The organism is Mesorhizobium sp. M0800 (assembly GCF_040320095.1).
Taxonomy (GTDB): domain Bacteria; phylum Pseudomonadota; class Alphaproteobacteria; order Rhizobiales; family Rhizobiaceae; genus Mesorhizobium.
In genome coordinates, this window is record NZ_JAMYOZ010000006.1 from 111,233 (window position 1) to 164,048 (window position 52,816).

General features: G+C 62.6%; 66 protein-coding genes and 1 pseudogene (2 of these 67 cut by a window edge). 27 read left to right on the top strand and 40 right to left on the bottom strand.

Going from position 1 to position 52,816, the window contains the following annotated elements:
• A protein-coding gene (locus tag NKI18_RS10440; protein WP_352614903.1) for a GntR family transcriptional regulator crosses the window boundary here: on the top strand, positions 1-182 show its 3' end. 580 nt of this gene lie to the left of the window's left edge; only the last 182 of its 762 coding nucleotides appear in the window; its start codon lies beyond the left edge, outside the window; its stop codon occupies positions 180-182.
• On the opposite strand, the gene NKI18_RS10445 is transcribed toward NKI18_RS10440, so the two are convergent.
• From NKI18_RS10445 to NKI18_RS10455, 3 genes are read right to left on the bottom strand one after another with little or no spacing between them, the layout of a single operon-like run.
• On the bottom strand, positions 168-356 hold the full coding sequence (locus NKI18_RS10445; RefSeq protein ID WP_352457405.1) for a hypothetical protein: 189 nt from the start codon (positions 354-356) through the stop codon (positions 168-170). The two genes, NKI18_RS10440 and NKI18_RS10445, sit on opposite strands and share 15 nt — an antisense overlap.
• 8 nt (positions 357-364) lie before the next feature.
• The gene (locus NKI18_RS10450) at positions 365-493 is read right to left on the bottom strand and encodes a hypothetical protein (protein ID WP_280952094.1); all 129 of its coding nucleotides are present in this window, start codon (positions 491-493) and stop codon (positions 365-367) included.
• A 5-nt stretch (positions 494-498) separates the two neighbouring features.
• On the bottom strand, positions 499-714 hold the full coding sequence (locus NKI18_RS10455) for a DUF2934 domain-containing protein (protein WP_352614905.1): 216 nt from the start codon (positions 712-714) through the stop codon (positions 499-501).
• 219 nt (positions 715-933) lie between these two features.
• Between NKI18_RS10455 and NKI18_RS10460 the strand changes: the two genes are divergently transcribed.
• Genes NKI18_RS10460 through NKI18_RS10485 form a run of 6 tightly spaced genes read left to right on the top strand, consistent with a single transcriptional unit; the run spans position 934 to position 5,043 of the window.
• Entirely contained in the window at positions 934-1,332 is a 399-nt protein-coding gene (locus tag NKI18_RS10460; protein ID WP_352614907.1) for a hypothetical protein, read from the top strand.
• Positions 1,329-2,549: an NRAMP family divalent metal transporter gene (locus NKI18_RS10465; RefSeq protein WP_352614909.1), complete on the top strand. Its 1,221-nt coding sequence runs from the start codon at positions 1,329-1,331 to the stop codon at positions 2,547-2,549. The genes NKI18_RS10460 and NKI18_RS10465 overlap by 4 nt, the downstream gene beginning before the upstream one ends.
• Positions 2,549-2,911: a hypothetical protein gene (locus tag NKI18_RS10470; protein WP_352468016.1), complete on the top strand. Its 363-nt coding sequence runs from the start codon at positions 2,549-2,551 to the stop codon at positions 2,909-2,911. Before NKI18_RS10465 ends, NKI18_RS10470 begins: the two co-directional genes overlap by 1 nt.
• A complete protein-coding gene (locus NKI18_RS10475) occupies positions 2,911-3,249 on the top strand; it encodes a hypothetical protein (RefSeq protein WP_352468015.1) in 339 nt (112 codons plus the stop codon). The genes NKI18_RS10470 and NKI18_RS10475 overlap by 1 nt, the downstream gene beginning before the upstream one ends.
• 34 nt (positions 3,250-3,283) lie before the next feature.
• Positions 3,284-4,570, top strand: a complete 1,287-nt coding sequence (locus NKI18_RS10480) for an SDR family oxidoreductase (RefSeq protein ID WP_352614911.1) — start codon at positions 3,284-3,286, stop codon at positions 4,568-4,570.
• Positions 4,570-5,043 (top strand): DUF2269 family protein, encoded by a 474-nt coding sequence (locus NKI18_RS10485; RefSeq protein ID WP_353019647.1) that lies wholly within the window; start codon positions 4,570-4,572, stop codon positions 5,041-5,043. The genes NKI18_RS10480 and NKI18_RS10485 overlap by 1 nt, the downstream gene beginning before the upstream one ends.
• Before the next feature lie 39 nt (positions 5,044-5,082).
• On the opposite strand, the gene NKI18_RS10490 is transcribed toward NKI18_RS10485, so the two are convergent.
• Genes NKI18_RS10490 through NKI18_RS10530 form a run of 9 tightly spaced genes read right to left on the bottom strand, consistent with a single transcriptional unit; the run spans position 5,083 to position 13,618 of the window.
• Positions 5,083-5,652, bottom strand: a complete 570-nt coding sequence (locus tag NKI18_RS10490; protein WP_352614913.1) for a c-type cytochrome — start codon at positions 5,650-5,652, stop codon at positions 5,083-5,085.
• Positions 5,633-6,517: a cytochrome c oxidase assembly protein gene (locus NKI18_RS10495; protein ID WP_352614915.1), complete on the bottom strand. Its 885-nt coding sequence runs from the start codon at positions 6,515-6,517 to the stop codon at positions 5,633-5,635. Before NKI18_RS10495 ends, NKI18_RS10490 begins: the two co-directional genes overlap by 20 nt.
• Positions 6,514-6,855, bottom strand: coding sequence for a hypothetical protein (locus NKI18_RS10500; RefSeq protein WP_352615293.1), 342 nt, complete (start codon positions 6,853-6,855; stop codon positions 6,514-6,516). The genes NKI18_RS10495 and NKI18_RS10500 overlap by 4 nt, the downstream gene beginning before the upstream one ends.
• Position 6,856: 1 nt before the next feature.
• The gene (locus NKI18_RS10505; protein ID WP_352457412.1) at positions 6,857-7,462 is read right to left on the bottom strand and encodes a cytochrome c oxidase subunit 3; all 606 of its coding nucleotides are present in this window, start codon (positions 7,460-7,462) and stop codon (positions 6,857-6,859) included.
• Entirely contained in the window at positions 7,459-9,435 is a 1,977-nt protein-coding gene (gene ctaD / locus NKI18_RS10510) for a cytochrome c oxidase subunit I (RefSeq protein ID WP_352614916.1), read from the bottom strand. Before ctaD ends, NKI18_RS10505 begins: the two co-directional genes overlap by 4 nt.
• Entirely contained in the window at positions 9,432-10,427 is a 996-nt protein-coding gene (gene coxB, locus NKI18_RS10515) for a cytochrome c oxidase subunit II (RefSeq protein WP_352615295.1), read from the bottom strand. Before coxB ends, ctaD begins: the two co-directional genes overlap by 4 nt.
• Before the next feature lie 17 nt (positions 10,428-10,444).
• Entirely contained in the window at positions 10,445-10,978 is a 534-nt protein-coding gene (locus tag NKI18_RS10520; protein ID WP_023676152.1) for a c-type cytochrome, read from the bottom strand.
• Complete coding sequence (locus NKI18_RS10525) at positions 10,975-11,844, bottom strand: substrate-binding domain-containing protein (RefSeq protein ID WP_352614918.1); 870 nt, start codon at positions 11,842-11,844, stop codon at positions 10,975-10,977. The genes NKI18_RS10520 and NKI18_RS10525 overlap by 4 nt, the downstream gene beginning before the upstream one ends.
• On the bottom strand, positions 11,825-13,618 hold the full coding sequence (locus NKI18_RS10530; RefSeq protein ID WP_352615297.1) for a methanol/ethanol family PQQ-dependent dehydrogenase: 1,794 nt from the start codon (positions 13,616-13,618) through the stop codon (positions 11,825-11,827). Before NKI18_RS10530 ends, NKI18_RS10525 begins: the two co-directional genes overlap by 20 nt.
• A 314-nt stretch (positions 13,619-13,932) precedes the next feature.
• On the opposite strand from NKI18_RS10530, the gene NKI18_RS10535 reads away from it, so the two are divergent.
• The 3 genes from NKI18_RS10535 (at position 13,933) to NKI18_RS10545 (ending at position 15,719) form a co-directional block, all read left to right on the top strand.
• Positions 13,933-14,763: an SIR2 family NAD-dependent protein deacylase gene (locus tag NKI18_RS10535; RefSeq protein WP_502899027.1), complete on the top strand. Its 831-nt coding sequence runs from the start codon at positions 13,933-13,935 to the stop codon at positions 14,761-14,763.
• Positions 14,764-14,847: 84 nt separating this feature from the next.
• Complete coding sequence (locus tag NKI18_RS10540; protein WP_352451523.1) at positions 14,848-15,033, top strand: hypothetical protein; 186 nt, start codon at positions 14,848-14,850, stop codon at positions 15,031-15,033.
• 188 nt (positions 15,034-15,221) lie between these two features.
• Positions 15,222-15,719 carry a hypothetical protein gene (locus tag NKI18_RS10545; RefSeq protein ID WP_352614922.1) on the top strand — a complete coding sequence of 166 codons (498 nt, stop codon included), beginning with the start codon at positions 15,222-15,224 and terminating at the stop codon, positions 15,717-15,719.
• A gap of 29 nt (positions 15,720-15,748) precedes the next feature.
• Here the strand turns inward: NKI18_RS10545 and NKI18_RS10550 are convergent, their stop codons facing one another.
• The 3 genes from NKI18_RS10550 to NKI18_RS10560 form a co-directional block, all read right to left on the bottom strand.
• Complete coding sequence (locus tag NKI18_RS10550; protein WP_352614923.1) at positions 15,749-16,048, bottom strand: DUF982 domain-containing protein; 300 nt, start codon at positions 16,046-16,048, stop codon at positions 15,749-15,751.
• A gap of 70 nt (positions 16,049-16,118) precedes the next feature.
• Complete coding sequence (locus NKI18_RS10555; RefSeq protein ID WP_023676145.1) at positions 16,119-16,412, bottom strand: DUF982 domain-containing protein; 294 nt, start codon at positions 16,410-16,412, stop codon at positions 16,119-16,121.
• A 125-nt stretch (positions 16,413-16,537) separates the two neighbouring features.
• Positions 16,538-16,741 (bottom strand): hypothetical protein, encoded by a 204-nt coding sequence (locus NKI18_RS10560; RefSeq protein WP_353019656.1) that lies wholly within the window; start codon positions 16,739-16,741, stop codon positions 16,538-16,540.
• A 312-nt stretch (positions 16,742-17,053) separates the two neighbouring features.
• Between NKI18_RS10560 and NKI18_RS10565 the strand changes: the two genes are divergently transcribed.
• Entirely contained in the window at positions 17,054-17,617 is a 564-nt protein-coding gene (locus tag NKI18_RS10565) for a sigma-70 family RNA polymerase sigma factor (protein ID WP_023676143.1), read from the top strand.
• Positions 17,618-17,667: 50 nt separating this feature from the next.
• A complete protein-coding gene (locus NKI18_RS10570) occupies positions 17,668-17,796 on the top strand; it encodes a hypothetical protein (RefSeq protein WP_352614925.1) in 129 nt (42 codons plus the stop codon).
• Between the two features lie 188 nt (positions 17,797-17,984).
• On the opposite strand, the gene NKI18_RS10575 is transcribed toward NKI18_RS10570, so the two are convergent.
• The 10 genes and pseudogenes from NKI18_RS10575 to NKI18_RS10620 all read right to left on the bottom strand — a co-directional run bounded on the left by NKI18_RS10575 (position 17,985) and on the right by NKI18_RS10620 (position 26,577).
• Positions 17,985-18,203, bottom strand: coding sequence for a hypothetical protein (locus NKI18_RS10575; protein WP_023676213.1), 219 nt, complete (start codon positions 18,201-18,203; stop codon positions 17,985-17,987).
• A 225-nt stretch (positions 18,204-18,428) separates the two neighbouring features.
• Positions 18,429-19,193 (bottom strand): annotated as a pseudogene (locus NKI18_RS10580) (class I SAM-dependent methyltransferase); the annotation flags it as partial.
• Positions 19,190-20,179, bottom strand: a complete 990-nt coding sequence (locus NKI18_RS10585) for a GNAT family N-acetyltransferase (RefSeq protein ID WP_352614926.1) — start codon at positions 20,177-20,179, stop codon at positions 19,190-19,192. The gene NKI18_RS10585 and the pseudogene NKI18_RS10580, both read right to left, overlap by 4 nt.
• A 7-nt stretch (positions 20,180-20,186) precedes the next feature.
• Positions 20,187-21,251: a glycosyltransferase family 4 protein gene (locus NKI18_RS10590; RefSeq protein ID WP_352614928.1), complete on the bottom strand. Its 1,065-nt coding sequence runs from the start codon at positions 21,249-21,251 to the stop codon at positions 20,187-20,189.
• Between the two features lie 22 nt (positions 21,252-21,273).
• Positions 21,274-22,206, bottom strand: a complete 933-nt coding sequence (locus NKI18_RS10595; protein ID WP_352614929.1) for a glycoside hydrolase 5 family protein — start codon at positions 22,204-22,206, stop codon at positions 21,274-21,276.
• Positions 22,199-22,960 (bottom strand): TIGR04290 family methyltransferase, encoded by a 762-nt coding sequence (locus NKI18_RS10600; RefSeq protein ID WP_352614931.1) that lies wholly within the window; start codon positions 22,958-22,960, stop codon positions 22,199-22,201. The genes NKI18_RS10595 and NKI18_RS10600 overlap by 8 nt, the downstream gene beginning before the upstream one ends.
• A gap of 2 nt (positions 22,961-22,962) precedes the next feature.
• Entirely contained in the window at positions 22,963-23,763 is an 801-nt protein-coding gene (locus NKI18_RS10605; RefSeq protein ID WP_352614932.1) for a nucleotidyltransferase family protein, read from the bottom strand.
• A complete protein-coding gene (locus NKI18_RS10610) occupies positions 23,763-24,866 on the bottom strand; it encodes a CgeB family protein (protein WP_352614933.1) in 1,104 nt (367 codons plus the stop codon). Before NKI18_RS10610 ends, NKI18_RS10605 begins: the two co-directional genes overlap by 1 nt.
• A gap of 14 nt (positions 24,867-24,880) precedes the next feature.
• On the bottom strand, positions 24,881-25,477 hold the full coding sequence (locus tag NKI18_RS10615; RefSeq protein ID WP_352614935.1) for a histidine phosphatase family protein: 597 nt from the start codon (positions 25,475-25,477) through the stop codon (positions 24,881-24,883).
• Positions 25,474-26,577 (bottom strand): inositol-3-phosphate synthase, encoded by a 1,104-nt coding sequence (locus tag NKI18_RS10620; RefSeq protein WP_352614936.1) that lies wholly within the window; start codon positions 26,575-26,577, stop codon positions 25,474-25,476. The genes NKI18_RS10615 and NKI18_RS10620 overlap by 4 nt, the downstream gene beginning before the upstream one ends.
• A 152-nt stretch (positions 26,578-26,729) precedes the next feature.
• Between NKI18_RS10620 and NKI18_RS10625 the strand changes: the two genes are divergently transcribed.
• Complete coding sequence (locus NKI18_RS10625; protein ID WP_352614938.1) at positions 26,730-28,562, top strand: hypothetical protein; 1,833 nt, start codon at positions 26,730-26,732, stop codon at positions 28,560-28,562.
• Here the strand turns inward: NKI18_RS10625 and NKI18_RS10630 are convergent.
• The 9 genes from NKI18_RS10630 to NKI18_RS10670 are packed head-to-tail and all read right to left on the bottom strand — an operon-like array spanning position 28,499 to position 37,775.
• Positions 28,499-28,792 (bottom strand): hypothetical protein, encoded by a 294-nt coding sequence (locus tag NKI18_RS10630; protein ID WP_031211608.1) that lies wholly within the window; start codon positions 28,790-28,792, stop codon positions 28,499-28,501. The genes NKI18_RS10625 and NKI18_RS10630 overlap by 64 nt on opposite strands.
• A 23-nt stretch (positions 28,793-28,815) precedes the next feature.
• The gene (locus NKI18_RS10635; RefSeq protein WP_352614940.1) at positions 28,816-29,862 is read right to left on the bottom strand and encodes a UDP-glucuronic acid decarboxylase family protein; all 1,047 of its coding nucleotides are present in this window, start codon (positions 29,860-29,862) and stop codon (positions 28,816-28,818) included.
• Between the two features lie 23 nt (positions 29,863-29,885).
• Positions 29,886-30,995 carry a CgeB family protein gene (locus NKI18_RS10640; protein ID WP_352614941.1) on the bottom strand — a complete coding sequence of 370 codons (1,110 nt, stop codon included), beginning with the start codon at positions 30,993-30,995 and terminating at the stop codon, positions 29,886-29,888.
• Positions 30,992-32,086, bottom strand: coding sequence for a CgeB family protein (locus tag NKI18_RS10645; protein ID WP_352614942.1), 1,095 nt, complete (start codon positions 32,084-32,086; stop codon positions 30,992-30,994). Before NKI18_RS10645 ends, NKI18_RS10640 begins: the two co-directional genes overlap by 4 nt.
• A complete protein-coding gene (locus NKI18_RS10650; protein ID WP_352614943.1) occupies positions 32,083-33,213 on the bottom strand; it encodes a CgeB family protein in 1,131 nt (376 codons plus the stop codon). The genes NKI18_RS10645 and NKI18_RS10650 overlap by 4 nt, the downstream gene beginning before the upstream one ends.
• Before the next feature lie 2 nt (positions 33,214-33,215).
• Positions 33,216-34,319, bottom strand: coding sequence for a glycosyltransferase family 4 protein (locus NKI18_RS10655; protein ID WP_352614944.1), 1,104 nt, complete (start codon positions 34,317-34,319; stop codon positions 33,216-33,218).
• A complete protein-coding gene (locus NKI18_RS10660) occupies positions 34,304-35,596 on the bottom strand; it encodes a TIGR04295 family B12-binding domain-containing radical SAM protein (protein WP_352614945.1) in 1,293 nt (430 codons plus the stop codon). Before NKI18_RS10660 ends, NKI18_RS10655 begins: the two co-directional genes overlap by 16 nt.
• Positions 35,593-36,672 (bottom strand): NAD-dependent epimerase/dehydratase family protein, encoded by a 1,080-nt coding sequence (locus tag NKI18_RS10665; RefSeq protein ID WP_352614946.1) that lies wholly within the window; start codon positions 36,670-36,672, stop codon positions 35,593-35,595. The genes NKI18_RS10660 and NKI18_RS10665 overlap by 4 nt, the downstream gene beginning before the upstream one ends.
• Entirely contained in the window at positions 36,669-37,775 is a 1,107-nt protein-coding gene (locus NKI18_RS10670; protein WP_352614947.1) for an NAD-dependent epimerase/dehydratase family protein, read from the bottom strand. The genes NKI18_RS10665 and NKI18_RS10670 overlap by 4 nt, the downstream gene beginning before the upstream one ends.
• A 257-nt stretch (positions 37,776-38,032) precedes the next feature.
• Between NKI18_RS10670 and NKI18_RS10675 the strand changes: the two genes are divergently transcribed.
• Positions 38,033-38,305, top strand: coding sequence for a hypothetical protein (locus NKI18_RS10675; protein ID WP_023676123.1), 273 nt, complete (start codon positions 38,033-38,035; stop codon positions 38,303-38,305).
• A gap of 6 nt (positions 38,306-38,311) precedes the next feature.
• On the opposite strand, the gene NKI18_RS10680 is transcribed toward NKI18_RS10675, so the two are convergent.
• The 4 genes from NKI18_RS10680 to NKI18_RS10695 all read right to left on the bottom strand — a co-directional run bounded on the left by NKI18_RS10680 (position 38,312) and on the right by NKI18_RS10695 (position 40,788).
• Entirely contained in the window at positions 38,312-38,494 is a 183-nt protein-coding gene (locus NKI18_RS10680) for a LexA family transcriptional regulator (protein ID WP_352614948.1), read from the bottom strand.
• Positions 38,495-38,879: 385 nt separating this feature from the next.
• The gene (gene nadE / locus NKI18_RS10685) at positions 38,880-39,713 is read right to left on the bottom strand and encodes an NAD(+) synthase (RefSeq protein WP_352614949.1); all 834 of its coding nucleotides are present in this window, start codon (positions 39,711-39,713) and stop codon (positions 38,880-38,882) included.
• A 279-nt stretch (positions 39,714-39,992) separates the two neighbouring features.
• Positions 39,993-40,589: a response regulator gene (locus NKI18_RS10690; RefSeq protein ID WP_036238319.1), complete on the bottom strand. Its 597-nt coding sequence runs from the start codon at positions 40,587-40,589 to the stop codon at positions 39,993-39,995.
• Position 40,590: 1 nt separating this feature from the next.
• Positions 40,591-40,788 (bottom strand): hypothetical protein, encoded by a 198-nt coding sequence (locus NKI18_RS10695; RefSeq protein WP_156937318.1) that lies wholly within the window; start codon positions 40,786-40,788, stop codon positions 40,591-40,593.
• Between the two features lie 251 nt (positions 40,789-41,039).
• On the opposite strand from NKI18_RS10695, the gene NKI18_RS10700 reads away from it, so the two are divergent.
• Both NKI18_RS10700 and NKI18_RS10705 read left to right on the top strand, forming a co-directional pair.
• Entirely contained in the window at positions 41,040-42,821 is a 1,782-nt protein-coding gene (locus NKI18_RS10700) for a chemotaxis protein CheB (protein WP_352614950.1), read from the top strand.
• A gap of 14 nt (positions 42,822-42,835) precedes the next feature.
• Positions 42,836-43,177 carry a response regulator gene (locus NKI18_RS10705; RefSeq protein ID WP_245274673.1) on the top strand — a complete coding sequence of 114 codons (342 nt, stop codon included), beginning with the start codon at positions 42,836-42,838 and terminating at the stop codon, positions 43,175-43,177.
• A 67-nt stretch (positions 43,178-43,244) separates the two neighbouring features.
• Here the strand turns inward: NKI18_RS10705 and NKI18_RS10710 are convergent, their stop codons facing one another.
• Complete coding sequence (locus NKI18_RS10710) at positions 43,245-45,545, bottom strand: FdhF/YdeP family oxidoreductase (protein ID WP_352614952.1); 2,301 nt, start codon at positions 45,543-45,545, stop codon at positions 43,245-43,247.
• A gap of 146 nt (positions 45,546-45,691) precedes the next feature.
• On the opposite strand from NKI18_RS10710, the gene NKI18_RS10715 reads away from it, so the two are divergent.
• The 5 genes from NKI18_RS10715 (at position 45,692) to NKI18_RS10735 (ending at position 47,210) form a co-directional block, all read left to right on the top strand.
• Positions 45,692-45,910, top strand: coding sequence for a hypothetical protein (locus tag NKI18_RS10715; protein ID WP_254818791.1), 219 nt, complete (start codon positions 45,692-45,694; stop codon positions 45,908-45,910).
• Between the two features lie 27 nt (positions 45,911-45,937).
• Positions 45,938-46,375: a GFA family protein gene (locus tag NKI18_RS10720; protein WP_352614954.1), complete on the top strand. Its 438-nt coding sequence runs from the start codon at positions 45,938-45,940 to the stop codon at positions 46,373-46,375.
• A 93-nt stretch (positions 46,376-46,468) separates the two neighbouring features.
• Entirely contained in the window at positions 46,469-46,681 is a 213-nt protein-coding gene (locus NKI18_RS10725; protein WP_036238316.1) for a hypothetical protein, read from the top strand.
• Between the two features lie 127 nt (positions 46,682-46,808).
• Positions 46,809-46,988 (top strand): hypothetical protein, encoded by a 180-nt coding sequence (locus NKI18_RS10730; RefSeq protein ID WP_292657139.1) that lies wholly within the window; start codon positions 46,809-46,811, stop codon positions 46,986-46,988.
• Positions 46,989-46,991: 3 nt separating this feature from the next.
• Complete coding sequence (locus NKI18_RS10735) at positions 46,992-47,210, top strand: hypothetical protein (RefSeq protein ID WP_352476476.1); 219 nt, start codon at positions 46,992-46,994, stop codon at positions 47,208-47,210.
• A gap of 43 nt (positions 47,211-47,253) precedes the next feature.
• On the opposite strand, the gene NKI18_RS10740 is transcribed toward NKI18_RS10735, so the two are convergent.
• Complete coding sequence (locus NKI18_RS10740; protein ID WP_352590406.1) at positions 47,254-47,520, bottom strand: hypothetical protein; 267 nt, start codon at positions 47,518-47,520, stop codon at positions 47,254-47,256.
• Positions 47,521-47,955: 435 nt separating this feature from the next.
• Here NKI18_RS10740 and NKI18_RS10745 point away from each other — a divergent pair, with 435 nt between their 5' ends.
• From NKI18_RS10745 to NKI18_RS10770, 6 genes are all read left to right on the top strand, one after another.
• On the top strand, positions 47,956-48,672 hold the full coding sequence (locus NKI18_RS10745) for a GntR family transcriptional regulator (protein WP_352614955.1): 717 nt from the start codon (positions 47,956-47,958) through the stop codon (positions 48,670-48,672).
• A complete protein-coding gene (locus tag NKI18_RS10750) occupies positions 48,672-49,766 on the top strand; it encodes an LLM class flavin-dependent oxidoreductase (protein WP_352455311.1) in 1,095 nt (364 codons plus the stop codon). Before NKI18_RS10745 ends, NKI18_RS10750 begins: the two co-directional genes overlap by 1 nt.
• Positions 49,766-50,311, top strand: a complete 546-nt coding sequence (locus NKI18_RS10755; protein ID WP_352614957.1) for a flavin reductase family protein — start codon at positions 49,766-49,768, stop codon at positions 50,309-50,311. The genes NKI18_RS10750 and NKI18_RS10755 overlap by 1 nt, the downstream gene beginning before the upstream one ends.
• Before the next feature lie 91 nt (positions 50,312-50,402).
• Positions 50,403-51,380 (top strand): TRAP transporter substrate-binding protein DctP, encoded by a 978-nt coding sequence (gene dctP, locus NKI18_RS10760; protein WP_352614959.1) that lies wholly within the window; start codon positions 50,403-50,405, stop codon positions 51,378-51,380.
• A 57-nt stretch (positions 51,381-51,437) separates the two neighbouring features.
• On the top strand, positions 51,438-51,950 hold the full coding sequence (locus NKI18_RS10765) for a TRAP transporter small permease (protein WP_352451558.1): 513 nt from the start codon (positions 51,438-51,440) through the stop codon (positions 51,948-51,950).
• 3 nt (positions 51,951-51,953) lie between these two features.
• A protein-coding gene (locus tag NKI18_RS10770; protein WP_352575490.1) for a TRAP transporter large permease crosses the window boundary here: on the top strand, positions 51,954-52,816 show its 5' portion. It continues 448 nt past the right edge of the window; the window shows 863 of its 1,311 coding nt (coding positions 1-863); its start codon is at positions 51,954-51,956; its stop codon lies beyond the right edge, outside the window.

The window sequence follows — 52,816 nt, forward strand, 5'->3', positions numbered from 1 at the left end:
GCCAGCATCGGCGGATTGTCGATGCGCTTGAGCAGGCCGACGCGCTTGCCGCGGAAGAGGCGATGCGAACGCATCTTCGCCGCATCTTCGAGGTGCTCGAAATCGTCCAGCAGCGCTATCCCTATTATTTCGAGGCAAACGGCAGTGTGAGCCCGCTTTCGGCCGGCTCAATCCAAGCCTGAGCCTTTCTTGCGCGCTTCCGAAGGCGTCTTGGTCTTGCTGCCGGATTTGTCGGAAGCTGGCTCGGCTTTGCGATCTTGACCCTCGCCGCCTTGCTCCTTGCGGAGCTGCTTTTCCACTATCGATCGCGATCCTTCCGCCGGGTCTTGTTCAGGATGAGTATCGGTTCCCGTCATGTCGGCTCCTATCCATTTTGATCAATTGCGTGCGGCGTGGGCTGACCTCCGCCGCCGGTTCTGTCGCGCCCGATCATCAGCCAGGCGGCGAACAGCACGACCAGTACGACCACGATCCAGGCGACGAAACGAGGCATCGGCCTCATGTCCCTCGCCGCCGCTTGCTGCCGCGTGCCTCCGGATCGGAGCTGGCCTCGACCGTTGGATCGGGCACGACTGGGCCGCGTTCGGCCTCGGAACCCTCAGCTTCGATCTCCTGCACGGCCTGATCCCAATGCTCGCGCTCGCGTCCTTGCGGACGGCCTTCGCGCTCCCAGATCTCATGGGCTCGCTGCCTGATACGCTCTTCCCTGTCCATGGCCTTTGCCTCCTCATCCCCTAATCCGGCGATCGCTGGTTTGTTCCGCGGTGCCAGCGCCGTTCATCGCGGTTCAGTTGACCTGATCACCCAGCGCTCTAGATCAAACTTCGCGCCGAAGTCGCTTGGTGCGGGGAGAACAATCGTGTGGCAGCAACGCTACAAGCACGTATTGTAAATGCCGTTACAGCCGTCGGTCCTCGACCAGACCGCCTGTGCTTGCTGCTGATAATATTTGTACTGACGGCATGCTCGCCTTCCGGCCAGGTCGAGCAGCAGTCAGAAACCGCGGCTTCCGCCACACAGACCGCATCGCTGGTCCTGGAGAGTTGGATCGCTGGGGAAGCCCCGTCGAGATACACGTCGCGCACTTTGCAATCGGTCGGCCAGGCGCTCGCCGATGCCGGTGCGCAAATCCAGTCCGCCAAGTCGCCTGAGCCCAGCGGGCAAGCCGGTCTGACGATGGTGGTTGGACGGCTTTCGGCAACGGTAATGCGCGCGACGACGGCCGTGCAGAACGGCAACCGCTCGGAAGTGGAACAGGCGCAGCAGGATCTGCGGGCCGCCGCCGCCGACCTGAGCACGTCCTACGCGAAACATTTCGCGCCGAAATCATGAAGAAGCTGCTCGAAATATCGCTCGGCGTCGTCACCAGCGTTGGCGGCTTTCTTGAGGTCGGATCAGTGGCGACCGCCGCTCAGGCCGGCGCGGCGTTCAGGTTTCAGCTGATATGGGCCGTCGTCCTGGGCACGATCTGCATCATCTTCCTGGTCGAAATGGCCGGACGCTTCGCCGCAGTTAGCCATCACACCATCGCCGACGGGATCCGGGAACGGTTTGGCTTCAACGCCTTTCTGTGGCCGTTGCTTGCGACCTTGCTGGTCAACTTCCTGGTCATGGCAGCCGAAATCGGCGGTGTTGCCATTGCGCTCGAGCTCGCCACCGGCATCGGCTTTCAGTGGTGGGCGCTGCCGGTCGCTTTTCTGGCGTGGCTGTTCCTTTGGAAAGGCACGTTCGGATTCATCGAAAAAGGCGTCGCGATCCTCGGGCTGGTCACGCTGTGCTTCGTGGTTGGCGCAGTCATGCTGAAGCCCGATTGGGGGCAGGTCGCGGCCGGGGCCGTGCCCACACTGCCGGATCACGACGCGGCCAACTACTGGTTCATGGCGGTCAGCATTCTTGGTGCGTCGATCTCGCCCTATCTGTTCATGTTCTATTCGTCGGGAGCGATCGAGGACGAGTGGGACAAGAGCTATCTCGGAGCCAATCGGGCCATTGCCGGCCTGGGCATGAGTTTTGGCGGCACAATCGCTATCGGTGTGCTGATTGTGGCGGCGCTCGTGCTGGTCGCGCACGGCATAGAGCAGGTCGATGACTACCACCAACTGCCACTGATGCTGATTCCGATCTTCGGTTTCTGGGGATTTGTCCTGTTCGTTGCTTCACTAGGCATTGCCTGCTTCGGTGCCGCGCTCGAAATCGGCCTGCAGCAAGCCTACCTTGTGGCGCAGGGTTTCGGCTGGACTTGGGGCGAGAACCTGAAACCGCGCGACGACCCGGGCTTCAGCGCCGTGTATACGGTCTCGCTGTTTCTCGCCGCCATTCCGATCGCACTGGGCCTCGATCCGCTGAAGCTCACCATCTTTTCCATGGCGCTGACGGCCGCCAGCCTGCCGCTGACCGTGGTGCCGTTCCTCTTCCTGCTGAATGACGAGCGTTATGTCGGCGAGCACCGCAATGGCATGATAGCGAATGCCGCGGTCATCTTCATCATCGCGCTCGGTTTCGTGCTCGCGATCGTGACCATTCCTTTGCAGATATTCGGAGGCACGTGATGGAGTTGCTGCGCGACATCCTGGACAAGCAAGTGGTCGACCGCGAGCAGGTCAAGATCGGCAAGGTCGACGGGCTGGTGGCCGAGCTCAGGCCAGGCGAGCCGCCTAAAATCGTTGCGGTCGAGCTCGGCTCGATCACGCTGGGGCGTCGGCTTGGCGAGCGACCCGGGCGCTGGATGGCGCGGGTTGCGGCAAGGCTCGGCGGCAAGCGCCATGCCGAGCCGCACCGCATCGCCTGGAACAAGGTGCGCGACATCGGCGTCGACATCGAGTTCGATATCGACGTCCGCGAAACGGCGATTTTCGACTGGCAGGACTGGCTGCGCGATCATGTCATTGGTCGTATTCCGGGAGCTGGATGATGGCCACCGTCAATCTTGAGCAATTGGCTGGCAGGAATGTGCTTTCGCAGCGCGGCAAAAGCATCGGCCGTATCGAGGAGATACGCGCCGAACCGGATGGCGACGACCTGGTAGTTGCCGAGTACCATGTCGGCATCTACGCGGCCTTCGAGCGTCTGTCCGCTTCGGCCATCGGCATTGCGGTCCTCGACGCCTTTCGATTGCGCGGTCGCGACAGCGTGTACCGCATTCCCTGGGACAAGCTCGACATCTCCGACCCGGCGCGGCCGCGGTTGTTATGCACGACGGAAGAACTTTCCGGTATGAAGGGGAGTATCGAGGGCGATAAACCGGAATGAACGATACTTTCCCGCCGTCGGAGAATGGGGTCCAGTGAAAGTCCTGGTTATCGGCGCCGCCGGCCTGATCGGTGCCTCCGTCGTGGCACGCCTTCTTTCCGAAAGGCATGAGGTGATCGGATTGGTCCGCAGCCCCGGCGCAAATCGGGCCGGCAATTATCAATTGCTGGTGCTGGACATGGCGGCGGCGCTGCAGCCCGAAGACTGGCTACCGCATCTCAGGGGTGTCGACGCCGTCGTGAATTGTGCCGGCGTCCTGCAGGACAGCCCTCGCGAAAAGACGCGCGAAGTCCATCGCGATGCGGCGGCAGCACTCTTCCTCGCCTGTGCGCGGGCAGGGGTTGCCCGGGTAATCCACTTCTCGGCGATAGGCGTCGATCGGGCGCAGCCTTCGGCATTCTCGGCGACGAAACTGGCCGGCGACCAAGCGCTTATGGCGCTTGATCTGAATTGGATGATCCTGCGCCCGTCCGTGGTGCTCGGCCGGCCGGTGTTTGGGGCCAGCGCATTGTTTAGGGGTCTCGCCTCGCTGCCGGTGCTGCCGTCCATGCCCGGCACCGGCCGGCTCCAGGTGGTACTACTCGACGATGTGGTCTCAACAGTCGTCTTCCTTCTCGATCCCGACAGTCCGTCTCGCGTCGTGTTGGAACTTGTCGGTCCCGAACAGCTGAGCATGGACGAGGTCGTCGGCAGCTATCGCCGATGGCTCGGCTGGGCTCCTGCAGCCAGGTTTGTCTTGCCGGCGGCTGTTGCAAGGCTTCTCTACCGCCTCGGCGACCTTGCCGCGATGTTCGGCTGGCGTCCACCGATGCGCACCAACGCGGCCAGAGAGATCGCCCGAGGAGCGGTTGGAGATCCCTCGGACTGGACCGCCGCGACCGGCATACGCCCGCAAACCCTGGCGGGCTTCCTCGCGCTCAATCCGGCAACGGTGCAGGAAAAATGGTTTGCCCGGCTGTATTTCATCAAGCCTGCGATCTTCGTCGTCCTGCCCTTCTTCTGGATCGTGACGGGTATTGTGTCGCTGACCACCGGCTATAACGGTGGCATCGAGCTGATGCAAAGCACGGGGGCTGGCATCTTGTCGGCGCCGACCGTGATAGCCGGTGCCCTTGCCGACATCGCCGTCGGCGCGCTCCTAGCCTGGCGGCCAGCGACGCGAAAAGGCCTCTATGGCGGCATCGCGCTCTCGCTCTTCTACCTGGTCGTCGGAAGCTTCCTGAGCCCCGATCTGTGGAACGACCCGCTTGGGCCGTTCCTCAAGGTGTTGCCGATCCTGGTGCTGCACTTTGTGGCCTTGGCAGTGCTGGAGGAGCGTTGATGCTCTATTTCCAGCTGAAATTTCTGCATGTCATCGGCGCATCCGTGCTGCTTGGTACCGGCGCCGGTATCGCTTTCTTCATGCTGCTCGCCCACAGGACCGGCAATGCCGCGACGGTTGCGGCGGTGGCGCGTATCGTCGTCGTCGCCGACTTCCTTTTCACCGCGACGGCCGTGGTCGCGCAGCCTTTGACCGGAGCCGCGCTCGCCTGGCAGGCAGGCTACTCGCTGTCGGAGGGCTGGATCGTACTTTCGATCGCGCTCTATATCTTCACCGGAATGTTCTGGCTCCCGGTCGTCTGGATGCAAATGCAGATGCGCAAGCTGGCATCGCAAGCCGCCGCTGCAGGCGCGCCGTTGCCACCGCGCTATCATCGGCTCTTCTGGCTGTGGTTCGCCTTCGGCTTCCCCGCCTTCGCTGCGGTACTCGGGATTTTCTGGCTGATGATCACTCGGCCTGCGATCGACTGGTGAAGACAGGCCGCGTGCAGCTGCCGGGATGAGCGATGACTTTCATTTCAGCGAATAGAGATAGGCCGCGATATCCCGCGCATCCTGCTCGGAAATTCTGGTCGAAGGCATTGCCGTGTGCGGATTGATCTCTCTTGCGGCGCGTATCCAACGGACCATGTTTCGCGGGTTGTTGGACAATACGCCGCCGATATAGACCCGGGTGGCCAAGCTGGCGTCGAGGCGTGGACCGACCAGTCCCTGCGCGCCGGGCACGCCGGCGATCGTGTGGCATCCGGCACAGCCATTGGCCATGATAATTGGTATGGCGCGGGCGCCAACACCGCCGGTTGCATTGTCGGCCTTCTGCTCCACTCGACGGCTTTGCTCGAAGTACAACGCGATCCCGGCCAGGGCTGCAACAAGCACGACAATTGCCGCGGCGCCGAGGATGGGTCCGGACGGAGTGAAGCGCGATGTTGCGCGCACGCCGATGCTGCCAGGGGCATTGTCCGTCTTATGCGCGACCCTGACGAGGCGCTCCGGCCACAACGTCAGCGCCGCCCAAGCTGCGGCCAGCACGGCAATCGCCGTCCCGGCACCAATGACCAGCTTAGACAGCCTGGAGCGCATGCGACGCCTCCCATCTTCTCTGTCCACTTGAGCGAATCCACAGACCGGCCAGCAGCAACGCGGCTCCGCCATAAATCAGGCCAGCCGGAACCCACATCACCAAGCCGGCGAGCTGCTGGTCCTCGAGCGGGCTAAGGCTCCACAATTCCGCGCCGGCTGCGTTTACCGGGTACCACAGCCTTGGCGAGACCAGCAGCAGCACCCCGAGCAGGCCGGTGTGCAGCGAGGTGAAAAAGAGGTGCATGACTGCGCTGCCGTAGGCTTGTTCGCGGCCTGAACGCGGCAGCAGCACCCACCAGAACAGCAGCCCCGTACCAAAGAAGCTGGCATGTTGCGCATAATGCAGGACACCCTGTGCAAGCGCCGCCTCGAACAGCGCCGGAACGTGCCACGCCCATATCGCGACGCCGTGCAGGAAGGTCGCGGCTAGAGGGCGGCTGACGGCGGCCCAAACGGTTCGAAGCACCTTCGCCTGCCCGGCTGCGCCAAATGCCAGCCGCAGCTTGATCGGCAATGCCCACATCATCGCCGCCGCCGGACGGGCGGCGACCAGCAGGGGTGCCGCCACCGCCATCAACAGCTCGTGCTCGATCATGTGGGCGGTGAAAACGCGCTCACCGAATGCGTGGAGCGGACTGACCAGTGCTGCCGCCAAAATGGCCCAGCCGGTCGCAAACAGCAGGGCTTGCCGCAACCGCAACGGGCGGCTGCGGGCACTCCGCCGCCACAGCCGAAAGGCGCCTGCCGCGTAAAGCAGTGCGACCATGGTTAGCGGCAGCGTGATCGGCAACGCCAGCGTCCAGCCGGCCTGCGGGGCGCCGGCACCGTAGCAGATCGAGGTCGAGAAGAGCGCCTCGAAGCTCATCGTAGGCAGCCGTCAACAATGAGCGAAGCCGCGCCTTGCATGACGATTACCAGCGCAAACAGCACCGCGCTGAGAATGCCGATATTGGCGACGAAATGCTCGGTGCCGCGCGTACGATCCGGTTTAAAGGCGGCGCCACCTTGCTGTCGCGCCCGCCACGAAAGTATGCCGCCGAGCAAGGCCAGCACTGTCAGCACCAGCGCAATGACCGGTATGACGGGAATACCGTGGGCGCACTGCCACTCCACGAACACATAATTCAGCTGCGTCGACACCGCCCAGGCCAAAGGCCCGGACAACAGCCCGCCCCATGATGTGCCCAAGCGAAGCGCACGCATCTCAGTCAAGCCTCGGCATCCAGTAGATCAACAGATAGATCGGGATCCAGGTCGCGACCACGAAATCCCAGTAGAAGACGTTGTCGCCAACGTCCCCGAAACGCCGGCCGCTATAGCCATGGCGCGTGAACATCAGGACCGTCAGCACCAGCGTGTCGCCGACGTCGGTAATCAGGTGCGTTGTGTGAAGGCCGAGCAGGACCCACAGCATCGAGCCGTACGCATTGGTATCCCAATAAATGTTGAGGGCCGGAAATTCGAACCACCGCACGACAAGCGGTGCGATACCGAGCAGCGACATGACGATCAAGCCGATGCGCACGGGCACCATGGCACAGGCTTCGGCGTAGCGGTTCAGTATGTGATTGGGCACCACGCTGGCGAGCAGCAACAGCGTGACGATGGTGCCCGGCCAATGGTTGGGCGGCGGCACGCCCAATGGCCATTTGGGCGACAGATAGGCGAGGTAAAGATAGGTGCCTGCGGCGAGCGCGAAGCCGGTGCCCTCCAGCGCCATGAAGGCGAGAGTGCCCCACCAGGTCGGGCTGCGCGGTCCGATCCCGAAGGTCGGGAGTTTGGAAAGATCGGCGGCAGGACGCTGTTTCATTCCTCATCCTCCGGATCGCCTTTCGGCCAGAACCAAGCGATCAAAGTGATGGCGATCGGCCCGGCTCCCCAGACCACCGCCCACGGGCTGAAGATCGAATAGAGAAAGGTGGCGCCGACGGCGAGCGCGGCGAACAATGGCCAGATCGACGGCGTCGCCGACTTCTCGCGCACATCTGGATGCGCCTCTGCCACGGTCGAAATGACAAGTTCGCGCGCGTCGACGCGAAGCCCGGTCGCGACAGGCAGCGTGTCACGTTCGGCCCAGAGCGGCTCGGCGTGGGTAACCACAGGGATCCGAGCGAAATTATAGCTCGGCGGTGGAGAGCTCGTCGCCCATTCCAGCGTGCCGGCATTCCAGGGATTGTCCCCGGCCGGGGCGCCCCTCGAGGCGCTGTACACCAGGTTTATAGTGAACAGAACGAAGCTTAGGAACAGGATGACCGCGCCGGCTGTGATGAACAGGTTGATGTTGCCCCAGCCGAGTTCCACCGGATAGGTGTAGACCCGCCGCGGCATGCCCCACAGGCCGACAATGTGCATCGGAAAGAACGCCGCATTGAAGCCTAGGAAGGCAAGCCAGAAGTGCCAGCGTCCGAGACGTTCGCTCATCATCCGGCCGGTGATCTTGGGGAACCAGAAATAGGTCGCGCCGAGCAGCGGGAACACCGACCCGCCGATCAGCACGTAATGGAAATGCGCGACCACGAAATAGGTGTCGTGCACTTGCAGGTCCAATGGCACCGACGCCAGCATCACCCCAGTCAGGCCGCCCGCGACGAACGTGAAGAAGAAGCCGAACACGAACAGCAGCGGCGTTCTGATTATCGGGCGTCCGTCCCACAATGTCGCCAGCCAGCAGAAGATCTGCAGCCCGTTCGGGATCGCGATCAGCATGCTCGAGGCGGTGAAGAAGCTCGCGCCGAGCTTGGGCAGACCGGTTGCGAACATGTGGTGAACCCACAGGCCGAACGACAGAAAGCCGACCGCGATCAAGGCCAGTACCATGCCCAGATAGCCGAATACCGGACGCCGGGCGAAAGCGGCGATGATCGAGGACACCATGCCGGTAGCCGGCAGGAATATGATGTAGACTTCGGGGTGGCCGAAGAACCAGAACAGGTGCTGGAACAGCAATACGTCGCCGCCCTCGGCGGGATTGAAGATATGGGTGCCGACCAGCCGGTCGAGGATCAGGAACGTCGACGTGATCATGACCGCCGGCATGGCGAACACGATGACGAAGGAGGTGACCAGCATCGCCCAGACATAGAGCGGAATCTTGTCCAGCGACATGCCCGGCGCACGCTGCTTCAGCACGGTGACGATGGTGGCAACCGCGACCGCCAACGATGACACTTCGGTATAGGTGATCATCTGCGCCCACACGTCGGAACGCTTGCCTGGCCCGAATTCAGGACCGGACAGCGGCACGTAGGAGAACCAGCCCACGTCGGGCGCCATGTCGAGTGCAAACGACACCCAGGCGAAGAGGCCACCGGAGAGATAAATCCAGAAGCTGAATGCATTGAGGCGCGGAAAGGCGATGTTGCGGGTGCCGACCATCAGCGGCACGAGGTAGATGCCGGTCGCCTGGACGATCGGCACCGCAAACAGGAACATCATCGTCACGCCATGCATGGTGAACAGCTGGTTGTAGCGGTCGGGCCCGATCAGCCCGCGCTCCGGCCCCGACAGTTGGATGCGCATGGCAACGGCGCTGAGGCCACCGAGGCACAGGAAGGCGAAAGCGGTGATCAGGTAGCGCCGCGCGACAATCTTGTGGTCGACGCTCGAGAGCGCACCGATGATGCCCGGCGCCGTCTGCCATGTCCGCGCCAGCCAGCGGTCAAGGCTGGAGTCGTCGAGGCCGGTATCGCGAGGACCGTCGCGCTCGGGGGCCAGGTCTCCTTTGCCGGCCGCTGCTCGCTCGCCGGCGAGCCGACGCTCACGGGCCACGTCGGCGCTGCTCATTTCAGGCCCTCGAGATAGGCGACGATCGCATTCAGTTCGTCCCCGTCCAGTCGCACCACGGGCATGTGGGCGCCTGGCTTGATCCCCTGCGGATTGGCTATCCAGGCTGCGAGATTGCCGCGGCTCATTGTCAGCGTGCCGGCAGCGAGCGTTTGCCGGCTTGCGATATGGGTGAGGTTTGGGGCGACGGTGCCGCCGGCGATGGTGCCGCCGATCTTGTGGCACATCACGCATGGCCGTTTGAGGAACAGGTCGTGGCCGGTTTTGGCCTCGGCCGACACGGGGGCGGCCGCCGGCCGCAGCTGATCGTTCAGCCAGGCATCGAAGACGGGCCGAGGTTCGGCGATGATGAAGGTGCTCATATTGGCATGCTGCGCGCCGCAGAACTCGGCGCACTGCCCGCGATAGACGCCGGGCTTGTCCGCCTTCAGATCGAGAACGTTCTCGTGGCCTGGAATGACGTCCAGCTTGCCCGAGAGGTTCGGCACCCAGAAGGAATGGATAACGTCGGTCGAGGTCACCACAAGCCGCACCGGCTCGCCCGCCGGGATGTGGATTTCATTGGCGGTCGTCAGGATGCGGTTCGGCTGATCGTTTTCGTAGCGCACCTCCCACCACCATTGATGCCCGGTCACCCGGATCGTCAGCGCCGCATCCGAGCCGATGGCGGCGAGCGTCCGGTTAGCGAAGTAGCTCAGCAGCGTCAGGCCGACCAGGATCAGGGCGGTAGCGGCGAGTGCGGCGACGACAATTCGCATCTTGCTGCGCTCGGCGGCAGCGTCGAGGACAAGCGGGTCGCCGAGCGGCGCCGCGCGCCGGGCCAATGGCACGATCAGCACGGCCATCACCAGAAGCCAGACCACCGTGCAGAGTGCTGTGAAGAACCAGATCAGCCATGCGAGCTCGTTCGCGGCCGGGCCCTTTGGGTCGAGCGCGGATTGCCAGCCGCTGCATCCTGCGAGGAGCAGGATGCAGGCCGTGCACCAGCACATCGTCCAGACACCGCGGCTCACGGCGACTTCCCCAGCGTCGCGGCGTCCGGCAGGCGATTCTCGGATGGATGGGGCATCATGTCGTCGTCGCGGCCCGGCGCGGCGGAGGACGGTGCGTTGCCGCTCAGTGCCCGGACGAAGGCAGCAAGCTCCCAGATCTGGTCATCCGGGATCGTGTCGCGGAAGCTCGGCATGCCGTTGGGCCGGCCGTCCCTGATCGTGGCGTGGATGCTTTCGATCGAGCTGCCATAGAGCCACTTCTGGTCCATGAGGGCCGGGCCCATGCCGCCGCCGCCATTGGCATGGCAGCCGGAACAGTTGAACCAGTTGAACAGACGCTTGCCCTCGCTGAGGTGGAAGGCGTTGGCCTCGAACACGCCGGCCTTGTTGTCGGACGAGGTCGGCCGTTGGCCGCCCGGCTCGAGGGCCGTCACGGCTGCCGGTTGATCGCCCGAGCCGAGCGCCGACTGTGGACGCGTTTCGCGTTCCTCACGCTGGCAAGCGGCAAGGACGAGCATCGCCGACAGCAAGCATGGAAGGCAGCGGTTCATCGCACTGCCGCCCCGGCGACGTCGAGGCGAGGCACGCCATATTCCGCCAGGATTGCATCGATCTCGGCGCGGTGTTTGGCGAGCGCTGCGTCTACTTCGCTGCGCAGCGCATCGTCGTCGTGGCGCACACCCATCGAGATGTCGTAGATCATCGGCAGCAGCGGACCGTCGATGCGCGGCGCAACCGGCGTAATCCGCAACGGCATTTTTTGCCTGGCACCGAAGTAGCCGGCCAACGGTCCCCAGACGACGGCCATATCGATGTCGCCATTCGCGACCGCCTCAATGATGCGTGCTGGCGGGTTCGGCGCCGAATAGTCGCCATAGACGGGGAAACCGATGAGATGGCCGACGATACCACGACGGCCAAGCGCCTGGACGGGGGGCGAGTTGGCGCCATCGTCGCCGATCAGCTGGACGCCGATGTGCAGATCGCGCAGGCGAGGATCGTTGAAGGACGTGATTTCCGGCGCATCCTTGCGTGTCACGAACACATAGGAAGACCGGTAGTAGGGCGCGGTCGTGCGCAGCATCTCGAGATTGGCGGGCGTGCCGGGCACAAGATCGCACCGGCCGGCCTTCAGCGTGTTGCGGACGAAGCCACGGCGCTGTGCCCACCATGTGTAGGAAACCGTTGCGCCAAGCTCCGTCGCGATGAGTTCGGCGATCTTGTTTTCAAAGCCCTGCCTGGCGGCATTGGAGAACGGCATGTTGTTGGGATCGGCGCAGATCCTCAATTCGCGCGCATCGGCAACGGCGGCGACGAGCGAGAGCGCCAGTGCGCCGACCGCGGCGCCAAACCGCCGGGAAGATTTTCGCCGTGCGCGCGCAACTCGGCCGATCTTCTCAAGGGAGCCGGAACACATACAGCGTACCTCCCGGCGTGGTTACATCCTTCAGATCCTTCATGACGTTGACGAAGCCGAGCGCGGCGGTGGCGTCGCGCGGATCGAGATCGCCGGATACGATCGCGCCGGCCCAGCCGCCGACGCCCGAAAGAATCGCGACATATTGGTGCCCGTCCGGGCCGCGATAGGTGATCGGCTGGCCGATGATGCCGGACGACGTCTTGAACTGCCACAGCAGTTCGCCGGTCCTGGCGCTGACCGCCTTGAACCAGCCTTCCATAGTGCCATAGAACACGACGTTGCCGGCGGTGGCGACGGCGCCGCTCCACACCGGAAAGTTCTCCTTCAGGCTCCACGCCGGCTTGGCGGCGGCGACATCCCAGGCGGTGAAAGCACCGCGATTGCCGCCCGGCCCCGGGATCATGCGCACGTTCATGCCGACATAGGGCGTGCCGGCGATGTAATTCACCTCGACGCCCTCTTCGTCCATGCAGAGATTGTTGTGCGGGATGTAGAGCAGACCGGTCTTGGGCGAGAATGCCGAAGGCTGCCAGTCCTTGAGGCCCGATGCGGTCGGGCAGATGTCGCGCACGACCTTGCCGGTGCCGGTCTTCTTGTCCGGATTTACAATCAGCCGGCCGGTCTTGAGGTCGACGCCCGTGCTGGAATTGACTGGCCCGAAGGGGACTGCCGACAGGACCTCGCCGGTGGTGCGATCCAACAGATAGACGTAGCCGTTGCGTTCCGGTCGGACCAGCACCTTGCGGGGCTTGCCCTGCCAGGTCATGTCGAGCAGCACCTGTTCGTTGATGCCGTCGTAGTCGTGCAGATCGTGCGGGGTCCATTGATAGAACCATTTGGCTGCGCCGGTGTCGGGATCGCGGGCAAAGATTCCGGCGGTCCATTTGTTGTCGCCGGGCCGCAGATCCGGATTCCACGGACCGGGATTTCCGGTGCCATGGAAGATCAGGTTTAGGTCCGGGTCATAGGAGATCCAGCCCCACACATTGCCGCCGCCGATCTTCCAGGCGTCGGGCGGCCACGACGTCACGCCGAGATCCTTGCCCTTGTCCATGTCGTAATGCGGCTTGAAATCGGGGCCGATCAGCACCTCGGCGTCCGGGCCGGTATTGTAGGCCGTCCAGACGACGTGCCCGTCGCTGGCGTCGAGCGCCTTGATCCAGCCGCGTACGCCCATTTCGCCGCCGGAATTGCCGACCAGCACTTTGCCCTTCACCACCAGCGGCGCCATGGTGATGGTCTCGCCGATGTTGATGTTGCCGATGTGGGTGTTCCAGAGCGGTTTGCCGGTGGCCGCATCGACGGCGATCGTGTGGCCATCGAGCGTGTTGAAATAGATGCGCCCTTCGAAGAAGGCTGCACCGCGGTTGACCACGTCGCAACAGGCAACGCCCTGCGCCGCAGGCTCGGGATTGGGCTCGAACTTCCACTTCATCGGCGCGCCGGGCTTGGTAAGGTCAAGCGCATAGAGGATGTTGGGAAACGGCGTCACGATGTACATCGTGTTGCCGACCACCAGGGGCGCAGCCTCCTGGCCCTTGTTGACGCCGGTCGAGAAGGTGAAGGCCACTTGCAGGTTTTTGACGTTGTCTTCGGTGATCTCCGCAAGTTCGCTGTAGCGGGTCGAGGCGTAGTTCTTTGCCGGCATCGCCCACTGGCCGTCGTCGGGCGGAGCAGCTGCGGCAGGCGGATTTATCGCAGGACTTGACGTTGACTGAGCAACCGCCGCGGCAGTCAACGCGAAGCCTGCCAGCAGCGTCCATCCCAGCATCGCAGCCAATGGCCTCTTTCCCCTTTTTTTCGCCGCCACCAGTCGCGCTTGCCTCATTGGCTGTCGAGTTTGCCGACGTTGGCGCAGAGCTCCATTAGCTGCAGCTGCGCCGTGTTTGTTGAACACTCTCCAACGCGTGAGCGGCGCAGAAGTGCCAAATGCAACGAAATAAATGTCGGATTCGGTTGGCCAAAGTCGGCGGCCGGGCGCTCGGGACAGCCGATCCGAATGTTAGCACTCAAGTCGGAAGTAAATCTATTCCCGGTGGTCCGGGCTCGGCTGGAACGGAGCGGCACCTATCGCAGTTGTGTCGAATGCTGTCTGCAGTCGAGCAACTGGCTCAATCGGTGAAAGAGCGACGAGCTATCTTGTTCGTTGGAGCCGGGGTGTCGATGAGCGTCGGCTTGCCGTCCTGGCAAAAGCTCATCGAACACATGCAAAAAGAGCTCGGTCTGGACGAGGATACGATCGGTGCGCCGGAGGCCAGCTATCAGGCGCTTGCCGAATACTACCGGCTGAAGCAGGGGAGCCTCGGCCCTTTGCGCAGCTGGATGGATCGTGAATGGAGCGTCTCGCGGGAGAAAGTGCAGGGCTCGGCGATCCACAAACTCATCGTGTCGCTCGATTTTCCGATCATCTACACGACAAACTACGACCGAAATCTCGAAGTTGCCTTCGAGATCCATAGCCGGCCCTTTGTGAAAGTGGCCAATGCGAAGGATTTGCCCAAGGCCACTGGCGAGGTGACGCAGATCATCAAATTCCACGGCGATTTCGACGACGACAAATCTCTGGTCCTGGCGGAGACCGACTATTTCGACCGGCTGTCGTTCGATTCGCCGCTCGACGTGAAATTTCGGGCCGACGCGCTCGGGCGCACCATCCTGTTCATCGGCTACAGCATGTCCGACATGAACATCCGTCTGCTGCTGCACCGGCTTTGGCAGACCTGGCGCCGCTCCGGCTATGACAAGAATCGCCCGAAATCCTTCATCTTCATGTCGCAGCCGAGCATCGTCCAGGAGGCTGTCCTCGGCCGCTGGGGCATCGATATGCTGACCGAAGCGGCCGACGATCCTGAGGACGCGCTGCTCGCATTCCTGAACGAACTCAAGGACAAGGTCGGCCGGCCCGACGGCGCCTGAAAAGCCTGCGCAGCGACGAAGCAGTGGGGAACCGGTTGGCCCGATGTGAGTTGGGGAGGCTAAGTCTCACGGGATCAAGCCTGTATGAGCGGACGCAAACACAAGCGCAGAGTGCATGCCAAAGACGGCCTGTCGGCCGAGCAGGCCTATGAGGTCAATTTCTTTGCCCGCAGGTGCGGCCTGACCAGGGACGAAGCACTCAAGATGATGCGAAATGCCGGCAGGTCCAACGATGGCACCAAGGCATCTGGCGAATCCGGGCCGAAGTAGCCGCATGGGTTCTACATAGCGGGCGGCCGGGACGGTCATCCGGCACAGCTGCTTCGTCGTCGGTCTCGGTATCCGCATGGCAGTCGGTGGTGGCGCGCACCGCTGAGGATCGAGCGATGCAGCGGCCGCCGATGGAACATCCGCCGACAATTTTCGTTGACATGCTCCACAAGGCGAAGAGGTCGAGCATGTCGAAGTTCCAAGCCGCTACCCCGGAGCGTTTGCAGCAGCTCAGGCTCGAGGCGACAGCGCACTTTGCGCCACTCATACTGCGCGAGGCGCTGGTGCGTCTCTGCCGAGCGTGTGGAAGCGAGAGCCTCGAACGGTTCGAAAAGACCATGGTTGATCAAATCGAGGCATCGCGTGACGAAAAGGCCGATTTCGACACAATGAAGGAATTTGCCATCGAACAGCTCTATGGCTGGATTCGAGAAGTCAGGTCTTCACCGGACATGACACAGCCGCTGGAGAATGTAGACACCCGAAGGACCCCTGGCCGCTCGGAAGAGCCGCAGACGCTGGAAGACCAGCTGCAGGCGGGTCTGGAGGATTCTTTCCCCGCAAGCGACCCGCCGGCTGTTGTTTCCACCGCGATCCCCGGCGGATCGAAGAAGCTGGTCGGAACCGACGAGGTCCTCAGGCAGCAACGGGAGAAAAAGGCCGAGGAAGCCAGCCATTCGCGATAAACGGCTCTGCGGGGAAGCAGCCTGCCGGTTCACCCGCCGTCCGGCATGAAGGCTGTCCGGGCATGTGTGTCATGCGGCTCGCCTTCGACAAGAATCTTCGCTTCCAAAGCCGCGTCGATAAATGCTTCGCGGGCTTCCGCTGCCGTAATCTGGCCGATCTGGGCGCCATCCAATGCGTCTGCCGCCATCAGCGACAACGGGGCATTGCGGGCAGGCCATTTCTCGCTTTTGAGGCAGTAAGAAGCCTCGAAAATGGAGCTGACCATTCGCGATCGTCCCGGCTTGCCGAAGTAGATGCAAACCGGAGCATCGAACTTTATCTCCAGCATGGCGGTCCTCCCGATTTAACCACCCTTGATATAAATTAGCCTCAGCAGGTCACATGGCCTGCTGGGCATTTTAGCCGACGTCGCGAACCGCAGTGGGATTGGTGCCTGCTGGTATTTCGGCGGCGACATCGTGCGCCAGAATGCCCGCCTTGCGGGCGAATGCTTCGAACGCCGCGCGCACGGTCTCGGCATCGACCTCGTCAGCCAGCCCGGCGCGACAGGCGTCGAACGCCGCCTTGTGCGCCGGGCCGCGACTCGGCCATTCGTTCAAGACGTCATAGGCCTGCCAGATATTTTCGACATGGCGAGGGAAACCTAGGCCGACGAGAATTGGAACGGGGCGGCCAAACGATTTCTTTGTCATCTGTGTCTCCGCGAAAGAGCCTGTCGCATCAACGCTGGGCGGACGCGAGGCCCATGCTCTTTAACGCGGGATTGCTGCACGGGTTGCAGCGGGTTTGTTCGATCGTGCGCCGGCCGATGCTGGCGTCATTTGTTGGTCCGCATCTTTTGCCGGGGATTGATACCGCCTTGAGGCGTGGTGTCGTTCTCGACATCGCCTTCGAACGTGTTGTCGCCCTGATCGAGCCGGTCGCCCTCCTTGATCGTGCCCTTGGAACTGCCGATGCCGGGATCGTTGGCAAGGTCGCTATCGGCCGGCGTTTTGCCTTTGGCGTGGTTGTTTCCTGTCATGGGTTCCTCCTGTTTTGAGGTGGCGGACTGTCCTTGAGGTGGCGGCCCAGGCTCGCTGCGAAAATCGCGTTTCGACACGCCAATGGCGGCGCCCCGGATTTTCGGACGGCCTGGATTCCAACTCCGCGATACCGGTGGTTGTTCCGTCAAAAATATCACCGCCGGCTGGGTTGCCCAGCCAAGCCGCTCCGGTTCCCGATCCGGGTGATTTTCGCCAGCCGGAACGATCTTTCGCCCAATGCATTTAACTGGTCTGCGCTCACGAACTCATTCTGGACGGGAGCTGGACCATTGCCACCTACAGCCTACGCCTTGGCGACTCGCGAAACCGAAGAAGTTTCCATCGTCGACCTCATACCCGCTTTGAGGGCTTTCGCCCGCACCTTCTGCCGCACTCCCGATGATGCCGACGACCTGGTCCAAGAGACGCTGACCAAGGGCTTGGCCAACATTGACAAGTTCGAAGCTGGAACGCGCATGAAGTCATGGCTCTTCACGATCATGCGCAACACCTACTACACGCGTGTCAGGGCCGCGGTGAGGGAAGCGCCCGGCCTGCTCGACTGCGCTTCGCTGCGGCCGATCTCGGAAGCGACGCAGGAATGGTCCGTACAGGGCAAGGAGGTCCACCAGGCCATCCAGAGTCTTCCTGAGCACCAGCGCGAGGTTCTGATGTTGATAGGCGTTCTGGGCATCAGCTATGAGGAAACGGCCGAAATATGCGGTTGCGCGGTGGGAACCGTGAAGAGCCGGCTCAACAGGGCACGCGCCGGCGTGCTGGAATACCTTGGCGAAAGTTCCTCGCAGACCCTGATGGAAAGGCGCAGCTATCTGTCCGAAGGGCAACTGGACTTCGAAGCCGAGAGGCGCCGCTAATACACGTCACGTTAGTTGCTGGTCTCGCGCAGGCGCCTTTCGACAAGCGCATGCTGCAATTCGATCGCAAGTTTGGTCAGCCGGTCAGGAACCCTTTCCTGTTCGATGGCCGCAAGCAAGGAAGCGATTTCCCGGTCTATCGTCAGATCGGCACGCGTGCTGACGGAATCTTCCCTTGAGCGAGACATCGCGTTCTCTTGGCAAATGTTGGTCCCTTCACCTCACTCTGGTGACAACAGGGCGAGTTTGCAAGAATTTGCAGGCTATCCATGCGACCGGCTTCGGTCCTTGCACAGCTTCGTCAGCGGTTGGGTTCTCGCGGTGTTTCAATTGCTCGCCGGCCGCAAGCCACATGCTGCCGCAACGATCAGTCTTCAGGCCGCCGATCCGCTGAATGATCCTGGTACTGCTCGGACTTGACCCGATTGCCGTCGAGCCCACGCTCCTTGGTGTGCTGCTTCTTGTCTCTGTTGGACAGAACGGCGTTCTCGCCGATCTTGTCCTTGGGAAGATCGGTCATCGCGCCAGCGCCAGCGCCTTTGCCGTGACTGCCGCGACCGATGTGCTTCTTGCTGCCGGACGCCATCTTGTTCTCCTTCATACTGTCGAATAGCGGCTTTTCCCGTTCGGCATCCGAACCAGCGTTGGGCCGCAATGTTCCGCCGGAAATCGTAAGCAGGAAGGCATCGCCGTCCCAGTGCCGGAAAGGCTTTTCGCCGTCGACGAGGACTTGCATGCCATTTGCGTTGGCGAAGTTATGGACATCGGCGCGATCCAGCGCCGGCGATCCGCGATATGAATAATTCAAAAGCGCGGCCATGCCCGGCCTCTTCAGCACGCGCGCGATTTCCACGAAATGTCGCTCCGCAAGGCCGGCCAGCACCAGATAGGGAAAGCTGTCGACGGCCAGCACGCGGTCGAAGCTGGCATCGCAAAAATCGGCAAGATCGAAACCGCGCGTAGGGCGGAATTCTACATTGCCGAGCCCGGCGCATCGCCGGCGGGCGATCGAGATCATCGCTGGGGATATATCGCTGCCGACGATCCGGTGCGACAGAGCGGAGAGCGCCTGTTCGAACCGACCTATACCACAGCCGATATCCAGTATGTCGCGGTCAGTGCCGGTAAAGCCTCGCCTCTCCAGCCATGCAACGATCTCAGCCGTAGCGGCCGAGAGCTTTTCCTCATTGCCCAGCGATGACAGCTGGACGCTCGCCGCCGGGGAGATCGCCGCCGCCGCGTCAAACCCGGCCGCCAGCCGCTTGACGACCGCATCGTCGGTCTCGTCCTCGCCACGCTCGTGCCGAACGGCAGCACCTATTTTGCGCAGCGTGGCGAAGATCTCGGGCCTGCGCCGCAGCAGGTCGGCAATCCGTTGCAGTTTTGCCGTGTTTCGCGGGTCAGCCGAGTGCGTGTTTTGCGCAATCTTCGCCAATTCTGCAGCATCGATTCCTGTCTCGAAACGGAGAGCCAGCCTTGCGATGACGGCTTCGACGCCGGCACCGTCTGCCATCCAATCCTCCAGCACCCGCCTTGCTGATGTCGACCGCCGAGATTCCGGCTGGGTCGCGCTCATCGCCCTTTGCTCCGCGTCCAGATCTTGCGCATCGTCCACCGGTCTACGGCGCCCCAGCTGTACTTGTAGGCCTCTTGTCCGCGCAGAAAATCGAACTCTTCCGCGCCTTCGCAGATCGCCTGCCTTATCGCTTGGCCGATGAGCAGCGCGCCGGGACTTTCCTCGGCATAGGCCGGATCGAAGCCACCGAGATAAGCGCAAGCGCGGCCACGATGATGGAACCCGTAATAGGCGCCCACGATCGCGTTACCGATCGTGATAAGCCAGCATCGGGCAAGCACCTGTGCGACCAGCTGCGGCAGCGCCTGACGGTGGAATGCTTCCACGCGGGAATCGGACAGAACGCCGTCGCCGTGTCCGGCCCAGCGCGCGCGGTGAAGGCGGATCAGGTGGTCGAGGAATGTCTGCGGATCGGACAAAGCGGGTTCGATGGAGACACTGCCGAGTCTCGACGCGGCCCTGTGGGCGCGGCGCAATTGGCGCCTCCGCCGCGCCGGAACACAGCCTTGAAGCGTCTGGTCGCCGGCGAGGGCGAGCACCGGGCAAGCGGCGTGACCGACGGCTTGGCACGATTCGAGCGCGGCATGCCTGATGGCAAGGCCGGCGCCGCCGGGAGGCAGGTCCTGCAAGATCCACTGTGACCAGCCGACGGAAAGAACGGCGCCACCGATGACTGCGCCGACCGGTTCGGCGATCTCGGGAAGACAAAGGACATCCAGATAGTCGCTCAACGAAATGCCGAGCGGAAGCAATCGCGCGCCGGCGTCGTGGCGTTCCAGATAGAGGGGCGCCAGGCCGACCAGATCGTCGCCACGCCAGATGGCGACCGTCGCTAGCTCGCCGGGAGCAAATGTCCGCCACCATGGCAGCAACCATGCGGGAGACTGGAACGGCGTCGCCGAGGGACTGCGCGACCAGAGTTCCCACCAGCGCGGCTCGAGAGCTTCGAGGTCCGCCGGATCGTCGATGATCTCACTGCGGAGCATGTCCCGCTCACCTCGCCGTCGCGAGCTGCCCGCTGTCTGTGCCGAGCCGTGCCAGCGCCCGATAGGCGTCCATGTAGGAGGAAACCATGCGGTCGAGTGAAAAGCGCCGCCGCGCCTCGGCTCGGCAGGTCTCGGGGTCCAGGCTGGGTGCGGCAGCGATGGCTTCGGCCATCTCGTCGACATCCCCGACCAGATACCCGGTCTTGCCGTGCTCGACCACATCCGGCAGTGCGCCATTCGGGAAGGCCACCACGGGGGTGCCGCAGGCGAGCGCCTCCATGGCGACGAGCGAGCTGGTTTCCGCGGCAAGGCTCGGGATGACTAGGCAGCGGGCTGTATTCAGCAGGCGCCGCTTGGCGACAAAGCCGAGCGGACCAAGGAAGCGGCGCCGGTCGTCCAGCCGGGGTTCGACCTCGTCGCGAAAATACGCTGTGTGCGTTTCGTAGGGATAGACCTTGCCGCCGATGACCAGCGGCACACCGGCCCGTTTGGCAGCTTCCAGCGCCAGATGGATGCCCTTTTCCGGGCAGACGCGGCTGAGCACGAGCGCAAAGTCGTGTTTGGCCTGCGGTTCGCTCAGCGCGTCGACGTCCACTCCGTTGGGAATCGGCCCGATCAGCCTGGCTCCCGGCGGCGCGGTTCTTTGCTGAGCCGCCGATACCGCATGCAGCCACAGATCCTCCCGCGCCGGATTGAGAGCGTCGGCCGGATACCAGTCGAGCGGCAAATGCAGGGTCACCAATGTGGGCCCGTCGCCCGGCAGATAGGCATCGAAATCGATACCGTGCAAATGGACCACGTCGATTGGCCAGCGAGCGCGTGCGGTAGCAATTGCGGCGCAATGAACACGCTGCGCCCGGCGCTTCGCCGCTTCATCGAGCACGCCGGGTTCGGCCGGCGTCTCGATGAGGACACCCGCAGCGCTCGAGCCCTGGCAGCCGATCACGATCGAGCGGTGTCCGGCCTGTACGAGCGCCTGGTCGAGCATCGACAGCACCTGCTCGGCGCCGCCGACCGCATCCGGCCCGACCGGGGCGAGGGGATAGGCGACGTTGAGGACGGTGAGCGTCATGGCTGGGCGGGGCCGAATCCCGTCACGCTGCGGAGGCGCGCAGCCTGCCGACCGAAGGGGCAGCGATGCTGCCGGCATATCGGCGCGTCATTGCCGCGCAGAAGTCGGCGAATTCCTCCGGCACCAGCGGCGGACTGCTGTGGTGCGGCATCATTCCGCGGTGTTCCGGCGTGAAGCAGAAAGTAACCGTCACGTCGAAGTCGGCCAAAGCCTCCATCTGCCGGTCGAACCAGTCAAGTGCGTTCGGCCTGAAGCTGTCGGCCCAGGAAAGCCCGGTGCGCAGATTGGTGACGCCGAGGCGTTTCATCCAGGCGACGGCGTCGTCCAGCCGGTGATCTTCGAAATGGAACCACTGCACCAGTCCCATTGCCGGCGTGTGGTGCAGGAACTCCTCGAGCGCGGGCTTTGGCGTGCCGTCCTGGCGGAGCAGGCCCATGTAGAAATGGCGGTAGTAAGACGAGCCTTCCGCCTCGCGATGGCGCGTCGTCGCTTCCCACTCGCGCGGCAGGTCGTAGAGGCTGTACCATTGGATGCGCGGTGCGTTGCCGATCAGCAATTCCGCGGTCCGGTGCAGGCCCCAGACCTGTACCTCCTCGGCGCCGAAGGTCGACACGCCGACCTCGCTGACCCATACCGGAAGATCGGTGACAGCCGAAATCTCCCCGATCTTCTGCGGCCATTCGTGGATCTGCCAGAGGTTCCAGTCGAGCGGGAAACCGTGCACGGCGACAGCATCGACATGATCGAGCACGTCGAACTCCTTCATCCGTGTCATGAAACCGGCATCGATCGGCGAGATGCCGCCAAGGACCTTGGTCAAGGCCGGATTCTCCGACGCGATCGCGTCGGCGACCAGGGTTGCCATGTTGGCGAAGCGGCTCCAGTCGGGGTCGAGCTCGGGATCCCAGTGGGATTTGTTGTTGGGCTCGTTCCAGATCATCGCGGCTTCAATCATTTATTTGTCCTTTCGACGGGTAGACGACGCCGCCACCGGCCGGCACGTCGGCGGTGCGGCAGAAATAGACCTCCTGCTCCGGTTGCAGGACGATCTCGAAGCCGGCGCTGCGCAGCATGGCTTCGGTGCAGGCGCGATTGGGAATCCACCAGTTGGTCGGGTCGTCGGCATAGCGATGCTCGATGAAATGCAGCTTTGGGAACTCCGGCCGGTCGAACAGATCGTGGGTCCAGAAATGATAATTCTGCTCGAGCGCCGGCACGTTGGTGCTGCCGCGCTGCATCGACTGGAAGATCATCAGGTCCCGGGCGACGTGCTCCCGGATCAGATCGAGTGCGAGCAAGGGATGGCGCAAATGGTAGAGCACCCCCATGAACAGCACGATGTCGAACCGCTCATGCAGGGCGCCAACGTCGTAGACCGAGAGCTGCCGGAATTCGATGTCGCAGTCTGCTACCTCAGCGGCAAAGCGCGCCTGCGCCAGGTAAGCCTCATCGAAATCGATGCCAAGCACGCGGCCGGCGCCGCGGCGTTTCATCTCGATCGAATAGAAACCCGCATTGCAGCCTATGTCGAGCACCGCCTTGCCGGAAAGATCGGCGGGAATGGCGTCGGCGAATTTGCGCCATTTGATCAGGGGGTAATTGCCGAGGAAATGATCGGGAGCGGTTTCGACGCCGGCCAATTCCATATTGTGGAACCATGGGCCGAGCGCATCGATACGGCGGCGGATTTCGGCATCGGAATGCAGCATGGCTAGCCTCCTTCGCCTGCGAGGATAGGGACGTGCTGGTTGCCGGGCAGCGTCACGGCGACTTGGTCGTCCTTGGTCCCGGCGGCGCTTTCAAGCAGGCGAAGTGCGGTGCGGTAGCCGTTGAAGGTGCCGACGTCGACATAGGCGGTGCCAGCCTTGATGCCATAGGCATCGCCTCCGGCGGCGAGATAGGCATTGACCAGCGTGCCGATATATTCGTCGCACCGGTCCCGTTCCCGCCACAGCGCGGCGAGCTGGTGAAGGGTGCGGCCGGGCATCTTGAACGCACCCCAGATCCAGTTCGATTGGGCATTCTGCTGCTTGACCTGGATTTGCTTCACCAGGTCGTCCTGGTCGACAACGACAGCATCGAAGAACTCCGGCTGGTCCACCGGAAACAGCAGGAAGGACAGGCCGTCGTCCGGGAGGGCCAGGAAGCCGTCTTCGGGAAACCAGATCGTATCGGGCAATCCGACCAGAACGGTCTCATCGGCTGTGACGAGCGGTGCGGCACGGAAGATGGCGTCGCAAAGGCCGACCGGAGAGGGCTGCACCACAAACAGCGCAGTCGCGTCGGCATAACCGGCAGAATAATATTCGAGGATATCCGACTTACCCGAGCCGATGACGAAGCAGATCTTGTCGGCCCCCGCGCGCACCATGCGGCGCACCAGGTATTCGCTGACCGCGCAAGGCCGCTCGGTGTTGCCGTCGATGCGGCTGCCGACCGGCAGAAGCTCCTTCGAAAAGCCGAGCGGCTGGATGCGGCTTCCCCGTCCGGCTGCGGGCACGATGCCCAACATCAAACTGCCTCCTTCAACGGCTCGCCGTGCGTGGAGCCGTGCAGTGCATCGGACAGGATGCGGTCGAATTCCTTCGCGCGCCGCGCCGAGGTGTGTTCGTCCAGCACCCGCTCGCGCGCTCGGCGGCGGATAGCGTCAAGCTCGGCGTCGGACAGGTCGAGCGCGGCGACCACGTCGTCGGTGCTGTTCGCCACGACGATCTCTTCGCCGGGCCGGAAAAAGGCCTCCAGTCCCGGCCATGTGTCGCTCACCATCGCGGCACCGCAAGCGGCGGCTTCGAACAGCCGGCCGGAAGGACACCAGCCCCTTTCGGCCATCGCCTCGCGGGTCACGTTCAGGGTCAGCCGTGATGATGAAAAGAAGGCAGGGTGGTCGGCCGGCGGCAGATGCCGGACGAAGAAAATATTGTCGCTCCACGGGAATTCCTGCGGATATTGTGCGCCGCCAATGATGAAGCGGCGCTCCGGCAGGCGCGCAGCCGGACTGACCAGCAGCCTCTCGACCCCGGCCTGGCGGTCTGCCGCATAGGTCCCGAGATAGGAAAGGTCGCCGGCGAACTCCGGCCTGGGCGGGGCCGGCCGGTGTCGCTCTGGATCGACATGGCCATAGAGCGGCATGACGCGGCGTGCACCCAGCATCGACTGCAATGCGTCTATGGCGGTTCCTCCCGTATAGCTCAGCACGAGATCGAAATCGCGAAGCCCTTCCGGCCCGAAATAGGCCGGAGGATCACCTTGTTCGATCCGCGCCAGCGTCACCGGCGTATCCAGATCGTAGAACACCTTCAGCCCGCGACAGGCCTGGTGGGCAAGGCGCGACGCGCTCACGGCATCGGGGCAATAGGAGGTGACGATGACCACATCGGCCTCATTCATCGCCTGCTCGCCAACGCGCTGGATGTCCTCCCAATCCTGATAAAGGACGAGGTTGCCGCCATCCAACTGGTCGAGGTCGCGCGTCCCGGCATAGTAGGGAGTGTTGCGTTCGAAGAAGGTGATAGACCAGCCCAGCCCGGCCATCGCCCGGATCAATCCGCGCCACAGCGTGGCGTGCCCATTACCCCACGACGATGTCACGGTAAGACCGAAAATGACCATGCGCATCCGGCAATTCCTCGTCAGGCAGCTTCGTTGAGTCTGATCAGCTTCGACCCCCAGTCCCCCCAAACAACCGTGGTGATCGACGCTGGGTCGATATCGAAGCGAAAGCAGTTTCCCAGCGACAGGCCGAGCACCTTGCACACGGCGGCCTTGATGACGTCGGCATGGCTGACCAGTGCGACGCCCTGGTTCTGGTAGGTGCCGCGGACCTGCTCGATCAATGAGACGACGCGTTGCTGCACGTCCAGCATGGTCTCGCCGCTCGGTGTTCTCGCCTGCTGACGCTGGTCGTTCCACACCCGCCAGTCGGCATCCTGGTTCAGCTCTTCGAAGGTCTTTCCCGACCAGGTGCCGAAGTCGATCTCATCGAGTTCCTCGCGGATCACGATTTCACCGGCATTGCAGGCGAGCGCGATCGGATTGGCAGTCTCCTGCGTGCGTTCGCGCGGGCTGCAGAAGATTGCCGCTATCGCCTCGCGTGCCATGCGGTCTGCCAGATGCGAGGCCTGTGCCCTGCCGGCTTCGCCGAGGCACACGCCGGCCATCCGTCCGGCAAGATAACAGCCGACATTGTCGTGCGCGGCGTGGCGCACCAGAAAAAACGTCGTCGTCATTCCGCGGCATCGAGCATCGGCTCGTCCTTGCCGGCGATGAAAGAGAGCGTGCGCTGACGGGCTTCCGCGTCGGTGAACTGCTCGGGCGGCGATTTCATGAAATAGCTGCAGGGACCGGTCAGCGCGCCCGCGATACCGCGGTCGAGCGCCAGCTTGGCGCAACGCACCGCATCGATGACGACGCCGGCCGAATTGGGCGAATCCCACACTTCCAGCTTGAGCTCGGCATTCAGCGGCACACCGCCGAAGGTCGTGCCTTCGACCCGGATATAGGCCCACTTGCGATCGGTCAGCCACGGGACATGGTCGCTCGGCCCGACGTGAATGTTGCCGGGCTCCAGGGGAACGTCGATCTGGCTGGTGACGGATTGCGTCTTTGAGATCTTCTTCGATTCCAGCCGCTCGCGTTCCAGCATGTTGAGGAAGTCGGTGTTGCCGCCGAAATTGAGCTGGTAGGTACGATCGATGCGCACGCCGCGCTCGCGGAACAGGTTGGCGAGCAGCCGGTGGACGATCGTCGCACCGACCTGGCTCTTGATGTCGTCGCCGATCAGCGGCAGGCCGTGCTGCTCGAAGCGTCGGCGCCACTCCGGCCGCGAGGCGATGAAGACGGGTATGCAGTTGACGAAGGCACAGCCCGCCTCGAGCGCGCACTCGGCATAATAGCGCGTTGCCTCCTCCGAACCGACAGGCAGATAGGACACCAGGATTTCGGCGCCGCTTTCGGCGAGGATCTTGCCGACATCGGCGACCGGCTCGTCGGCCTCCTCGATCTCGTCGCGCAGATATTTGCCGATGCCGTCCAGTGTCGGCCCGCGTTCGACGCGAACGCCGGTAGCCGCCACGTCGGCAAAGCGGAAAGTATTGTTCGGCGCGCTGTAGATCGCGTCTGCCACATCGCGTCCGACTTTGCCCTTGGCGACATCGAAAGCGCAGACCACCTCGATGTCTTTGACATGGTAGCCGCCAAGATCGGCATGCATCAGCCCGGGGATGGGCTCATTGCTCCTTGCGTCACGGTAATAGGTGATGCCCTGAATAAGGGAGGAGGCGCAGTTGCCCACGCCTACTATTCCGATCCGAACTTTCTTCGATCCCACGAAACCGCTGCCTATGCTGTTGAAGGTAAGTTCTTCGTGCCAAACCGCCTGCCTCGCTGATTGTTCCTTGCCGGCTGCAAAAATCGTGCAACCGATGGTGGATCAAAGTAGCTCTCGCCGAGTTGTGCAGTGAGGCCAACCGGGACGGGACAATGATCGTCTATGGCGACCACAAGCGAATTGAGAGCGCGGGATATGTTCGCGGCTCAGCCTGCAAGGCGGCCGGGCACATTGCGGACATGCCAAGCGGGATCGAACGCCACGCAGCCCTGGTCGGCCTGTTCATCAAGATCTCGGAATTGGTCCAGGGCCTTGCCGATGCTGAATTCGAGGCCAACGGCATGGACAGGAATTCCCGACAGCGGATCGCGGGCGCAAATCTCCTGGTCGGCTTGGCCCGGGACGTGGGCAGATCGTGGGCGGCCGGATTCGCGATCGACGGCCCGGTCCGTGCGGACGTGCCGCGAATGCTGGCCGAACTCGATTGCGACGGCGAAATCCTCATCGACACGGCCGAGGGCTACGCCCATTACGCGCTCTATCCGGAGAGCTATTTCGTCGCCGCGCGGCAGTCGGGTCTCGATGCGAACACATGCGTAATCGGCATCCGCAGCATCGGCCTGGGGCTTGCCGCGATGGTGGCTGCAGCCATCGGCGCACCGGAACCCGTCAGCGTCCGTCCGACCGGTCATCCGTTTCGCAGGCGGCTTGCCGCCGATCCGGAACTGATCGGTAGCTGGATGACGAAGCCGTCGGCCCGCTTTGCCATCGTCGACGAAGGCCCGGGCCTGTCAGGAAGTTCGTTTCACGCCGTCGTCGCATGGCTGCAAAGGCTGGGCATCGATGCCGGGCGCATCCATCTGTTCCCAAGCCATTCGGCTGGCCCGGGCCCCGAGGCATCGACGAACAGTCGGGAGGCATGGACGGTTTGCCAAAAACACAGCGTGGATTTCGAACGGACTTTCCCCGCTGGATCCGCTGTCCCGACGTTGCGGGATTGGGTGGCCAGGACGATCGGCAGCACAGCGGTCAACTTGACCGAAATATCTGGCGGAGAGTGGCGTCGCTTTCGAGACAGGACGGAGGAACATTGGCCACCTGTTCACCGCGGCTTCGAGCGGCGAAAGTTTCTTGCTTCTGCGGGCCGGGAAAAATGGTCGGTCAAATTCGTCGGCCTCGGTGAAATCGGAATGCACAAGGCCGAGACTGCCAGGAGGCTGAATGACGCAGGCTTTGGCCCGGACATCGCCGGGCTGTGCCATGGCTTTCTCGTTGAACGCTGGATCGACGGTACAACGCTGGAGCGGGCAAGGCATTCGAAAGAAAAAATGGTCGCTCATCTCGCGCGCTATCTGTCCTGGCGCGCAGCCAATCTGCCCGCCTCCGAACCGGGCGCCTCGCTGGAGGCGCTTGCCGACATGGCCGTGCAGAATACAAGCGAGGCTTTGGGCGAAAGCCGCGCGGCGGAGCTGCGGAACTGGTTCTCGAAACAGGCTCCACCAAAGACCATGCAGCGGGTCGAAATCGACGGGCGGCTTCATCCGTGGGAGTTCATCCTTTCGCGCGGCGGAACGCTGATCAAGACGGACGCCCTCGACCATTGTCGGTCGCACGATCTGGTCGGCTGCCAGGACATCGCCTGGGACATTGCTGGCGCCCGTGTCGAGTACAGCCTCGCCGACGCGGCGACTGCGGCACTGTGCAAAGCTGTCGAGGCGACTACGTCTCGTCCCGTCGATGCCAATCTGGTCCACTACTACGAGCCCTGCTATCTCGCCTTCCAGCTTGGCTTGTGGAGCATGGCTGAGCGATCTGGCGATGATCGGGAACAGATCCGGCTGGCGGCCGCGGCAAGACGTTACGCTGCCGCGCTGCTTCGTTTCCTGGAGAACCAAGGGGAGCTGCGGCCCTTCGACCAGGATCAGTCCAGCCGGCGCAGCATATCCGCTTCCTTTTCGAGGATGGCCGCTACCTCCTCGCGCTGAAGATGCGTCATCATCAGGCTCACACAACATTCCAGATAGGTGATGGAGGCGCGCCGCAGGAAGGCAGCCGTCTCCTTTGCGGCCATTTGTTCGATGTCTTTGGCGGATCGCTTCGGATGCACAATCGTCTCCATGCCGGTACCTTGACAGAACCAGAAGCTGGACGGGTTGTTCCCGCGACGAGAAAAAGTGACCAAATCCGAGACGACGGCGCTTTCCGTGGTGACCAAGCAGCGGCCAGACGCTCCCCGCCTCAGGCCGGCAGGTTTTGCAGCCGGCCTGAGGCAGAACGCACGGTGGCGGCAATTCGACGTCTTCTGTCGACCATCTGCGCCGTCTCAAGCTCAGCAAAATAGCCGATTGTGCGCATCAAGCCCTGCCTGAGCGGCACTTTGGGCGACCAGCCGAGAAGCTTCCTTGCACGGGATATGTCGGGTTGCCGACGACGAGGATCGTCTTGCGGCAGCGGCAGGAATTTCAAGTCCGATTTGGTGGCGGTCATGCCTCTCACCAGGCCCGCCAGTTGCAGGATGGTGAACTCCCCCGGATTGCCTAGATTGACGGGCTGGCGTGGATTGGGATCGACCTCCATCAACCGGATCAAGCCGTCGACCAGATCGGAAACGTAGCAGAACGACCTGGTCTGCAGCCCGTCGCCGAATATCGTCAGCGGCCGTCTCTCGAGTGCCTGCATGATCAGATTGGAAACGATCCGTCCATCCGCAGGGTCCATCCTGGGACCATAGGTGTTGAAGATGCGCGCGACACGGATATCGGCCTTTCCCATTCTCAAATAATCGAAGCATAAGGTTTCGGCGGTGCGCTTGCCTTCGTCATAGCAGGCGCGGGGCCCGATGCAGTTCACGTGGCCGACATAGTCTTCCTTCTGCGGATGCTGTTCGGGATCGCCATAAATTTCGCTGGTGGACGCCTGCAGGAAGCGGGCGCCATTGCGGGCGGCGAGCTCCAGCAGATTGAGCGTTCCGATGACGCAAGTCCGCGTCGTATGGACCGGGTCGGCCTGGTAACGCGGCGGCGAGGCCGCGCACGCCATGTTGAAGATGCGGTCAACCGCTTCGCCAAGCTCCAACGGACGGCAAATGTCTTGCTTGATCAGCCGAAAATCCGGACGATCGGCGATCGATGCTATGTTCTCCATGCGGCCGGTAAGGAAATTGTCGACGCAGATCACGCGCCAGCCGGCCTGGAGCATTGTCTCGCAAAGATGCGAACCGAGGAAACCTGCGCCGCCGGCGACAAGCACGGTCTTGGTCCGTTGCGCCTTTCTTGATAGCTGCATCTCTATCTTCTCCCGTCTGCGGGTCATGCTGCGCTCTCGACGTCCAGATCGAGAACAGAACGTGGCGATTTGGTCTGCGCCAGCAGCGAAACGAATTCGCGGGCTCTTGCGATGCTTGTGTGAGCTGCGAGGATGAGCACGCGCGCCTGCCTGGCCATGGCAAGCCGGGCGCCGTCGGATTCCCCAGACAGGATACCGATTACGTCCTCGGTCCTGCGCGCCGTGTGGATCGTCCGCTCTGGAAACAGGCTGTCCAGTCCGGCCCAGCTATCGCTGATGATCGCCGTGCCGCAGGCGGCTGCCTCGAAGAGGCGTACGCTGGGCGACCATCCGGCCGCGATCATGGAACTGCGCGTGACGTTCAACGTGTAGCGTTGGCGGCTGTAAAAGGCGGCGTGATCTGCCGGCGGCAGGTGTTCGATGCGATCGACATTGTCCGGCCAGGCGATTTCGCGCGGATATTGCGAGCCTGCCACGACGAAGCGGCGCTCCGGCATGCGACGCGCCGGTTCGAACAGCAGGGTCTCCAGCGTCGCCTGGCGGTCGGGGCTGTAGGTGCCGAGATAGCCGAGATCCCAGCGGATTGGATCACCGGTTCCGTGATGCCGTTCCGGGTCGACGGAGCAGTAGAGCGGCTCGGCCCGCCTCGCGCCGAATTCCGCCGTCAGACGGGCAAGCGTCGGCCCGCCGGTGAAGGAGAAGTAGACGTCGAAATACGGGACCTGCCGCCTGGCAATGTACTCGCAATCATCGGTCGAAAGCTTTGCCAGCGTGATCGGCGTGTCGATGTCGTAGAAGCAGAACTGACCCGTGCACAGCGATGCCACGACGTCGATGATTTCAGGGCCTTCGGGAACGAAGGAGCCGACGACCACGATATCGGCATCGCGCAGGCAGCGCGCAAAATTGCGGCGAAGATCATCGATCGTTTCATAGTAGCGCAAGGCGCAGAAATCGGGATCGCGCAGATCCCGGTGACTTGCGTACCACGGCACGTCGCGTTCGAGAAAAGTGACGCGGTGGCCGAGTTCGTGGAGACCTTTAAGCAGCCCCCGAAAGGTGGTGGCGTGGCCGTTTCCCCAGGATGAGGAGAGCGAGAGGCCAAGAAAGACGATGTCGAGCGGCTTCGTCATTCGGCCGCCTCCACGGTCGGACGCTCGAAATGGCGCCTGAAGATGGCGTCGGCTAAAACGGCACGTGTCGTATAGGTATGTTCGCCAAGCACGCGCCGAAGCGCCGATGTCCCGATCGCCTTAGCCCGTTCGGCACTAAGGCTTTGCATGATCTCGGCGACGTCCTCGCCATCGCGCGCGACCAGGATTTCCTCGCCGGGTTTCAGGAACAGGTCCACGCCGAGCCAGGCGTCGGTGATGAGGCATGCGCCGGCGCCCGCCGCCTCAAAAACGCGCGTCGCAGGCGAAAAACCGTTGGCCGCCATGCTGTCGCGGCTGATGTTCAGCACCGCCTTGGCCGTGACGTTCAATGCATTGTGGTCGCGCGTGCCGACATGGCCGAGCCATCGGACATTGGTGGGCATCTGCTTGTCGCCCCAGCCCGATCCGCCGAGCAGGAACCGCTGATCGGCGGAGCGGCCGGCCGGTTCGAGGAAGAAGGCCTCGACGCGCGCCTCGCGGTCCGGCAGCCGGTTGCCGAGAAAGGCGAGATCGCAGGCAAAGCGCATGTCCTTGCCGACCGGATGATGCGTTTCCGGATCGAGCGCGTTGTAGATCGGCACGCATTCGGCCGCCCCCATTGCCCGATAGGCCCAGACCACCGGGTCGCCGCCGCCATAGGTCAGCACCAGGTCGATTTCCTGCAGCGCGCGATGCAGCGGATGATCGGGCTCGTCGCGCAACTGGCCAAGCGTCGCCGGCGCATCGACATCCCAGAATACGGTGAGCGCATCGGCACGGGCGTGATCGAGCACCGCCCGCAACAGGGCGTCGTCGGCGAAACCGACGCCGCTCGCCTTGACGACGATATCTGCCTCCGCCGCCCGCGCCGCTACCTGCATCAGCGCCTGTGGGGTCGCCTCATAGACGACGACGGCACACCAGTCCGGCGCCTCGATGTCGCGGTTCTTCTGGCGATCGTAGACATCGGGCTCATAGAAGGTGATGTCATAGCCGAGCCTGGCCAGAGCCTTGAGCAGCCCGCGGTAATAGGTGGCCGCGCCGTTCCAGTAGGACGACAGCAGGCTTGACCCGTAAAATGCAATCTTCATTCGGCGGCCTCCGTTGCAAGGATCGTGTCCGCGGCTTGGCGGCGCCGGCATTCGGCGAGCACGCCGAACAATTGATCCGCCCGGTGCCGGCATGTGTGCCGCAAGCGGATGGTCTCGAGGCCCGATGTCGCCAGAGAAGCGGCGAGATCCGCGTCGTGCAGCACGGCGCGAAGATGACGCCGCATCTCGGAACCGTTGTTTGCAAACAGAAAATCTACGCCGGGCCTGAACAGGCGTTCGACATCGGACCACGGCGCCGAAACGAGCGGGATGCCGCAGGCGAGCGCCTCGAACATGCGGATGGTCGGGATGCCGGGCAGGCTTTCGCGGTATGGACGCCTGGGGATGTGCACTGTGATGCGGTTTGCTGCAAACGCCTTCGGCACGTCGGCGTTGGCGATCCAGCCTTCGTAGTGCAGGCCGGCGGCCGCAAGGTCGGCGAGCGCTTGCCGTGGATAGCGAACGCCGTGGACAGTGCCGCTCAATCCGAGCTCACGCACCGGCTCGACCAGGAATTCCCTGATTTCGGCGCTGCGCTCGTCGTCGCCCCAATTGCCGATCCAGATCAGGTCGGCGCTGCGCTCGATTTCAGGATGGGGCTGGAACAGATGGTCATCGGCTGCCTCGTGCCAGGTAAAGACCCGCTTGCCCCATCCGGCGCGAAGATAGCTTTCCCGCAGCGCCTCGCCGAAGGCGAGCACGCCGTCGTAATGTTCAAGCTGCAAGGCAGAAATCGCTTGCGTGGCCGAGATGGCGCGATGGTGCGTGTCGTGGAACAGCAGCGTGAAACGGCCGCCAGTTGCTTTCGCCTTGCCCAGCCGCGCAACAAGGTCCGGCTCGGTCCACTCATGCACGATCACCACATCGGCATCGGATATCCAGGCTTCGTGGTCGAAAGCGGCATCGTAGGTCACCGGCATCAACTCGGGGAAATCCTTCCGGAATCGCTCGATCGCGAAGGACCCTTTCTCGGCTACCAGGTTCGACCGGCTCCAACCGTCGGCGGGTTCCAGCGCGATCGCCTGGTGCCCGCGCGCGACCAGCTCACGCATGATGCCGCGCAGGAAATGTGCGTTGCCGTGGTTCCAGTCGGAAACGATCGAATGGGTGTAGAACAAAAACCGCATGATCAACTATCCGCCATGGTGGCCAGGGCCGCCTTGTCGTAGACGCCGCGCATGGCAGTCGCCTGTCTTGCCAATGAAAATCTGCGGCTTCGGCGGGCGGCTGCCTCACCGAGTTCTCGCCGGCGCTGCGCGTCGCTGCAAAGGCTGTTGATGCAGCTGGCGAGATCGTCCGGATCGCGCGCGTCGTAGAATAAGGCCGCGCCGTCCCACAGTTCCCGGTAGGTCGCGATATCGGCGAGCACCAAGGGCGTCTTCGACATCGCGGCTTCCAGCGTGGCCAGACCGAACGGTTCGTAGAGCGACGGCGATACGAAGATGCCGGCCCGGGCCATCAGCGAGCGCACTTCCTCATGTGGCACCGGTCCGACGGGAACGGCGTGACTGAAGCCAACATGCTGGCCGTCCGGGCCTTGCAAGGAGCCGGCGACGAAGACCGGCCATTGCGTCAGGGAGGCGGCCTGGTCCAGCACCGCCGCATTCTTTCCTTCGTCCCACCAGCGCGCGGCGGCGAAAACGACCGATTCCCGTCTTTCGCTCTTCGCGCCGGGCCGCGCCCCGTTGCCGACGACGCTCAGGCGGGCGATCGGCCCGTAGCAGTTTTCGAGCATGTCGGCATGGCTGCGGCTGGGTGCAACGACAATGCCTGCTTTGTCGAGACCGCGCCGGTTGCGGTCCTTCTGCCAGGCCCATTCGCCGTCCGCCGCCTGTCCCTTGACGGCGTGGAACCATGTCACCACGCAGGAATGCGAGACCGCTACCACCGGGCAGGGCACATCGAGCCCCGCGGCCTGCGTCGGCGCGTTGAGATGGACGATTTCGACGGCGTAGTCACGTATGAGCGGGTGCAGCTCCTGCTGCAATGTGTCGAGGTCGTGCTCGTTGCGGGTCATCCAGTCGGGCGGCGTGTTGAGCCATGTCAGCGCCGCAAACGACTGGGCCTCCTCGGCCTGCTGCCTGGACGGTTCCGGACCAAGCCCGGCAAGCACGACGCTGTCGCCGCCGGCGACCAGTTGCCTGGCCAGATCGAGCGCATAACGCCAGACGCCCCCAACGGCATCGACAGTCATCAGGATACGCCGCGGCCGCGGGCTCAGTGTCCGCAACATGTGGCCTCCAATTCGGCCAGCGGACGCGGCCGCTTCTCCTGGATGTCGCTGAACGTTCGGAAGGATGCGAGATAATGTTCATGCGCGCGCTCCCAGGCGAGATCGTCCGGCTCGCCCCAAAGTTCGCGGTAGCTCGGCGAACTCGGATAAGGATAGAGCGGCACCGGTTCGTTGGCCCAAACGCCGTTGTCGATCAGGTGCTTCCGCCAATAATCGACGAGCGCGGGATCGTCCTCGACCACGCCGATCAGATTGGCCTGCACGAACGGCACGTGGCGCCTTGCGTCGACCAGCAACGCGGCCAGCTCCTCGGTGCCCAAACGGCAGCGTTTTGCCAGCATGGCGCGGCCTTCCACCGTCAGGCTTTCGAGCCCCGCCTCGATCGAGACGCAGCCGGCGGCACCGAGCAGCTTCAGCAATTCCGGCTTCCAGAGGTCGATACGGGTCTGCACGCCGAACTTCACATCGCGATCGACCAGCGCCTCCAGCAAAGCCTTTTGCGGCAGGAAGATCTCGTCGATGAAGTAGATGTAGCCGACGCCCTGTGCGATCAGCCGGTCGACCTCGGCGATCACCGCCTCGTGGTTCCTGCGGCGGTAAGCATCGCGGAAATCGATCTTGGCGCAGAAGCTGCAATTATACGGGCAGCCGCGTGACGCTTCGACCTCCGCTCCGAAACCGACCTGATCATCGTCGAAGCGGTGATGGTGGTGCGAATGTGCGGCAATCCAGTCCGACGGCCATTCGAGCGGCGGGTGATCGATGAACGAGCTCGCATGGACGCCGCCGTTCGAGACCAGTTCTCCATCCTCGAAATGGGCCGTGGACGGCACCGCAGTCCAGTCGTCGCGCCGGGCAAGTTCCGCGACCACTTCCTCGCATTCGCCGCGCACGACAATGTCGACGCCAAGCTTGCGCAAAGTCGGCGTCGGCGTCGCCGAGCCATGCGGCCCGACGGCGACGGTGCGACCGCCGCGCCCGGCAAGATGATTGAGGAAATCGGCCGGCACGCGCAACTCGGGCGGTGCGCAGCGCCAGAACAGGTAGGTCGGCGCGGTGCTGACGACGGTCATGTCAGGCTCGAATGCGGCGACGCGATCGGCGAGCGCGGCGTTGTCGAGCTTCTGGATCTGCCCGTCCAGCATCAGCACCTCGTGGCCGGCTGCTTCGAGCAGCGCTTTCGAATAGCCGAGTTCGAGCGGCAGATGCGGCTGGCGGCAGCCGAAATAGATGCTGTCCTGGTAGGTCCAGGACGGACTGATCAGAGCGACCCTCATGCCACGTACCTCGCCGGTTCGGGATGCGGGTCGAGGCGATGACGCTGCAGCCAGTCGGCGAGGTCGCGGATGCCGTTTTGCCACGGGACGTGCGCTTTCCATCCCAGTGCCACCTCGATCGCGCGTGTGTCGGCGACGAAGAACGGTTGGTCGCCGGTGCGTTCGCGGTCGTAACGGATCGGAACGTCCCGTTTCGTTATGTCGCGAATTTCCTTCAGCAGCATGCGCAGGCTGACGGCGTTGTCCGGTCCGCCGCCGAGATTGAATGCTTGGCCCTTGATCGCCTCGATCCGGTCGAGCACGGCGCGATAAGCCGCGACCGCGTCGGCAACGTGGAGGATGTCGCGCACCTGCTTGCCGTTGCCATAGATGGTGATCGGCCGGTCGGAGAACGCGCTAAGCAGGAAATGGGCGACCCAGCCCTGATCCTCCGTCCCGAACTGGCGCGGTCCGTAGATGCAGCTCATGCGCAGCACCGCCGTCGGCAGATCGTATGACTTGGCGTAGTCGAGGACATACTGGTCCGCCGCGCCCTTGGAGCAGCCATAGGGCGTGCAGAAATCGAGGCCGCGCGTCTCGTCGACGCCATGCGCTCGGATGCCCGCGTCGCGAGGCGCGTATCTGCCGTCTTCTTCGCGCATGGCAAGGTCGGCGAGGCGGCCATAGACCTTGTTGGTGCTGGCGAAAACGACGGGGATGCGCTTGCCGCTGCGGCGAGCGGCTTCCAGGACGTTGAACGTCCCGCGCAGGTTGATGTCGAAATCCTCGTCCGGCCGAACCAGGCTCGTGGTGACGGCGGTCTGCGCGGCAAAGTGGAAAACCGCCCTCGAGCCTGCCACCAACGGCGCGAGCGCCTCGGCGTCACGGACATCGGCGATTTCGACGGCGAGGCGGTTGCCGTGCTTTTGCGTCAGCCATTCCAGGTTCTGCTCGACGCCGGGACGGCTCAGATTGTCGATGACCAGCACCGGCTCGCCATCCGACAACACGCTGTCGGCGAGGTTCGAGCCGATGAAGCCGCTGCCGCCGATAATGGCGACGGGCGCTTCGCGAAAATTGCGTGAATCCGGTCTCATGATACCAGCCCTCGCGCTTCGAGTTCCCGCTTCATCTCGGCGCTGCGATCGATGGCGACCGTGTTACGCACCCAGGCGACGAAATCGCCGAGCGAATGCTCCAGCCGATGCTGCGGCTGGAAGCCGAGCAGTTCGCGCGCCTTGGAGATGTCGGCAAAGCAATTGCGGATATCGCCGGAGCGTGCCTTGCCGAGGATTTCGGGCTGGCGGCCAGGCACGCCCATTGCTTCGGCGAGCAGCCGGGCGACCTCGCTGACCGCGTAGGCTCGCCCGCTGCCGATGTTGATGACGTGGCCGCGCGCCTGGGGCTGTTCCAGCGCCAGCCGGAAGGCGAGGGCGACATCGCGTACATGAACGAAGTCGCGCTGCTGTTCGCCGTCTTCGAAAATCAGCGGCCGCTGGCCATTGGCGATGCGCGAGGCGAAGTTCGCCAACACGCCGGTATACGGGTTGGAGAGTGCCTGTCCGGCGCCGAAGACATTGAACAGGCGCAGCGCCACCGCATCGACGCCATAGGCTTCGCCGAAGATCAGTACGGCGCGTTCCTGGGCGTATTTCGTCAGCGCGTAGATCGAGGCGAGGTCGACCGGTTTCTGCTCGTCGGTCGGCAGCGGCAACAGGACTTCACCTTCCGGCGACAGGGGATTCCATTGGCCGCTGCGGATGTCGTCCGGCTGCCGTCTTGCATTGTCGATGCGCCGGCCGTCCGGCGTGGCATAGAGACCCTCGCCATAGACGCTCATCGACGACGCAACGACGATCCGTTCGATCGGCCGTTTGATCAGTGCCTCCAGCAACGTGGCGGTGCCGAGGTCGTTGGCGCCGACATAGCGGGCGATCTCGTACATGGACTGGCCGACGCCCACTTCAGCCGCCAGGTGAATGATCGCGTCGACATCGTCGACCGCCTCTGCGATGGCGTCGCGATCACGAACGTCGCCTTTGATCAGCTTGGCGCCTGGCGGCAGGCTGATTGCCTCGCCGCCATGCACCTGGTCCAGCAGCGCATCGAGAATTGAAACCCCATAGCCATGTTCAACGAGTTCCTGGGCGACGTGGCGGCCGATAAAACCGCAGCCTCCCGTGACCAGTATACGTTTCACGACAACTCCTCATACGAATGGCTTTGCCGCCCCAAACTTCCGGGCGAAAGGTTTGTTCCCTTGCTTCAACAAAGTTCAGGAGGCTCGCCGGGGTAGGTTCAACCAGGCGTGGGAACATCGAAGGCTGCTTGGTGTTAGGAGCCATGTTCGACCAACCGCGCGCACATGCCGGGCAGCGATGCATCTGCTGGTTGTGTGGAGGCAGACCTGCAACGCGGGGGTCCCGCGGTCTGCGGTGGAATCGAAGGGAGATTGCGATGTCTGAATCGAAGACGACCACCGATCACGACGAAATCCGCCGTTGGGCCGAGGATCGCGACGGGCGGCCGGCGGTGGTGCGCACCAAGGGCGAGGGCGGCATACTGCGCATCGACTTCGGCGAGCCTGAAGAGACGTTCGAGCCCGTTGAATGGGACGAGTTCTTCAGGATCTTCGATGAGAACGAACTGGCGTTCCTCTACCAGGATGAGACCAGCGGCGGAAAGACCAGCCGCTTCAACAAGTTCGTCGAGCGCAGCCGGAAAGGCTAACATCGTCTAGTACCCCTGCACAGAGGATTCGACGGGTTCGATGGGTTGTAGCCTGGGTCGGATATCGGGTTTGACGAGCAGTTCAATGCTGCGCGCGAGGCCCGGTTGCCTGCGGATCAATCCGGCCCGCTCGAGGGTGAGCACCATCTGATGGACGGAAGGCGCGGTGACGCCGAAGAAGCGCTGCATGTCGCGTTGGCCGCAGAACTATTCGAGACGGCGGAAGCGATCGAGCGCGTCCTCGTCATAAGGGATGCCTCCCAACTCTCAGGGTGCGCCGAGGCTAGACTTCGCCTGGAAAAGGCGACGACGCGCATCATCGACTATGGCGGCGGCGACCTCACGCAAGAACCCTTTCACGTGAGGATCGTGCTTGCAGATGGCGTCGCCGCCTACGTCGGATCGGCCAACCTGCTCAGGCGCTCGAAGGCAGCAAACCCGAGTGCGGAATGTTATCGAGGGTCCGGCTGTTCATGCCGTCAAAGTGCTCATCGATGCGGTTGCCAACATTGCGGAAGCAATCTCCACGAGGTGCTGACCACGAAACGGTATCATGCAACTATTGCCCGTGCCGTCATGGCGAGAGTGTTAGCGCAATCGCTGTCACCGGAAGCGCGCGCTTATGTGCCGTGCTGGAATGCACATGAAGAATCCGCGTCCGCGCGGCCTCGTCGACTTCCTTGCCTTCGAGGAAATCGTCGATCTGTTCATACGTGACGCCATGGGCATCTTCGTCAGGACGAAGCGGGACAAGGTTCTCCAGGTCGGCGGTCGGGATCTTGTCGACGAGTTCGGGCGGAGCGCCCAGATGCGCGGCCAAGGCTCGCACCCTGCGTTTGTTTAGCCCCGAAAGAGGAAGGATATCGGCGGCTCCGTCGCCGAACTTGGTGAAGAAGCCCATCAGTGCCTCGGCCGCATGGTCGGTGCCGATGACCAGTCCTCGGCTGGCGCCGGCGAGCGCGAACTGGGCAATCATGCGCTGACGCGCCTTGATGTTGCCAAGCAAGAAATCCTCGCGGCCTGCGTCGCCGAACTCGACACCAGCCCGCTTGATCGAATCTAGCATTGCGTCGGCAGCCGGCTTGATGTCGACCCGATGCACTTCGTCCGCCCCTATGGTGTCCAAAGCCCGCTGGGCGTCGCTCTCGTCGGCCTGGTTGCCATACGGGAGCCGAACGGCCAGGAATTTGGCGTCGTATCCAGCCGTTCGCAGTTCCTCAACGGCCCGTTGAGCCAGAAGGGCCGCGGCAAGTGAATCCACTCCGCCGCTGATCCCCAGCACATAGGTGCTGAGCCCCGATGCACGCAGATACGTGCCGAGAAAGTCGATACGCCGGCGTGCTTCCAGCGCGACGTCAACACTGGGAGCGACACCCAACGCGTTGATAATCATTTCCTGTTCGGTCATTGGCAGTGGGTGCTCCTGATATCACAGCAATGACGGGTTCGATGGGTTGTAGCCTGGGTAAGATATCCGGTTTGACGAGCAGTTCAATGCTGTGCGCGAGGCTGGGTTGCCTGCGGATCAATCCGCTCAAGGGCGAGCACCATCTGATGGACGGAAGCACCGCCGCAACTGGATATTCTCAACCGAACAGGCGCGCCTCAAATTGGCCAAGGCTATCCAAAGCCAACCGCCAAAGAGTCATAATCCATGTGCAGAGGTACTAGTTGCCGGCGGGCATGGTCAGTGCAGCAGGTTTGCTCCGCGTGCCTTGACGATGTTTCGCATGATGCCGTTAAGCCAGTCCTCGGTGGAGGAACCGGATCGTCTCCTGTCGATCTCGCCGATCGCCTGCTCGAGCGTCCGCTCGACCAGCCGGTCGGAAGCGTCAACGTCTCCCAGCAGCAGACGCGCTGCGAGCCTGAGCTTAGGCAGCAGGGAAAATACGTCGTCTGACGGCTCGGTCGCCAGATTTCCGCTTGATGCTTTGGGCTCGGAGGGGAAGAGAGCATCGAAAACAGCCTGGCCGTCCGAGGATTTTCTGAGGCTGCTGGCATACCGAAGGCGCTCAGGAATAACGATGTCTTCGTCGCCGCTGAAAAACACGAACGGCACGCCGCGGCGCATCAGTTCGTCCGCGATCGGGAATACCCGTCTTCCGTTGAGATTGACGTCCAGGATTGCGGCTTCCGCCTCGTCGGTATGCTTCGACGCCTGTTCGACCGTCGCCACGGGGCCAAGCACGACGGCGCCCATCTTGCTGAAATAGCGTGCAAGATCGCCCGCCAGCATCCATTCGTCCTCGACGATCAGGATATGCAAGCCTTGCAGGTCGCGCACCTCATTGTTCCTTCTTTCTGCGGGAGTCACGGCTGTCGGCGCGGACTTGTACAAAATGACGGGACAAAGCCTCTTGCAACCGTTCCGCGCGCGCGAGCAGACGAGGCGGGATTTCTTCGGATACCGGGACCTTGGCCAGATCCGGCGAACGTAACGAGATTTGTTTTGCCGGCTTTATCTCAGGTGGTCGTTTTGCCATTGGAACCGCCTCGAAAACCGGATGTTAATGCCCGCCGGCGGTGCTTTGTTCCGTTCGAGGACTATTTACTGGCCTGAGGCTCGGTCCGGTCCTAAAGCACGTCGCGTTTTGCCGGCCTCATGCGACGCGCTTTAGGCTGTTGTTTTTATTCATATCGTTATCGCAAAACCGCTGCACACTTTTGCGCGACATGCATTAGTCTGAGGTCCGATTTGGCGGTTTCGCAGCCGCGGCTGTTACCGAGGCGTGGCATGGTATTCCAGAACGGAAGATTTCCCATTGTCGGCGTCGGCGCATCGGCCGGCGGCATTCCCGCGATGGAGGGCCTGTTCAAAGGACTGACCGGCGGCACCGGCATGGCGTTCGTCGTCGTCACCAATCTGAGCCCAGAACGCGAAAGCCTGCTGCATGACGTTATCGCACGTTACACCGGAATGCCGGTCATCGTCGCCGAGGAGGGCATGGCGGTCCAACCCGACCAAGTCTATGTGATGCCGCAAAACGTCGTCCTCACCATCCGTAAGGGCGCGCTTTCGCTACGCCGGCCGAACACGCTTAACCGCGAGCGCAAACCAATCGACATCTTCTTCCGTGCACTGGCCGAGGACCAAGGGGAGTACGCCATAGGCATCATCCTGTCGGGGGGCGATTCGGACGGCACGCTGGGCGCCAGGGCGATCAAGGAACATGGCGGACTGACGATTGCCCAAGCCTCCAACGGTTCCGGCGCGCGCAACCCGGACATGCCGCAGAGCGCGATTTCGAGCGGCCTGATCGACATCGCAGCGCCCGCCGAGGAAATCGGCGCAAAGCTTCAGGCGTTTGCCCGCGGTTTCAATGTGCTGAATGGGCTGCCCGAAGGGGGTGGCGAGCACAAGGCTGACATGGATCGGGCCGCCGATGAAATCGACCCCACTCTGCGCGGCCATTCCGGTCACGACTTTTCCAGCTATAAGACGAAGACGTTCTCCGCCAATGAAGAGGCGCAGTCGACTAATGAGGAGCTTGAGGCCTCGAAGGAGGAGAAGCAGTCGCTCAATGAAGAGCTCAGCACCATCAACGCGGAGCTGACCAGCAAGATTGAAGAGCTCGACCGCGCCAACAGCGATCTCAGAAACCTGTTCGAAAGCACAGAAATCGCAACCATCTTCCTCGACCGCAACCTTGTGGTGCGGACCTTTACCCCCGCTGCATCGGCCTTCTTCAACCTGCGCCCATCCGATGTCGGACGGCCGCTGACCGACCTTTCAAGCCAGCTCGACTATCCCGAGCTGAAGCCTCACATCGAGGCAGTGTTCGAGACGGGAGAGATCCTGAACCATCACCTTGCGCGCGACGACAAGGGCCGGTTCTACCTGGTTCGCATCAACCCGTACCGGGACAAGAGCGGCAGCATCCAGGGCGTCGTCGTGACCCTGATCGACGTGACGACGCTGGCGCAGGCGGAAGAGCGTCAGCAGGTGCTCATCTCCGAGCTGAACCATCGCGTCAAGAACATGCTGGCGGTTGTCGCCAGCATCACCAACCGGACCCGTGAAAACTCGGCATCGAAAGAGGAGTTCGCCGAAGCCTTGATCGGGCGCCTGCATGCAATGTCACGAGCCTATAGTCTGCTCTCGCGCGAGAGCTGGACGGAAGCCTCAGTCGAGGAACTGCTGCGTCAGGAACTCGATCCCTTCGGCCCCGAACGGTTTGAGCTCGATGGCAAGAGGGTAAATCTCAAGCCGGCACAAGGGCTTTCGTTCGGCATGGCCATCCATGAACTGGCGACGAATGCCGCCAAGTATGGCGCACTGTCGAGGCCTGCCGGGCGGATAGTTGTCAAATGGTCGGTGGCCGACGGAACCTTCAAGCTCGTCTGGCGCGAGAAGGGCGGCCCCCGCATCAAGGAGCCAACCGACAGCGGCTTCGGCCTTACCCTTCTGCGCGGAGAAATCGGCTATAGGCTGGGCGGAAAAGTTGAAACAAGTTTCCGCTCAAATGGTTTGGAGGCGGAAATCGCATTCCCTCTGACCCGCGAGGGCTCGTCGTGACCGGAAAGGTGCGTGTGCTGATCGTCGAGGATGAATGGCTGATCGCCGACGATGCGGCGGCTTACCTGCGCAAAGCCGGCCATCAGGTGGTTGGACCTGTTTCGTCGGTGACGGCGGCACTCCGGCTCGTTGGCGAAGGCGGCGTCGACGCGGCGTTACTGGATATCCAGTTGAACGACGAAACCAGCTATCCGATTGCGGAAGCGTTGCGGACGCGTGGTGTTCCGTTCGCCTTCCTCTCAGGCTTTGGTGAACGCGAAATTCCGGCCGGGTTCCGCGCTTGCAGGATCGTGCAGAAGCCGGCGAGCCAGAGTGCGATCCTGAATGCCGTGGATGAACTCGCGCGAGCCGGCTGAGGTCGCGATTTGAAAGTCGCGCCAGGTCACATCGGCGTGGTGCGTGCCTGCCGCGAACGACGAACGCCTATGGCAATATCCGCACCGGTACCGATTTGACCGCCGGAACATGAGCCTTCTCGGCTCTGTGCCACAAAGGAACCAGCGGGTTGAGCTCGGGGTAGTAACCGGCGCAATTTCCCTCCGGCACCGAGTAAGGTGTAACGCGCAGCCCGTGCACGCGGCGCTCCACACCGTCCTGCGCATTGGCTTCGAGATCGACTTCCTGTCCGGCGCTCAAACCGAAGCGCTGGATATCCTTCTCGTTCATCAACAGCACCATGCGTGTGCCGCTGATGCCGCGCAGCCGGTCGTTGTAGCCGTAGACCGTCGTGTTGAACTGGTCGTTGGAGCGGACCGTGATCAGTGTCAGCACATCGTGGCCGGCGACATCGATGTCGGGATCGGTTTCAAGGCCACTTGGCAGCTTGAAGTTGGCCTTCTTGTTCGGCGTCTCCCACACCCGCTTGCTCGCCTTGATGTCGCGATGGAAGCCGCCGGGTGTCAGGAAACGCTTGTTGAAGTCGCGGAAATGTTGGGGGTAGCAGCGCTCGATTTCGTCGCGGATGCGGGAATAATCCCCAACCCACTCGTCCCATGGGATCGAACTCCTGCCCGGCACTGTCGCCTTGGCGAGCTCGGCAACGATCCTGGGCTCGGAAAGCAGATGCGGCGAAGCCGGAGGTCGCGATCCGAACGAGCCGTGGATACAGGCGGTGGAATCCTCTACCGACACCCTTTGGTCGCCGCTTGCCTGATGATCTCGTTCCAGCCGTGACAGGCAAGGCAGCAAATAGGTTGTCCGGCCGGCGATCAGATGGCTGCGGTTGAGCTTGGTCGCGATCTCGACATGCAGGTCGAGCCCACGCCAGGCTTTCTCGACCAGGCCGGTTTCCGGAACGGCCCGCACGAAATTGCCGCCGAGTCCGATGAAGCCCTTGACCGATCCGTCGATGACGCCTTCGCAGGTTTCGACCGTATCGAGGCCTTTTTCGCGCGGCGGTTCAAAGGCGTAGAATTCGGCGAACTTGTCGAGCGGCACGAGCTCGGGTTTTTCCGATATGCCGACGGTGCGCTGCCCCTGGACATTGGAATGGCCGCGCAGCGGCGAAATGCCGGCGCCGGGTTTTCCGATATTGCCGCGCATCATCAAAAGGTTGCACAGCATCTGGACGTTCTCGGTGCCGTGCCGATGCTGGGTCAGGCCCATGCCGTAATTGCCGATCACCGCGTTGGCATGGCTGTAGACTTCGGCGACATGCTCCAGGTCGGTCTGCGCAATGCCGGATCGTGCGACGATATCGCCCCACTGGGTGTTGCGCAGGAAGGCTTCGAACTCGGCGAAGCCATGCGTGTGCTCGGCGATGAAAGCCGTGTCGAGGACACGCGTCCTGCCGCTTTCGCGGGCGGCATCGTCGAGCGCCAGCAACGCTTTGCCGATGCCCGTTATCGCGGCAATGTCGCCGCCCGAACGAACCTGGAAAAAGTCGCTGGACATTTTGGTGCCAGGCCCGGGCGACAGCATGTCGACAGGGTTTTGCGGGTTCTTGAAGCGTTTCAGTCCCCGCTCGGGCAAGGGATTGAAGGTGAAGACGGGCACGTTGCGTTGACGTGCCTCCTGCAGCGGATGCAGCAGGCGCGGCGCCGTCACCCCGGTGTTGTGCCCGAAGAAGAACATCATGTCGCATTTCGCAAAGTCTTCGAGCTGCACGGTCCCGACCGGCGAGCCGATCGATTCCGGCAAGCCGACCGAGGTCGATTCATGACACATGTTGGACGAATCGGGCAGGTTCGAAGACCCATAGATTCGTGCAAAAAGCTGGTACATGAACGAGGCCTCGAGCGAGGCCCGGCCAGAGGTGTAGAACACTACCGATTTGGGATCGAGCCGCCCCAGTTCGGCAGCTATGTCGCGGAACGCATCGTCCCAGGAGACCGGCTCGTAATGGTCGGTGGCGGCATTGTAGCGCATGGGCTCTGTTAGCCTGCCCTGTTTCTCCAGATCGTGGTCCGGCCAATCGAGCAGTTCCGTCACCGAATGCTCGGCGAAGAATGCGGGTTCGCAGCGCAGCTTGGTCTGATCCCACATCGTCGCCTTGGCGCCGTTTTCACAGAATTCGAAAGGCCTCGGCTGGGCTGGCTTTGCCCATGAGCAAGACACGCACATATAGCCGTCGGCCTTGTTCTGCTTGAGCAGCGTGCTCCATATCCCGGACAAGAGCAGGCCTTCGCCTCGCGCCTTGCGGACCAGGGATTTGAGCGATCCCCAGCCGCCTGTCGGGTGGTCGTATTTCTTGGTTTCGATGCGATCGGTTACGGCGGGTTTCATGCAAGCCATTCCCTGTAGAAGAGCACTCATACGAACCCGCGGTGAGGCTGAATGTTCCGGGCTGGGTCCGTACCGTCACGCCGGTCCGTCTCGCCGGAACCATTTCCGCCATCGTTTGTTCGGCTCGAAGAAAGGAGCCGCGCGAAATGGAGCGACGTAACGCGTTAATTGCGATGGTGATTTCGGCCATCATCATCGTCGGCTTTCTCATAGGCTTTTTGTACGGCGATATGGGCTGGCAGACTTCGCCGCTCAAAAGAGCCCCTGAGCAGAACCAGGGTGGCAATGCTCCGGCCGATACCTCGCCTGCCGCCGGCATCAAGAAGAACCCCAAGGAAAATACCGAAATGCCAGGTCAGCAATGAAGGCGAATCCAGCGATGACGTTAGCCAATGGCACGAACTGAAACGGGGTCCTGTTTTTGCGGCGCCATAACGGCGGAGATGCGCGGCGAGCCTTTCTGGGTTTGCTCCGATCACGATGACGACTGCCGCAAGGCGATAGGAAGCCCTCTGTCGGTGTGGGTCGGTTATCGGCCTTCCGAATTCACATTGCTCACCGGCGCACCGAAGACCTTTTCGAAAACCCCCGGCGTGCTCCGGTCCTTCTGCGCGGATTGCGGAACATCGATCGGCTATGTCGACCAGGGCCTGCCCGACGAACTCTATCTGGCGATCGGCTTTCTCGACCACCCCGAACGGTTTCCGCCCCAAGCTCACGCATATTGGGACATGAGGCTTCCCTGGGTCGACTTTCCAGACGAGCTGCCGCGGGTGGGGACGTACTCGAGGCGGCGAGATCCGGCCTTCGGAAATCCGGCGGAACGCTAGCTACTGCCCGCCTGCAGGTGGAAAACGTACCGTTCGCAGCTTCGTACGAAAACAACAATTGGCGCACGGCTGAAAACGCGCGATCATGTGCCAATGGGCCGCCGTTTGGATGACAAGCTCGATTGCAAGGCGTGCGGGACGATCCTGATGGAGATTCCCGACAATCCGAAGGATTCGACGCCGATCCATTGCAGCAATTGCGGCGCCTATCTCGGCGAATGGGGCGATCTGCAGGAGGATTTCTTCAGGCAGGCGTTCGGTGCCCAGGCCTTCGATCTGAACAACGGAAACATCATCAAGAAATAATCCTGGATCCCGCCGGCCTCAAGCCACGGCCTGTGGACCCGGCTCGTTGCGGCAATCACCGTTAGTGTCGGACCCTTGGGAACCTTTCTCCCGAGCCGCTTGTTTGGGTGGCGGAAGGAGAAACGCCATGAGCACAAAACCTCCGCCTGTGCCGCCGAAGAATCTGAGCCCAAAGGGCGCCGGTGACAAAAAATCGGTAGCAGCCGACCAGGCGCCGCAATCTGCCGTTCCGGATCCCGACAAGCAGGGCCAGCAAGGCAATACGAAGGTCAACACCACCCATCAAGGCAACGTTCAGGATCGCTAGGTCATGTCCACGTCGAAGAAGACTCCTGCCAGCATCCGCCAGGGCGGTCCCGGCGCCGCGCACGAAAACGCCAAGAAGCCGCTGAGCATCGAAAAGCCGCCGGCCGACTCCGACCGTCGCAGCCACAGCAAGGTCTCCGGCGGCGGCGGTGAACGCGACAGCCACCATACCCACGACCCCGAAAAGAAAGGCGACACTCGGCCCGCGCATCAGGGCAAGTGAAATCGGGCGGCGACGCGACGATCGGTGGGGTTCGAGCGAAGTGTCAGCGGGGACGCCGCGCCGAGGCGAACGGCACGACATTGTCGACATTTGCCACCGGCAAATCGAACAACATCGGAAGCCCCCGCGTCGCGGCCATTTCCACGATCAGCTCCTCGATGGAGTGATCGGTCAGACGGGTCTCGACGCCCAGCCGGATCATCGCCGCCAGCTTGTGCACCGGCACTGGCACGGACTTCGCCCGGTCGTCGAGCAGCTTGCTGATTTCGATCACAACGTCGGCGTCGATATTCCTGGGCAAGTCTCGCATAAGCGCCTCCCCGCTAAACGAAACGAAAAGCCCGCCGCACCTTTCGATACGGCGGGCGATCCAGTAATGCGTACCGGCGAGGGGATCGGGGTGGGCGTGCCGGCGCGCGCAGATCGCAAGTAATTTTAGTTAAATCCGTCAACTTCGATGTGTCACGGAAAAACGTCTGTACGTTTTTTACCGAACCGCGCGGATCGTTAGCTGTCCCTGCCGTCGCGCGGCGCGGCGCGGTCCATTGCCCTCCGGACAGCGAACTCAAACAGTATACATTATAAACTTAAAACATCTTGCCAGGTGATCCAGCCTATGCTCCACTTGAGCCGGGAACATGGCTGATAGGTCGATTTCTGCCGACACGTGGCTGCATTTCAAACGGCACGACTGCGAGAACACAGCCTCAAACGATATACGAAATCTTCGCATGGGAAGGCGTGGATGACGGAAACGATAGAGCTCAAACGGGTTGGCGATGGCAATCTGCGTGCCCAGGTCTATCAACAAATCCGGCTGACGATACAGCATGGCGAATTGGCGCCTGGCCAGAAGCTCGTCGACGTCGATATTGCCGCCCAGCTCGGTATTTCCAGAATGCCTGTTCGCGACGCCTTGATGCAGTTGGTGCATGAGGGCTATCTCGTCGGCACCACACGCGGCTTCACCTTGCCCACGCTTACCGCGACGGATGTCGCCGACATCTTCGAGGTCCGCCGCCTGCTTGAGCCGCGGGCCGCCGCGCACGCCGCACGGACACTTGACGCCGCTGGCCTCAAGACGCTGGCAGCCGCGCTTCGGGAGGCCGAGGCTGCGGCCGCCGCCGGCGATGCCGACCGCTTTTTCCAGGCCAATTCGGCATTCAGAAATTGTTGGCTCGGCGCCGTCGAGAACGAGCGCCTTTCACAAACCATTGCAAGGTTCGCCGACCACGTGCTCGTCGTCCGCTTAAGGACGCTGTCGCACCAGCCGACGCAGGCCGTTATCGTTGCCGGCATGCGCGCAATCTATGAGGCATTCGTCAAGCGCGACGCCGTCGCCGCTTACGACCGCATGACCCACTTCATTCAGAACGCCGAGGAGCGTTTCATGAAGCTTAGCCCACCGTTTCAAAACTCCAACGGTGAAGGTGAGGGCATGTCGCGGCGGGGGAAAGCATGATCAGGAAGCAGCACCCGCTGAAAGGGCCGAACAGGTTCAAGCTCGGCGTCTTTTCGATGAATGCCGATGGCGGCCTGGCAATGACCACCGTTCCCGAGCGCTGGCGTGCCCGCTGGGAAGACAACCTCAACTCCGCCTGCATCGCCGATCGCGCCGGCCTCGAGTTTCTGCTGCCGATCGCCCGCTGGCGCGGCTTCGGCGGATTGACGCATGTGCGGGAATGGTCGTTCGAGACTTTCACCTGGGCGGCGGGCCTTGCTGTCGCCACCGAGAACATCGGCCTGTTCATGACGGTGCATGTGCCGCTGGTACATCCGCTGCAGGCTGCAAAAGCGCTGGCGACGGTCGACCACATCTCCAACGGGCGGGCCGGCTTGAACATTGTCTGCGGCTGGAACCCCGACGAGTTCGCCATGTTCGGGCAGACGGTCGGCGAGCGGACCTACGATCAGGCCGAGGAATGGATCAACATCATCGTGCGTGCCTATCAATCGAGGGAGCCGTTCGACTTCAGCGGCGAGTTCTATGATCTGAAGGGTGTCGTCAGCCGGCCGCCAAGCCTGCAGGCGCCGCGACCGGTGACCATGAACGCCGCCTTCGGCGCGCCGGGGCGCAACTACGCAGCGCGCCACTGTGACTATCTGTTTTCGACTTTTTCCGAAATCGCCGACGGCCGTGCGCATGTGGTCGACATTACCAACCGCGCGGCCGAAGTCGGGCGCGAAGTCGGCGTCTATACGGTCTGTCACGTCGTCTGCCGGGAGACCCAGCAGGAAGCCGAGGACTACTACCGGCACTACGCGCTGGAATGCGCGGACGAGGGTGCGGTCGACGAGCACATGCGCAAGAAGAAGGAATTCGCGAACTCGCACGATGCGAAGGCTTTCACCGAATATCGACAAAGGTTCGCCGGCGGTGCCGGAACGTTCCCGCTCATCGGCACGCCGGAAAAGATCGTCGACGATCTCACTGAGATCATGGACCAGGGCTATTCCGGCGCCGCCCTTACATTCGTCAACTACACCTACGAATTGCCCTTCTTCTGCGACCGCGTGCTGCCGCTGATGCGCCAGGCCGGGCTTCGAGTAAATTGATGCCGGCGGCCGCCATTCCGACCCCGTGGGTGCATGGGCACGACGCCATCAATCCGCGCGCCTTCAAGCAGGCGATGCGGGCCGTGGCGGGCTCGGTCGCCATCCTCGCGTCGGAACATGACGAGATCGGTTTTTGCGGCATCACGGCGACGGCCCTCTGTTCGTTCAGCGCCGAGCCGCCGTCGCTGCTGGCCTGCGTCAACCGCGGCAGCACCTTTGCCTCGGCCATTCGCGAAGGATTGCCGTTTTCGGTCAATCTTCCCGCCGGCGACCAGGAGAATGTCGCACGTGCCTTTGGCGGCATGACCAAAGCCAAGGGCGCCGCGCGGTTCTCGTCCGGATCATGGGTGCGTGGCGAAACCGGCGCGCCCTTGCTTGTCGGCGCGCGTGCAATGTTCGAATGCCGGGTGGCCGAAATTATTGTGCGGGCGTCGCACATGATCGTCATCGGCATCGTCTCGGGCGTTGCGCTGGATCGCGCTGACCGATCGCCGGTCTTCTACGCGCATGGGCGGTTCCTGACAGTAGGAGATGATGTCAACTAACCGCCGTTCGCGTGGCGGCGCAGCGATCGCAATTTCAGATCGGCCCGATCATGGGCCGGTTCATGGACGAACTATCAAAGGGAGTATGGCAATGCGCATTTGGAAATCCCTTGTTCTGGCTGCACTCATGTCGGGTGTGGCGGGTATCGCCGCGGCCGAAGAGGTCGTCCTCAACGCCGTGCATTTTACACCGACGCAGAACGGCTACGCCCAGAGCTTCCTGAAGTTCGTTCAGGAAGTGAACGAAAAGGGCAAGGGCGTGGTCCAGATCAACGTCCGTGGCGGGCCGGAGGTCATTCCGCCGATCCAGCAGGGCGCGGCGCTCAGGAGCGGCCTGATCGACGTGATCGGCACACCGGCAGGGCAGTTCCTCGAACTCGTGCCCGAAGGCGAGGTTTTCTCCGCATCGACGAAGACGCCCTGGGAGGTTCGCGACAATGGCGGCTGGGACTTCATCAGCGGGATTTTCGAGAAGAAGGCCAATGCCCATCTGCTGGCGCATGTCGACGCGGGCTCGGGCTTCAACGTCTTCACCGTCGACGAACCCAAGCTCAATAGCGAAGGCAGCATCGACTGGGGCGGCCTGAAGATACGTTCCTCGCCGCTCTATCGCGATTTCCTCGAATCCCTGGGCGCGACGGTCATCGTGCAAGCGCCGGGAGACGTCTATACTTCGCTCGAGCGCGGCGTCGTCAATGCCAACGCCTATACCGTATTTGGCTATGCGTCCTTCGGCTGGGACAAATTCACCAAATACCGTGTCGACCCGCAGTTCTTCAAAACCGACGTGCTGATCTCGATCAACAAGGCCAAATGGGACACGCTGTCGCCCGAGGCGCAGAAGCTGCTTGCCGACACGGCCGTCGAATACGAGCGCGTGAGCTATGACGCCAATCTCGCCGAGTCCGAAAAGCAGGCACAGGCAATGATCGGCGGCGGGCAGAAGGTGATCAGCTTGACCGGCGCCGGCCGCGACAAATTCCTGGCGGCTGCCACGCAGGCGAGCTGGGCGAGAATGACCAAACGCGATCCCACCAACATCGATCAGTTGAAGAAATTCTTCCAGTAGCCCGAGCGGAGGGCGCTGGTGCGCCCTTCATCAAGGTGGACATGAGGGTCGTCGGAAATGGACGGATTGTTTGCAGCGATCGGGAAGCTGAGCCTTGCGTTGGCGGCGGCGGCAAAAGTGGTGCTTGGCCTCATCATTGTCGCTGTGGTTGCTGATGTATGCGTCCGCAATCTGGGCCTGAGGCCGCTTGCCTGGGCAGTATCGGCGACGGAATACGGTCTGCTCTATGCGGCATTTCTGCCGATGCCCTGGCTGGTCCACAGCAAGGGCCATGTCTTCGTCGAGTTCCTGCGCCAGGCGCTGCCGGTGCGGGCACGGGCGGTGCTTGAAAAGCTGGTCTATCTCGCCTGCATTGCCGTCAGCCTCTACCTCGGCAGCGTCGCTCTGTCTTCGCTGACAAGTGCTGTGGCGGGCGGCGAATACGAAACGCGCAGTTTCGATATGCCGAAATGGCTGGTCTTTCTGCCCATCATGCTCGCCTTCTATCTCTCGGCGCTGGAATGGCTCAGATATCTGCTCGGCCGTGACACGCTGTACACGCTCGATCCGCTGGAAATGGAAGGGCTCTGAGGAGTGGCCTGGCTGTTTCCATTCGCCGTGCTCGTTGGCACCATCCTTGTCTTGATGGGCCTTGGGCTGCCGGTCGCCTTCGCATTCTTCGTCACCAATGTGATCGGGCTGTACCTGTTCTTCGGCGGTTCGATCGGCGTGACGCAGATGGTCGCCAACTTCTCCGACGCTGTCTCGACCTATGCGCTTGCCCCGCTGCCGATGTTCCTCGTCATGGGCAGCCTGTTCTTCCGCTCCGGCCTCGGCGAGAAAGTCATCTACGCGCTCGACCTGTGCATCGGCAATCTGCGCGGACGCCTTGCCTATGTCGTCCTCGCCGCCGGCACGATCTTTTCCGCGCTGTCAGGTTCCAGCCTTGCCAATACCGGCATGATGGGCTCGCTGATGGTGCCCGAGATGCTGAAGCGAGGCTACAAGCCGCATATGGCCTACGGCCCGGTGCTTGGCGCCGGAAGCCTTGCCGTCATCATCCCGCCATCCTCGCTGGCCGTCTTGCTCGGCTCGCTTGCCCAGATCGACGTCGGCGCGCTGCTCATAGCGGGGGCTCTGCCCGGACTGCTGCTCGTTGTCATGTACGCGGCGCTGATCTTCGCCCAGACGAAGATCGATCCGGACGCCGCTCCGCACTATCCGGTGCCCGCCGTTCGTGCGGCCGAGAAGGTGAGGGCGGTTGCCGTCAACATCATTCCGATGAGCGTCATCGTATTCATGGTGGTCGGCACGATCATCCTTGGGATAGCGACGCCGACGGAATCGGCCGGACTCGGCTGTGCCGCCGTCTTCGCCTTGTTGTTTGTCTACCGACGGTTCAGCTGGTCGGTTGTCTGGAAGTCGCTGGACGATGCGATGAAGGTCACCGGCATGAC

Excerpts from the sequence above, each read along its gene's own strand:
- NKI18_RS10675 (WP_023676123.1), top strand. The coding sequence starts at position 38,033 with ATGTCTGAATCGAAGACGACCACCGATCACGACGAAATCCGCCGTTGG.
- NKI18_RS10665 (WP_352614946.1), bottom strand. The coding sequence starts at position 36,672 with ATGAGACCGGATTCACGCAATTTTCGCGAAGCGCCCGTCGCCATTATC.
- NKI18_RS10570 (WP_352614925.1), top strand. The coding sequence starts at position 17,668 with ATGCTGCAATTCGATCGCAAGTTTGGTCAGCCGGTCAGGAACCCTTTC.
- NKI18_RS10730 (WP_292657139.1), top strand. The coding sequence starts at position 46,809 with ATGAGCACAAAACCTCCGCCTGTGCCGCCGAAGAATCTGAGCCCAAAG.
- ctaD (WP_352614916.1), bottom strand. The coding sequence starts at position 9,435 with ATGAGCAGCGCCGACGTGGCCCGTGAGCGTCGGCTCGCCGGCGAGCGA.
- NKI18_RS10455 (WP_352614905.1), bottom strand. The coding sequence starts at position 714 with ATGGACAGGGAAGAGCGTATCAGGCAGCGAGCCCATGAGATCTGGGAG.
- NKI18_RS10710 (WP_352614952.1), bottom strand. The coding sequence starts at position 45,545 with ATGAAACCCGCCGTAACCGATCGCATCGAAACCAAGAAATACGACCAC.
- NKI18_RS10465 (WP_352614909.1), top strand. The coding sequence starts at position 1,329 with ATGAAGAAGCTGCTCGAAATATCGCTCGGCGTCGTCACCAGCGTTGGC.
- NKI18_RS10740 (WP_352590406.1), bottom strand. The coding sequence starts at position 47,520 with ATGCGAGACTTGCCCAGGAATATCGACGCCGACGTTGTGATCGAAATC.
- NKI18_RS10735 (WP_352476476.1), top strand. The coding sequence starts at position 46,992 with ATGTCCACGTCGAAGAAGACTCCTGCCAGCATCCGCCAGGGCGGTCCC.
- NKI18_RS10485 (WP_353019647.1), top strand. The coding sequence starts at position 4,570 with ATGCTCTATTTCCAGCTGAAATTTCTGCATGTCATCGGCGCATCCGTG.
- NKI18_RS10590 (WP_352614928.1), bottom strand. The coding sequence starts at position 21,251 with ATGACGCTCACCGTCCTCAACGTCGCCTATCCCCTCGCCCCGGTCGGG.
- NKI18_RS10545 (WP_352614922.1), top strand. The coding sequence starts at position 15,222 with ATGTCGAAGTTCCAAGCCGCTACCCCGGAGCGTTTGCAGCAGCTCAGG.
- NKI18_RS10720 (WP_352614954.1), top strand. The coding sequence starts at position 45,938 with ATGGCACGAACTGAAACGGGGTCCTGTTTTTGCGGCGCCATAACGGCG.
- NKI18_RS10655 (WP_352614944.1), bottom strand. The coding sequence starts at position 34,319 with ATGTTGCGGACACTGAGCCCGCGGCCGCGGCGTATCCTGATGACTGTC.
- NKI18_RS10725 (WP_036238316.1), top strand. The coding sequence starts at position 46,469 with ATGGGCCGCCGTTTGGATGACAAGCTCGATTGCAAGGCGTGCGGGACG.
- NKI18_RS10605 (WP_352614932.1), bottom strand. The coding sequence starts at position 23,763 with ATGTTGGGCATCGTGCCCGCAGCCGGACGGGGAAGCCGCATCCAGCCG.
- coxB (WP_352615295.1), bottom strand. The coding sequence starts at position 10,427 with ATGTGCTGGTGCACGGCCTGCATCCTGCTCCTCGCAGGATGCAGCGGC.
- NKI18_RS10635 (WP_352614940.1), bottom strand. The coding sequence starts at position 29,862 with ATGCAGCTATCAAGAAAGGCGCAACGGACCAAGACCGTGCTTGTCGCC.
- NKI18_RS10715 (WP_254818791.1), top strand. The coding sequence starts at position 45,692 with ATGGAGCGACGTAACGCGTTAATTGCGATGGTGATTTCGGCCATCATC.
- dctP (WP_352614959.1), top strand. The coding sequence starts at position 50,403 with ATGCGCATTTGGAAATCCCTTGTTCTGGCTGCACTCATGTCGGGTGTG.
- NKI18_RS10645 (WP_352614942.1), bottom strand. The coding sequence starts at position 32,086 with ATGAAGATTGCATTTTACGGGTCAAGCCTGCTGTCGTCCTACTGGAAC.
- NKI18_RS10680 (WP_352614948.1), bottom strand. The coding sequence starts at position 38,494 with ATGCAGCGCTTCTTCGGCGTCACCGCGCCTTCCGTCCATCAGATGGTG.
- NKI18_RS10555 (WP_023676145.1), bottom strand. The coding sequence starts at position 16,412 with ATGACAAAGAAATCGTTTGGCCGCCCCGTTCCAATTCTCGTCGGCCTA.
- NKI18_RS10470 (WP_352468016.1), top strand. The coding sequence starts at position 2,549 with ATGGAGTTGCTGCGCGACATCCTGGACAAGCAAGTGGTCGACCGCGAG.
- NKI18_RS10490 (WP_352614913.1), bottom strand. The coding sequence starts at position 5,652 with ATGCGCTCCAGGCTGTCTAAGCTGGTCATTGGTGCCGGGACGGCGATT.
- NKI18_RS10520 (WP_023676152.1), bottom strand. The coding sequence starts at position 10,978 with ATGAACCGCTGCCTTCCATGCTTGCTGTCGGCGATGCTCGTCCTTGCC.
- NKI18_RS10765 (WP_352451558.1), top strand. The coding sequence starts at position 51,438 with ATGGACGGATTGTTTGCAGCGATCGGGAAGCTGAGCCTTGCGTTGGCG.
- NKI18_RS10450 (WP_280952094.1), bottom strand. The coding sequence starts at position 493 with ATGCCTCGTTTCGTCGCCTGGATCGTGGTCGTACTGGTCGTGCTGTTC.
- NKI18_RS10610 (WP_352614933.1), bottom strand. The coding sequence starts at position 24,866 with ATGCGCATGGTCATTTTCGGTCTTACCGTGACATCGTCGTGGGGTAAT.
- NKI18_RS10600 (WP_352614931.1), bottom strand. The coding sequence starts at position 22,960 with ATGCTGCATTCCGATGCCGAAATCCGCCGCCGTATCGATGCGCTCGGC.
- NKI18_RS10615 (WP_352614935.1), bottom strand. The coding sequence starts at position 25,477 with ATGACGACGACGTTTTTTCTGGTGCGCCACGCCGCGCACGACAATGTC.
- NKI18_RS10495 (WP_352614915.1), bottom strand. The coding sequence starts at position 6,517 with ATGAGCTTCGAGGCGCTCTTCTCGACCTCGATCTGCTACGGTGCCGGC.
- NKI18_RS10525 (WP_352614918.1), bottom strand. The coding sequence starts at position 11,844 with ATGTGTTCCGGCTCCCTTGAGAAGATCGGCCGAGTTGCGCGCGCACGG.
- NKI18_RS10475 (WP_352468015.1), top strand. The coding sequence starts at position 2,911 with ATGGCCACCGTCAATCTTGAGCAATTGGCTGGCAGGAATGTGCTTTCG.
- NKI18_RS10755 (WP_352614957.1), top strand. The coding sequence starts at position 49,766 with ATGCCGGCGGCCGCCATTCCGACCCCGTGGGTGCATGGGCACGACGCC.
- NKI18_RS10595 (WP_352614929.1), bottom strand. The coding sequence starts at position 22,206 with ATGATTGAAGCCGCGATGATCTGGAACGAGCCCAACAACAAATCCCAC.
- NKI18_RS10445 (WP_352457405.1), bottom strand. The coding sequence starts at position 356 with ATGACGGGAACCGATACTCATCCTGAACAAGACCCGGCGGAAGGATCG.
- NKI18_RS10550 (WP_352614923.1), bottom strand. The coding sequence starts at position 16,048 with ATGCTGGAGATAAAGTTCGATGCTCCGGTTTGCATCTACTTCGGCAAG.
- NKI18_RS10745 (WP_352614955.1), top strand. The coding sequence starts at position 47,956 with ATGACGGAAACGATAGAGCTCAAACGGGTTGGCGATGGCAATCTGCGT.
- NKI18_RS10585 (WP_352614926.1), bottom strand. The coding sequence starts at position 20,179 with ATGCTCCGCAGTGAGATCATCGACGATCCGGCGGACCTCGAAGCTCTC.
- NKI18_RS10500 (WP_352615293.1), bottom strand. The coding sequence starts at position 6,855 with ATGCGTGCGCTTCGCTTGGGCACATCATGGGGCGGGCTGTTGTCCGGG.
- NKI18_RS10530 (WP_352615297.1), bottom strand. The coding sequence starts at position 13,618 with ATGCTGGGATGGACGCTGCTGGCAGGCTTCGCGTTGACTGCCGCGGCG.
- NKI18_RS10650 (WP_352614943.1), bottom strand. The coding sequence starts at position 33,213 with ATGCGGTTTTTGTTCTACACCCATTCGATCGTTTCCGACTGGAACCAC.
- NKI18_RS10535 (WP_502899027.1), top strand. The coding sequence starts at position 13,933 with ATGCTGTCTGCAGTCGAGCAACTGGCTCAATCGGTGAAAGAGCGACGA.
- NKI18_RS10625 (WP_352614938.1), top strand. The coding sequence starts at position 26,730 with ATGATCGTCTATGGCGACCACAAGCGAATTGAGAGCGCGGGATATGTT.
- NKI18_RS10700 (WP_352614950.1), top strand. The coding sequence starts at position 41,040 with ATGGTATTCCAGAACGGAAGATTTCCCATTGTCGGCGTCGGCGCATCG.
- NKI18_RS10640 (WP_352614941.1), bottom strand. The coding sequence starts at position 30,995 with ATGACGAAGCCGCTCGACATCGTCTTTCTTGGCCTCTCGCTCTCCTCA.
- nadE (WP_352614949.1), bottom strand. The coding sequence starts at position 39,713 with ATGACCGAACAGGAAATGATTATCAACGCGTTGGGTGTCGCTCCCAGT.
- NKI18_RS10695 (WP_156937318.1), bottom strand. The coding sequence starts at position 40,788 with ATGGCAAAACGACCACCTGAGATAAAGCCGGCAAAACAAATCTCGTTA.
- NKI18_RS10560 (WP_353019656.1), bottom strand. The coding sequence starts at position 16,741 with ATGACAGGAAACAACCACGCCAAAGGCAAAACGCCGGCCGATAGCGAC.
- NKI18_RS10540 (WP_352451523.1), top strand. The coding sequence starts at position 14,848 with ATGAGCGGACGCAAACACAAGCGCAGAGTGCATGCCAAAGACGGCCTG.
- NKI18_RS10575 (WP_023676213.1), bottom strand. The coding sequence starts at position 18,203 with ATGGCGTCCGGCAGCAAGAAGCACATCGGTCGCGGCAGTCACGGCAAA.
- NKI18_RS10660 (WP_352614945.1), bottom strand. The coding sequence starts at position 35,596 with ATGAGGGTCGCTCTGATCAGTCCGTCCTGGACCTACCAGGACAGCATC.
- NKI18_RS10505 (WP_352457412.1), bottom strand. The coding sequence starts at position 7,462 with ATGAAACAGCGTCCTGCCGCCGATCTTTCCAAACTCCCGACCTTCGGG.